Origin of the sequence: Phytoactinopolyspora mesophila (assembly GCF_010122465.1) — a bacterium.
GTDB classification, from domain to species: domain Bacteria; phylum Actinomycetota; class Actinomycetes; order Jiangellales; family Jiangellaceae; genus Phytoactinopolyspora; species Phytoactinopolyspora mesophila.
The window spans coordinates 216277-273947 of the sequence record NZ_WLZY01000007.1; the positions used below are offsets into that span (position 1 = coordinate 216277).

Sequence of the window (57671 nt, forward strand, 5' to 3'; positions counted from 1 at the left end):
CTCGTCCACGTCGACGAAGTCGATCCGCACGCGGTCGTTCGCCAACGCCGCAATGACAGTGCGGAACGCAGTAGCGGTCCGGCCACCACGTCCGATCACCTTGCCGAGATCATCCGGGTGAACGTGCACCTCCAGCAGACGGCCGCGCCGCTGCTGCCGAGAACGCACCGACACGTCATCTGGATGCTCGACGATTCCTGTGACGAGATGCTCGAGTGCCTGAGCAAGCATGGGTCAGGCCTCATTCCGCCTTGGGCTCGGCAGCCGCGGCTTCGGCCGACGCGGTGTCGTCCTTGGCCTCAGCGGCAGGCTTCTCGTCCTTGGCCTCAGCGGCAGGTTTCTCGTCCTTGGCCTCGGCGGCAGGCTTCTCGTCCTTGGCTGCCTTCTTGGCCGGCTTCTCCGCCGCGGTGTCGTCAGCCTTGGCGTCGTCGGCCTTGTCGGCAGGCTTCTCGTCCTTCGGCTTGGCCGCCTTCTTCGCCGTCTTCTTCTTCGGCGTGGTGGCCTCGCCCTTCGGCTCGCCGTGGACCTCGGCCAGCGCGGCGTCGAACGCGGCGCGCTTGTCGGCCTTGGGCTCCGGAAGCTGGAGCGAGCCCTCGGCGCCAGGCAGGCCCTTGAACTTCTGCCAGTCTCCAGTCACCTTCAGAATGGCCATGACCGGCTCTGTGGGCTGAGCACCGACGCCGAGCCAGTACTGGGCCCGCTCGGAGTCAACCTTGATGAGGCTCGGCTGGAGCTTCGGGTTGTACAGGCCGATTTCCTCAATGGCCCGGCCGTCGCGCCGGGTACGGGAATCGGCGACGATGATGCGGTAATGCGGGGAGCGGATCTTTCCCATCCGCTTGAGCTTGATCTTGACAGCCACGGGCGTGGAGTCTCCTTGTGGTGTGCGCGCTCGGTTGAAGCATCATCGCCTGAGTGGGGCACCGGCGACGACGATTCGATGGACTCGGCGATTCGCGGGTGAGAGGGGCCGCACGAAAGCCGGTTCAGCCCGACATTGTGCCAGATCCGCGGGCCAATACCCAAACGCGGCAGAGTGCGCCGTCAGTGGCGGGTGCTGACCGCGCTGGCCCGAACTCCGGCCGCGGCACGCGACAGCCAGGTGGCGGCACGGCCCAGGCGATCGGACCACCGCCGAAGCCGGCGTGCCCGAGACAATTCGGCGATGAAGATCTCGTGCCGCATGTCCCGCCGGCGCAGGGCGTCCGGGTGATGCTGACTGATCCGGCCGATGGTCGATGTGGGCTGTTCGAGGGTGAACATAGCAGGCACTCCTTGTGATGGTGGGACTCGTCGCGAAGGCGACCATGCGGTTGCTCAGATGACGCGGGCTCTCATGCGTCGTGGCTTTCATGGCCGGGCTGGGTGACGTTGCGTTCCCGGGCTTCAGCCCTGGCTGTTTCGCGCTGCGCCGCCCGCAGCTCCGCGGCGGCCAGCGCACGAGGCGAGACCCGATAGGCGACCAGGCCGACGGCGACCACACACAGCCCGACGGCGCTGAAGAACACCACCGGCAGGCCAGCTGCGCTCCCGAGCACACCGCCACCCACGGCGCCAGCGGGAATACCTCCCATACCGATCATCCGGTACGACGCATTGACCCGGCCCAAGAGTTCTTCGGGCACCAGCCGCTGGCGCATCGAGACGACGATGACGTTGGTGGCCGCACCGCATGCGCCGATCCCGACGGCCGCCGGCACTAGAACAGCGACGCTGGGCGCCACAACCGGCGCCAGCAACAGGCAAGACATGAGCAGCAGGGCGCCGATCAGCGTCTGCGAAGCGCCGAATTTCCTCGTTACTCTCTCGACCACGAGCGACCCGAGCACGGCGCCCAGGCCGAGCACACTGGCGACGATGCCGTACCCGGCGGGTGTGAGGCCGATCTCGGATTCGTCGCCGACAACCCACAGGACGAACACCGCCATGTAGGCGTTGCTGCCGAAGTTGATCAGACCGGCGGACGTGGCCAGGTTTCGCAGCAGACTGTGCGCCCAGAGATACCGCAGGCCGGCGCCGATGTCCGCGCGCATCGTCTGCGTCGAGACCGACTCGACGCGATGCCGGCCGCGGATGCGCAGCAGCAATAGGCCGGCCAGCGCGTAACAGAGCCCCGCGGCGCCGAACACACTGGCGGCCGCGACCCCGACCAGCACACCAGCCAACGGAGCGCCCAGGAAGTTGTTCGCGACCGTCTGCGCCGCGATCAGGCGCCCGTTCGCGTCTCCGAGACGGCTCTTGGGCACGATCATCGGCAGCATCGACTGCGCCGACGTGTCTGAGAACACCTCGGCGATGCCGACCAGCAGTACCGCCGCGTAGAGGACGGGAAGATTCAGCTCGCCTATCGCCGTGAAGACGACGGCGAGCAGCAGCCCTGTCGCCCGGCTCCAGCTGGCGACCATCATGATCCGGCGCCGGTCATACCGGTCGGCGACCGCCCCGGCATGCAGGGCGAACAACAGCCACGGCAGCCAGATGGCGGCGGTGACGAGCGAGACCAGGAACGGCGACCGTGTCACCGTGACAGCCAGCAACGGCCCGCCGATCAGCAGGATGCCATCACCCAGATTGGAGATCCCTGATGCGGCCCACAGATGGAGGAATCCACGCCCCAGAGGCGGACGAGACTCGGCCGGCGCGGGTGCGACCGCGGAGTCATCAACTGCGACGGTGCCGGGCACCGGCGAGGTGCTGGCAGCGGCACCCTCGGCCGGTGGCGCAGAACTGGCGTTCCGGCGGCGGGGCACGCTGAGCCGCGCCATCACGACGACGCCCCTTGGTCACCGTGATCTCCGTGGCTGCTGTCCGGACGCTCCGGATCCACGGTGATGGCACCGAGCAGGCGGGCCACCCTCGCTCCGGCTGGACGCAGCGACGGGTCCGCGTTGCGGGCTTTGAACCGGTCGGTGAGTTCACTCAGCGCCTGGCTCACCTCAGCCAGTTCCTCAGCCGTAGCCCAGAACACCGACGTGGAGATGGTCGACGCCTGAATCCACTCCAAGGGCTCTTCCGGTCCGCGAGCGAGCCATTCGCGTACCCGCTGCGCGGCTTGGTCGATCGCCAGCGTCGCGACCTCTCGCAACGCGTAGATCGAAGCTTGGTCCTCGAAGTCGGCCGTAGCCGTGAACGAGTGAATGGCCAGCCGCCACGGCTTCTCCCGTCCCTGCTGTTCCGCCGGCTCGATGTACCCGTACTTGGCCAGCATCCGCAGGTGAAACGAGCAACTGGCCACGCTCTCCCCGGTCAGCTCCGCACAGCGGGTGGCGGTCGCCTGGCCCTCGATCCGGAGCACGTCCAACAGCTCTGCACGCAGCGGGTGCGCCAGCGCGCGCAGCCGCTGCGGATCGGTGATGCGGGGTTCCTCGTGTCTGGACATGACACTAAAGATAGCTTGCTAAAGACTTCTTTAGCAAGTCTTCTTGCGCAATACTCCTTTAGTATTTTCGGGGCTTACGCCCCCTTGTCGGTGATCGACAGTGCGTTGTGGTCGCAATCAGGTGATCGACAGGGCCCTGTGGTTGTTGAAGCACGACCGCAACGCACTGTCGATCACCGAGAAGGGTCGTGACGAGCACAGGGACGACGGCGGGCACAGGTGAGGGCGCGGCAAAGAAGGGCGTAATACGGGGCAAAACGGCGGGCACAGGTGAGGGCGGGGCAAAACGGCGGGACAAAACGGCGGGGCAAAGCGGTGAGACACGGCTCGATCTGGTGAACACGGACGACGGCGGCCCAGGTGATCGTTGCCGGATTCTTGTTGCTACCTCACGACAAAACGCCTGGCGACACGTCTGCGGAACGACAAGAATCCGGCGACGATCACCGGCACGAGGTCAGCGGATGACGCGGCCGCGCAGGATGATCCGCCCTGGATCCAGCAGCGTTCGAGGATCTACCCGTGGGTCCTGGGCGTACACACAAATATCCGCCGCGGACCCTTCCTCCAGCAGACCACTTCCGCCCAGGAGGTAGGACCGGGCCCGCCAGGACGCGGCCGCCACGGCATCGGCCGCCGGGATACCCGCGGCGGCCAGCTCGATCACCTCTTCGGCGATCAGCCCGTGCGGGAGAACTCCGCCGGCGTCGGTCCCGGCGAATACCGGTACGCCCGCGTCGTACGCATTGCGGACGTTCTCATACCGGCGCTCGTGCAGCTGACGCATGTGTGCGGCGTACGCCGGGAACTTCGCGGCGCCCTGGTCGGCGAAGACCGGGAAGTTGGCTATGTTGACCAGGGTGGGGACCATCGAGACCCCACGCTCGGCCATCAGCGCGATGTGGTCGTCGGACAGCCCGGTGCCGTGTTCGATACCGTCGATGCCCGCACCGAGCAGGTCGGGCAACGCGTCCTCACCGAAGACATGCGCGGTTACCCGTGCCCCCAGCTCATGAGCCCGGGCGATCGCCGCGTCGAGGGCCTCCCGCGGCCAGCACGGTCCGAGATCACCCTTCTCCCGATCGATCCAGTCGCCGACGATCTTCACCCAGCCGTCACCACGGCGCGCTTCCTGCTCGACGTAGGCAACGAGCTCTTCCGGCTCGATCTCCCAGCCGAAATTGCGGGTATAACGCTTCGTCCGCGCGATGTGCCGACCCGCGCGGATGATACGCGGCAGGTCGTCACGCTCATCGATCCAGCGAGTGTCGGCCGGTGATCCCGCGTCGCGAATGAGCAGGGTTCCGGTGTCGCGATCGGTGAGCGCCTGCTGCTCGGCGACGTCGTCGGGCACCCGGCCGTTGGCATCCAGGCCGACATGGCAGTGCAGGTCGACCAGTCCGGGCAGGATCCAGCCGGTGGCCACGGTCTCCGCCCCGGGCACCGGCTCGTACGTCACTTTGCCGTCGCGCACCCACAGTTCACGGTGTTCGGCCTCGGGGAGGACGACGCCCCGCAGGTGCAGCGCAGTCATGGGTCAGCGGCGGTTGAGGAAGTCGGCGATGTCGTCGGGAAGCTCGAAATCGGTGACGTCGTCCTTGCCGGTGCCTGCCGAGCCGCCGCCGAACGCGGATGGGACCTGGCCGGGTTCGCCGCCCTGGCCCCGCTTCTCTTCGGCCGCGGCAAGCTGAGCCGCGCGTTTGGCGGGATTGCCCGAGCGCGCGCCGCGTTTCTTGTCTTTCTTGGACTGCTTCGCCTGACGGCCCTTGGACTTCTTGCTCACACCGCCGAGCCCGCCGGCGCCTGGCATCCCCGGCATGCCGCCCATGCCAGGAAGCCCGCCCATCTTGCCTTGCGCCGCCTGGCTCATCATGTCGCGCGCCATGAAGAACCGCTCGACCAGCTGGTTGACCTCGCTGACCTGAGTTCCGGAACCACGGGCAATGCGAGCGCGGCGGGAACCGTTGATGATCTTGGGGTTCTCGCGCTCCGCGGGGGTCATCGAATAGATGATCGCCTGGACGCGGTCGAGCTCGCTGTCGTCGAAGCTGTCCAGAGCCTCGCGCATCTGCCCGGCTCCGGGCAACATGCCGAGCAGGCTCTTCAGCGAGCCCATCTTCTTGACCGCCTGCATCTGGTCCAGGAAGTCGTCGAACGTGAAGTTCTTGCCGCCCTTGTCGGAGAGCTTCCGGGCGATCTTCTCCGCTTGAGAGGCGTCGAAGGCCTTCTCGGCCTGCTCGATCAGAGTGAGCATGTCACCCAGGTCGAGGATGCGCGAGGCCATCCGCTCCGGGTGGAAGACGTCGAAATCGGCCAGCTTCTCACCCGCCGACGCGAACATCACCGGCCGGCCGGTGACCGAGGCGACCGACAACGCGGCACCACCACGGGCGTCGCCGTCGAGTTTGGTCAGCACGACCCCGTCGAACCCGACACCGTCGAGGAATGCGTTGGCGGTGTTGACCGCGTCCTGGCCGATCATCGCGTCGACGACGAACAGGGTCTCGTCCGGCTTGACCGCATCGCGGATGTCGGCGGCCTGCCGCATCATCTCTTCGTCGACGCCCAGCCGTCCCGCGGTGTCGACGACGACCACGTCGTAGAGCTTGCTGCGGGCTTGCTCGACACCGGTGCGTGCCACCGCAACCGGATCGCCCGCGCCGTTGCCCGGCTCCGGCGCCCACACCGCGACACCGGCCTGTTCACCCACCACCTGCAGCTGGTTGACGGCATTGGGCCGCTGAAGGTCGGCGGCCACCAGCAACGGGTTCTTGCCCTGGCCTTTGAGCCACAGGGCGAGCTTGCCCGCCAGCGTCGTCTTACCGGCACCCTGCAGGCCGGCCAGCATGATGACCGAGGGCGGCTGTTTGGCAAAGCGCAGCCGACGGGTCTCTCCGCCGAGGATCTGAACGAGCTCCTCGTTGACGATCTTGATGACCTGCTGGGCAGGGTTGAGCGCCTCAGACACCTCAGCGCCGCGGGCACGTTCCTTGACCGCGGCGATGAACTCCTTCACCACCGGCAGCGCGACGTCGGCCTCCAGCAGCGCGATGCGGATCTCGCGAGCGGTGGCGTCGATGTCAGCTTCGGATAGCTTGCCTTTTCCGCGCAGGGTCTTGAACGTCGTGGTCAGACGATCGGTAAGAGTGGCGAACACGTGGACTTAGACCTCACGTTCGGTGAAAGCAGGTGTCTGGCAAGGGTAACTCACGCCGGGCAGCCGCGCCGAACACCGTACGCCGACTCGCCCGCCCGTGCGTCCTGCACATCGTGCGTCCGGGGCCCCGGTCTGCAGGACGCAACGGAGGTCAGCGGAACCGGCCGAAGTCAGGGTCTCGTTTCTCGGCGAATGCCCGCGCGCCTTCCATGCCCTCTTCGCTGGTTGTGAAGAGTTCGAGCCCGTCGAAAGCGAGGTGCGAAAGCCCGCTCTGGTGATCGGTGTCGGCATTGAACGAGTGCTTCACGAAGCGCAGCGCCGTAGGTGAGTAGCCGGCCATCTTCCGCCCCCACGCGAGGGCCGTCTCCAACAATTGATCGGCCGGCACCACCTCGTTGACCAGACCCCATCGCTCGGCGGTGTCAGCATCGTAGAGATCCAGCAGGAACCAGATCTGCCGAGCACGCTTCTCCCCCACGACGCGAGCCAGGTAGGCCGTGCCGAACCCCGCGTCGAACGAACCCACACGAGGTCCGGACTGGCCGAACCGGGCGTGCTCGGCAGCTATAGACAGGTCACACAACACGTGCAGCACGTGCCCGCCGCCTACGGCCACGCCGTTCACCGCCGCGATCACCGGCTTGGGCACGTCGCGGATCATGCGGTGCAGCCGCTCGATCTCGAACGTTCCCCACTCCGTCTCACCGTAGCCGCCGGTCTCCGCCCGTTCTTTCACGTCACCACCGGCGCAGAACGCCTTCTCGCCCGCGCCGGTCAGCACGATCACGGCGACCTCGCGGCTCGCCCAGGCCGTCTTGAATGCGCTGATCAGCTCGTCGACCGTGCGGCCACGGAACGCGTTGTAACGATCCGGCCGGTCGATGGTGATGACCGCGACGCCGCCGTCGTGCACCTCGTACCGGACGTCGGTGAAATCCTCGACCTTCATACCTCTCCTCACTCGTGCTGCCTACGCCGTGCTGGTCTCGAACGCTGGTGGTTGAACGAACGCTGGTGGTTGGAGGCCGGCCCCGCCCGCGGACTCGCTCGTACCTCGCTCGCCGATGCCCGACCGAACCCGGCCGGCGTCCAACCACCAGCGTTCTCACCTCGCGTAGCGGCGGTCTGGTTCACAACAACCGACCCGACTCACACTCGCACGACGGCGGCGAGGCCCTGGCCGACGCCGATACACGCGGCGGCGACGCCGATCCCGCCGCCGCGACGTCGCAGCTCACGCACGCAGTCGACGATCACTCGAGGCATGGACGCGCCCAGGGGATGCCCGATGGCGATGGCGCCGCCGTTCGGGTTGACGCGGTCCCGATCGATTCGCGGTTCCTCGTGCAGAACCGACAGCACCATGGCGGCGAACGCTTCGTTGATCTCCCAGACCGCGACGTCGTCGTAGGCGATCCCGGCGCGGCCCAGCGCGCGTTCGATGGCCGGGACCGGCGCGAGGCTCCAGCGGTCCGGCTCGACGCCCACGGCCGACGACGCCAGCACCTCCCCCACCGGCTCGACACGCAGCCGTGTCGCCGCCGACGGTGTGCCCATGAGGATGGCGATGGCGCCGTCGTTCACCGGCGACGAGTTCCCGGCTGTGACCGTGCCGGCCGCCGTGAACGCCGGTTTGAGCGCGGCAAGAGACTCGGCAGTGCTCCCCGGCCGGATCGACTCGTCGCGTTCGACGACGCTGCCGTCCGGGACGCTCACCGCATGGACGTAATCCTGGTGCAGGCCTTTCTCCCAGGCTTGGTGCGCGAGCGTGTGGCTGCGCAGTGCCCAGTCGTCCATCTCACGGCGGCCGATGCCAAGCCCCGTAGCGACCCGCTCGGCGGCCTCACCCAGCGGCCGCGTCCAGGTGTCCGGGAATGCGGGGTTGACCAGCCGCCATCCGACCGTGGTCTGGTGCAGCTCCATCGACCGGGGCAGCGCGTCGTCGGGCTTGGGCAGCACGTAGGGTGCCCGGCTCATCCCCTCGACGCCGCCGGCCACGGCGAGGTCCATATCGCCGGCTCGGATGGCCCGGGCGACCTGGACCACGGCTTCCCCGCCGGAGGCGCAGAGCCGGTTCACCGTGACGCCCGGCACGCTCGCCGGTAGCCCCGCCAGCAGCACAGCCATGCGGGCAACGTCGCGGTTGTCCTCCCCGGCACCGTTGGTGTCGCCGTAAACGACGTCGGCGATCTCGGCCGGATCCAGCTCGGGTCGACGGCGAACCAGCTCGGCCAGCGGCAGGGCGGCGAGGTCGTCCACCCGAATGGCGGACAGCCCGCCACGCAGCCGTCCGAACGGTGTCCGGACGGCGTCGAGAATCAGGGCGCGTCGGTCCATGGTCGTGTCATCCATATGACGCCATCTTGACGGTCGTCACCAACACTTGACAAGGTGTTGAGATGGGAGAAGCTCGGGTCTGTCTGATCACTGGAGGCGGCCGCGGCATTGGCGCCGCGATCGCCCACCGGCTGGCCGCCGAAGGCCACCGTATCGCCCTGACCGCCCGCTCCGCCGGTCAATTGGACAAGGTCGCAGCCACCTTGCCTGCAGAGACGTGCACCGTTCCGGCCGATCTGACCGCCCCCGGAGCCGTCGACGACGTGTTCACGGCCGTCGAGCGACGGTGGGGACCGGTCGAGATCCTGATCGCCAACGCCGGCGCGGGCACATCCGCCCCGATCCCCCGGATCACCGATGCCGAATGGCAATCGATGCTCGATCTCAACCTCACCGTGCCGTTCCAGTGTGTGCGCCGGGCACTACCCGCGATGACGGCGGCCGGGTGGGGCAGGATCGTCGCCGTCGCCTCCGTCGCCGCCAAACGCGGCGAGCCGTACATCGCCGCCTACACCGCCGCCAAGCACGGCTTGCTCGGCCTGGTGCGCGCCGCCGCGGCGGAGACCGCCAGCACCGGCGTCACGGTCAACGCGGTCTGCCCCGCGTATGTCGACACGCCTATGACGGATTCCTCCGTCGACGCCATCGCCGCGACCACAGGCCGCAGTCCGGACGATGCCCGCGCCACCCTGGAGCGCAAGCAACCCATCGGGCGGCTGATCACGCCCGAGGAGGTCGCCGGCACCGTGGCGCTGTGCGTGCAGAACGGCGCCATCACCGGCCAGGGGATCAACGTCGACGGCGGAGCGGTGCAATCATGAGCCATGAGATCATCCAGCCGGCCGAACTGGCTCGCCCGTCCGGCTTCAGCCATGCGGTGGTCAGCACGGGCGGGCGTACGGTGTGGCTGGCCGGACAGACCGCCCTGGATGCCGACGGGCACATCGTCGCTCCTGGTGACGTCGTCGCCCAGTTCGATCGCGCGCTGAGCAACCTGCTCATCGCCCTCGAGGCCGCCGGCGGGCGGGCCGACCATCTGGTCACCATGACGACGTACATCGTCGACATGGAGGACTACCGTGCCCATGCCCGCGAGCTGGGTGCGGTGTGGCGGCGCCTGATCGGCACCCATTACCCGGCCATGGCCGGCATCGGCGTAAGCCGGCTGTGGGACGCGGATGCGCTCGTGGAGGTCTCCGGCGTCGCCGTCGTCCCATGATCAACCCGAATCAGTCGCGGACCTGGTCGAGGTAGTCGCGCGCCGGACCGGCCAGCCGCTCACGCAGCTCGAAGAAGAGCTCGGCCGCCTCGGTCCCCTTCCAGTCGTCCGGGAGCAGCTCGACCGGCAGCCCCGGGTCCATGTACGGCAACCGCCGCCAGTCGGTCAACGTGCAGACGTAGTCGGTGAACGCCTGCTCTGGATCGACATCACCGGCCGCTCTCCAGCGCTGCAGCGCGGGCCGCCAGGCATCGAGGTACGCGGCGTAGGACTCCTGCAGCTGGTCGAGATTCCACCACCGGCCGATCTCCTCCGGCAGCTCCGCGAAGCCCAGGTAGCGCGCCTCGAACAGATCGACGTAATCGGCCAGCCGCAGCCGCGTCAGCACATCACGGGCCTCATCGGCGAGGTGGCCCGGCGCGATCCACACCCCGGGCGCCACCGTGCCGAATCCGAGCCAGGCCAGCCGGGATCGCAACGTGTGCCGGTGGGCACGCTGACTCTCCGGCACACTGAAGACGGCCAGCACCCAGCCGTCGTCGGCGTGTGCGGTACGGCGGCCGAAGATCCGCCGGTCACCCTCGCTGAGGATCGCCCGCCCTTCGTCGGACAGCGCATAACCCGCCGCGCCGTCGAGGCGCTCGGCCGCCAGCACGCCCCGGCGTTTCAGCCGCGATATGGACGAACGCACCGCCGGCTCGTCCACTCCGAGCGCGGCCATCAACCGGATGAGCGTGGCCACCGAAAGCCACCCACCCACGTCACGTGCATAGCTGCCGTAGATCGTCACGATCAGCGAGCGCGGCTGAGCGGGGCGCGCGTCGCGGGCGTCGTCGAGGTCCGCGGCCGACAAGGCTATCGAGTCTTCGTGCACATCCGTCACGATAGCGACATGTCTGATCCTCGAAGTGTCCTGACCCGCCCAGCGCCCCCGCCGGATCTCACCGTCAGCTACGGCCCGCTGCCCGATCACGTCGCGGACGTGTGGCTGCCCGACGACGCCGGGCCCGCACCGCTGTGTGTCGTCGTGCATGGTGGATTCTGGCGGTCCAAGTTCGACCGCACGCACACGGGTCCCCAGTGCGCCGCCTTCGCGGCGGCCGGGCTGGCGACCGTCTCGATCGAGTACCGCCGGACCGGTGACGGCGGCGGCTGGCCGGCGACGTTCGACGACGTCGCCCTCGCGCTGGACACCATCGCGTCCGTGGTCAGCGCCGCCGCGCCGGGGCGAGTGGATACCGGCCGGGTGGCCCACGTGGGCCATTCCGCGGGCGGTCACCTGGCGGTCTGGGCAGCCTCGCGGCACCAACTACCGGAGAATTCGCGCTGGTGGCGCCCGAGCCCCGATGCCGCCGTGCGCGGAGTCGTCTCGCTGGCCGGGGTCATGGACCTGGCGAGCGCCGCCACGGCGCGGCTCGACGACGGCGCAACTCAGACTTTGCTGGGCGGAGATCCAGATACCGTGCCGGACCGCTACGATCTGTGCGACCCCCTGAGGCTCACCCCGCCTGGGGTTCCCGTGGTCCTGATTCACGGCACCGACGACGACCACGTCCCGCCGGAGTTCAGCCACCGCTATGCCGCCGTCGCCGGTCAGACCGTCGACCTGGTGTCTTTGCCCGAGATCGAACATTTCGGCGTCATCGACCCCATGTCAACGGCGTGGCCGGTCGTCCAGGAGCACGTATCAGCTTTGTTGCGTGCTATTGACGACCGCTAGTGAAACGCGATAGGACGGCTATCACGCACGACGTCCGATGGATCACCCGACCGCGGAGGCGGCCATGCCCGCTCGAACCAACATCACCTGGACGCGCCGAACGCGCCTCCCGCTCATCGCATCTTGCGCTTTGGCGTTGACCCTCACCGCTTGCGGCGGCTCCAGCCTCGGCGGCGAGTCGGACAGCGACGACGACGGCCCGGTCCGGATCGGCCTTCTCGTGCCCCAATCCGGCATCTACACGGCCCTCGGCGACGACATGAAGAACGCGTTCGAGATGTACGTCGATCTCAACGATGGTGAACTCGGCGGCCGCGAGGTGGAGATCATCCTCGCCGACGAAGGCGAGACCGCCGACTCCGGCCAATCCGCCGCCACCAAGCTGATCAAGTCCGACGACGTCCACGCGGTCACCGGCGTGGTCAGCTCCGCCGTCATGAACGCCATCAAGGACATGGTCGAGGGCGACGAGGTGCCCCTGGTGGGCTCCAACGCCTCCCCCACCGACTTGGTCGACGTCGAGTACATCTGGCGCACGTCGTACGTCAACGACGAGCCCGGAATCGCGCTCGGTGAACACGTCGCCGACGCCGTCGACGGCCCCGTCTATCTGATCGCCGCCGACTACCAGGCCGGCAAGGACGAGATCGAAGGCTTCAAAGAGACCTTCCTGCCGGCCGGCGGCGAAGTCGAGGCAACGGTGTACACGCCGTTCCCCGGCACCACCAACTTCCAGCCTTATCTGGCGCAGATCCAGTCCAGTGACGCCGCCGCGGTCTTCGCCTTCTACGCCGGGGGCGCGGCGGTCGACTTCGTCAAGCAGTACGACGACTACGGCCTGGCCGGCAACATCCCGCTGTACGCGCCCGGCTTCCTCACCGAGGGTGGCGTCCTCGACGCACAGGGAAGCAGCGCGGAGGACATCTACACGTCCATGAACTACTCCGCCGACCTCGACACCGACGTCAACAACGAATTCGTCGAGGAGTACGTCGAGCGCTTCGACATCGAGCCCACCACCTACGCCGTGGCCTCGTACGACGCCGCCGCAGTCCTCGACCAGGCCATCGCGGCCGTCGACGGCGACCTCACCCGCGAAAGCCTCAACGAGGCCATCGGCGCCGTCGGCGAGATCAACAGCCCACGCGGGCCGTGGCGGTTCAACGAGGGCGGCACCCCTATTCAGACCTGGTATCTGCGCCAGGTGAGCGAGGTGGACGGTGAACTGAAGAACTCCGCGATCGACGAACTCGGCGAACTGGGAGACTGACCCCACGTGGATGCCCTGGCCACCAACCTGGTGACCGTCGTCGAGGGGGTTGCCTTCGGGCTGCTCCTGTTCACCCTGGCCGTCGGATTGTCGCTGGTGTTCGGCATGATGGACGTGCTGAACCTGTCACACGGCACGCTCTACCTGGTCGGCGCCTATGCCGCGTACGCGCTGTCCGACGGCTCGTGGTGGGGGCTGGTGCTGGCCATCATCGTCGGCACCGCCGCCGGGGTCCTCGGTGGCGGCGTGCTCGCTGGAATGACGCTGCCCCTGTCCAAGCGCGGCCATCTCGATCAAGCGCTCCTCACCCTCGGGGTGGCGTTCATCGCGGGAGAACTGTTCTTCGAGGCATTCGGTCACGAGGTAGTGCCCACCGCTCCGCCGGAGGCGCTACGCGGAAGCGTCGAGCTGCTCGGGCGGCCGTATCCGATCTACCGCCTGGTGTTCATCGCGGTAGCGGGCATCCTGGCGCTGGCGGTGTACATCGCCTTCGAACGCAGCACGCTGGGCGCGCTCGTGCGGGCCACCGTCGCCGACCGCGAGATGGTCCACGCGATGGGAGTGGACACTCGGAAGGTGCTCTTCGGCGTCTTCGCCGTGGGTGCCGCGCTCGCCGCGCTGGGCGGGACACTCGGCGCGCCGCTGCTGGCGCCTGGACCGGGCATCGACGAACGCGTACTGGTGCTCTCACTCGTCGTCATCGTGATCGGCGGTCTCGGCTCGGTGCGTGGCGCGTTGCTGGGGGGCCTGCTGATCGGCCAGGTACAGACCCTCGGCGTGTCGCTGCTTCCGGACCTGGCCCCGTTCCTGCTGTTCGGCGCCATGCTGACGGTCCTGGTGATCAAACCGGCCGGTCTCGTTCCAGCGGGAGGGCGACGATGACCACCCAGACGACCTCCACTGCCGGTTCCGAAGTCGACCTGCGCCGCAGCCTGCGCTTCGGCGCGCGCCCGGGACGACCGTCCATGGTGACCTGGGCCGTTGTCGTCGTACTGCTGGCGGCGGCGCCGTTCATGCTGAACAACTACCAGGTCAGCACCCTGTCACGGATGCTCGTGTTCGGGCTGCTCGCCATCAGCGCGACGCTGCTGACCGGCGTCACCGGGCTGCCGACCCTGGGCCAGGCCGCATACTTCGGAGTCGGGGCCTACACCGCCGCCATCGTCGCCAGAGACCTGACCGCGATCGGCCCCGTCCAGGTGGTCCTCGCCGCCTTGATGGCGGCCGTCGTCGCCCTGTTCACCGGGACCCTCGCCACCCGGGCGCGCGGTGTGCCGTTCCTGATGATCACTCTGGCGATCGGGGAGATAGCGCATAGTGCGGCGACCTCGTGGAGCTCGATCACCGGTGGCTCCGACGGTCTGTCCGGAATCCCGCGGGTGATCCCGCTGCCCGGCATGGACGAACTGCGCCTCGACGGCCTCGTGTACTACTACGTGCTGGTCATGGCGGTCATCGCCTATCTGCTGGTGCGCGCTCTGGTGCGCTCGCCGTTCGGGCTGGTGCTACGCGGCGTCCGGGACAACGAGCCGCGAATGCGTGCCATCGGCTACCCCACGGGCCGGTACCTGCTGGCCGGTTTCACCGTCGCCGGCGGACTCGCGGGTGCCGCCGGGGCGCTCCTGGTGTCGGTGCAACGCTTCGTGTCCCCGGGCGATGTCGGGTTCTCAGTAGCGGCCGTGGCGCTGCTCGCCGCCATCATCGGCGGCGTCGGCTCGCTACCCGGAGCGATGGCCGGAGCTGCACTGGTCGTCCTCGTCCGCGACTACATCGGCACCGACCTGGGCGGGCATGGTCCGCTGCTGGTCGGAGCCATGTTCGTCGCTGTGGTGTACCTCCTGCCGCAGGGCTTGGCCGGCGTCGGCGCGCAAGTACGGCGACGAATACGATGGCGTCGAACGGAGCATCCGGCATGAGCGGTCCGATCGCTGTCTCGCTGCACGACATCACGGTCCGGTTCGGCCGCCTCACCGCGCTGGACAGCGTCGCGTTCGACGTTCCGGCCGGACAGCATCGCGCGATCATCGGGCCGAATGGCGCAGGCAAGTCCACGCTGTTCGGCGTCGTCGCCGGCACCCACCGGCCCACCAGCGGCAGGGTGATCGTCGACGGAGATGACATCACGTCTCTGCCGGTGCACCGCCGGGCTGACGTCGGCGTCATCACGACGTTCCAGCACTCCAGCCTGTTCCTCCGGGAGACGGTGCTCGAGAATGTCCTGCTCGCGGTGGCTCGCAAGGCCCGGGTCGCACACCGCTGGTTCCGGCCGGCCACGGCTTACCGCGAGCAACTGGAACGTTCGGCCGAGCTACTGGCCCAGGTAGGACTGGCCGGGCGCGAGGCACTTCCCGCCGGTGCCCTGTCGCACGGCGAGCGCCGTCAGCTCGAAGTCGGCGTGGCTCTCGCGGCAGAGCCACGGGTGCTGCTGCTCGACGAGCCCGCGGCGGGCATGTCGCCGGCCGAGACGGCACGTCTGAGCGAGCTGATCCGCGGACTGCCCGCCGAGATGACCGTCCTGCTCGTGGAACACGACCTCGACCTCGTCTTCGATCTCGCGCATGAGGTCACTGTCCTGCACCTGGGACAGCTGCTCACGACGGGCTCGGTCGCACAGGTCCGGGCCAACGAAGACGTCCAGCGCGCCTACCTCGGTGCGGCCGACGTCGACGAGCTCTTCTTCGATCGGGAGGAGACTCGATGAACGAGCACGCACGAGATCCGATGAGCGACCCCGGAGGAGACCCGACATGAGCTTCCTCGAGATCCGGGACTTGCACAGCGGATACCAGGGATCCACGGTCCTGCAGGGCGTCGACCTCGACGTTGACCACGGCCAGGTGCTGGCCCTGCTCGGGCGTAACGGCGTCGGCAAGTCCACGCTGATCAACACCATCTGCGGGCTGGTGCGGGCGTCGTCGGGATCCGTGCTGCTGGACGGCCGGGAGCTGGCCGGGCAGCGACCGGATGTTGCCGCCCGCGCCGGAATCGGCCTCGTCCCGCAGGGACGGCGGGTATTCGCCGGGCTGACTGTGACCGAGCACCTCGAGATCGCCTCCCGCATCGGCCGGGACGGCACGTGGGATCGCGCCGCCGTGCTCGACCTCCTCCCCCGCCTGGGTGAACGGCTCTCACACCGCGGTGACCAGTTGTCCGGCGGCGAGCAGCAGATGCTTGCCATCGCCCGTGCGCTGCTGACGAATCCGCTGGTGTTGCTGCTCGACGAACCGTCCGACGGGCTGGCGCCGCAGCTGGTCTCCCAGGTCGGCACCACGATCTCGGAGATTGTGCAGGCCGGCACCGCGGTGCTGCTGGTGGAGCAGGACCTGCGGCTGGCGTTCTCGGTCGCCCAGGAGGTCGCCGTCATGGACAAAGGCCGGATCGTGCTCCGGGAACCGACCATGGACTTCCGCGCCGACTCCACCCGTGCGCGCCGCTTGCTCGGCGTCGGCTGACCAAGCGCTTCTTCGCCTCCCCTCGCCCCCACCCCACACCTCGCGTCGCCCCACCCACGCGCCCGCACGGCCACACGCCCGCACGCCCGCACGCCCGCACGCCCCGAGACCCACGCGCCCCCACTTCTCGCGTTGATCATGGGCACGTGGCACCTTCTCGCGGCCGAACAGGTGCCACGTGCCCATGATCAACGGGAAAAGATGGGCATCGCGCATCGCGCACTATTGACTGTCGTCAACAAACTGACAGACTGTCTTATGCCAGGCTTCTTGCGACAAGGCACGCGAGGTGACGTCATGCAGCTGTCGAGGTCCGCCCATGTCGATACCTTCTGCCGGGACCGCCTCCCACCCGAGCACACCTGGCCCCAGATGCTGTTCGACCTCCCGGACGTGCGGTATCCGGACCGGCTGAACTGCGCCTCCGAGCTGCTCGACACCACCATCGAGCATTACGGCGCGGACCGCACCTGCCTGCGGACGGCCACGGAGACCTGGACGTACGGGCAGTTGCGTGATCACGCCAATCAGATCGCCAACGTGCTCACCACACAGTTCGGCCTGGTGCCTGGCAACCGCGTGCTGCTGCGGGCACCGAACAATCCATGGCTGGTGGCCACCTGGCTCGGCGTCCTCAAGGCCGGCGGCGTCGTCGTGCTCACCATGCCCCTGCTCCGGCCTGCCGAGCTGATCACCACCATCGAGATGACCCGGCCGGACGTCGCCATCAGCGATCACCGGTTTCTCACGGATCTGCAGACCGCACGAGAATCGGCCGCACCGGATCTTCCCGTGGTGCCGTATGGGAGTTCCGCCGGCGACGACCTCCTGACCCTGGCACGTGGCGCATCCACCGACTTCGACGACGTGCCCACCGCGGCGGACGACGTCGCGCTGCTCGCACCCACCTCCGGCACCACCGGCAAACCCAAGGTGACTATGCACTTCCACCGCGACGTGCTGGCCAATGCCGACACGTTCAGCCGGCACATCGTCAAGCCCACCCCCGACGACGTGTTCACCACGACGGCGCCGTTCGCCTTCACCTTCGGCCTGGGCGCCGCTCTCGTGTTCCCGCTGCACGCCGGTGCGTCGACCCTGCTGGTGGAGAAGGCAACGCCAGGAGAGCTCGCCGACGCCGTCGCCGAACACGGCGTCACTGTCCTATTCACTGCCCCCACGGCGTACAAGGCGATGATCGCGGGCGGCAAGGCCGGCCAGCTGCGCGGCCTCAGGCGAGCGGTCTCCGCCGGTGAGCATCTCCCGGAGGCGTCCTGGCAAGCCTTCCACGACGCCACCGGGGTTCGGATCATCGACGGCATCGGCGCCACCGAGATGCTGCACATCTTCATCGCCGCCGCCGACGACGACATCCGCCCCGGCTCCACGGGCCGGCCCGTGCCGGGATATGTGGCCACCGTGCTGGACGAGTCGGGCGCCGAGGCACCGCCCGGGGTGGCCGGGCGGCTGGCCGTGCGCGGTCCCACGGGCTGCCGGTACCTGGCCGACGAGCGCCAGAGTGTCTACGTGCAGCACGGCTGGAACGTCACCGGCGACACCTACCTGCGCGACGCCGACGGATACTTCTGGTACCAGGCACGCAGCGACGACATGATCGTGTCCTCGGGATACAACATCGCCGGCCCGGAGGTGGAGCAGGCGCTGCTCACCCACCCTGACGTCGCCGAATGTGCCGTCATCGGCGTGCCGGACGAGGACCGGGGGCAGCTGGTCAAGGCCGTCGTCGTCCTCAACGAACAAGCACCGCACGACGACGACACCGTGCGCAAGCTGCAGAACCACGTCAAATCGCAGATCGCGCCGTACAAATACCCGCGGTCCGTCGAGTTCCGGGACAGCCTACCCAAGACGCAGACCGGCAAACTGCAGCGCTACCGCCTCCGGCAGGAAGCCACCGCGGCCGCCGGGCGGCAAACACCCGCGGCCACGACGCCCTCCGCGTGACCCGAGACCCGGCCCACCCCGGTGAGGCCGGTCAGGCGCTCTGGCCGGCCGGTTGCGCGGACGGCAGCGGCTCGCCGGTCTCCAGCAGCGTCTTCAGACTGGACAGCAGCTCCGTCCAGCCTTGGCCGACCATCTCCAGCAACGTGCTGTCCGGCTCGAAACCGTCGTGTACAACCGTGAGCTTGACGGCCGCACCATGGGGTTCGATGTCGAAGGTGATCTTGGAGCGTGGTTCACTTCGGAGTTTCTCGTACAGCTCGTCACTCAGCTCGACAGCCTCGGCGAACTCCGGCGTCACGGTGTGCCAGGTGTAGGACAGCCGCCGGTACGGTTCGGACTCGAGGATCACCTGCGCGGGATCGGCCATGGTCACCTCGCCCATGTGCCACGTCATGGTCGATCCCACCGCCCAGTCGGTGTCGAACGTGACACTCCAGTACCGCTTGGTGAACGTGGGGTCGGTCAAGGCCTGCCACAACTTCTCCGGCGTAGTGTTGATATAGGTCGTGTAGACGAATTCCGGCTTGGTCATCGGTTCCTCCAGGGCTCTCTTCAGTTCGGCGAGTGCCTGCACCCGCTCGCGGTGGTATCGGTTGATCCAGCGCTCCGAGATGGCGTTGATGGGCTCCGCGTTGAGATAGTGCAGCTTCTCCCGGCCCTGCCGCGCCACGGTGATGAGGTTGGCCGCCTCGAGCACGGCCAGATGTTTGCTGACCGACTGGCGGGCCATGTCGAGCTCGCCGCACAGCTCCCGCAGACTCTGCCCATTGCGAGCGTTGAGGCTGTCTAGCAACCGCCGGCGACCCGGATCCGCCAGCGCCTTGAACACCTCGTCCATCACCTGTCACCTCGTAAATGCAGCCGATCGGCTGCATTTAATTTAGGCAGCCGATTGGCTGCATGTCAAGCCCGCGAGACGCTCGCCCGGCGAGTTGCCGAGGCTAGAGCGGCATGAAACGGCCGCCGTTGACGTCCAGCACCACGCCGGTGATGTAAGAAGCCTGCCCAGACAGCAGGTAACAGATCGGCTCGACGATCTCGCGCACCTCCGGGAACCGGGCGAGTGCGATGGCGTCCAGTACAGCGCGCCGGTCGCCGGCCGGCATGTCGTCGTACATCCGCCGCAGCCGCCCGGTGAGGAACAGCCCGGGCGCCACCGCGTTGACCCGGACCCCGGACGGGCCCCATTCGCTGGCCAGCCGCTTGGTGAGACCCACGACGGCGGCCTTGGAGCTGGCATACGGGACCCCCGTGACCGGCGACGGCTGCCGCCCGCCGATCGACGAGACCGTGACCACAGCGCCCGCGCCGCCCGCGGCAACCGCCGCCTGAAGGTACGGGCCCGCCGCCTGGCAGCAATAGAACGTGCCCTTCAGGTTGACGTCCACCACCAGATCGAGATCATCGGGCCCGATCTCGTCGAGGTCGCGTGGTGTGCCCAGTGAACCTCCGGCCAGCGTGACGAGAAGGTTGAGCCCGCCGAACTCGGCGGCCACAGATTCGGTGACGGCACGCACCTGCGCCGGGTCCCGCACGTCGACGGCGTAGCCTGCCGAGCGCGCGCCATTGGCACGCAACTCAGCCGCGACGGCGTCGACCGCATCTTGCTCGAGATCAGTGATGGCCACCGCGGCGCCCCGGCGGGACAGTTCCCGGCACACCTCCGCGCCGATCCCACCCGCTCCGCCCGTCACCATGGCGACCTGCCCGCCGAAAACGCCATCGTCGAGGAATCCCACTACGTCTCCCGTATTGTTGACGACCGTCGTAGATACAACATACTCTGAGCTGAGCCGGTACGGAAGGCTGGCGGACTGGACATACGTGGACCGCCGGACCGTTCACGCCCCGAGGAGTTGTATGCGTATCGCGATCGTCGGTGGCGGACCAGGCGGTCTGTACTTCGCCGCGCTGGCCAAGCGGCTGGACCCGAGCCGCGAGATCACCGTGTGGGAACGTAACGCCGCCGACGACACCTTCGGCTTCGGTGTCGTCCTGTCCGACGAGACACTCGGCGGCATCGAGCACGCCGACCCGGTGGTCTACGAGGCCATGCAACGCCAGTTCGCGCGGTGGGACGACATCGACGTCCACTATCGCGGGCAGGTCGTCACCAGCGGCGGACACGGCTTCGCCGCCATGAGCCGGAAGAAGCTGCTGGCCGTCCTTCAGCAGCGGTGCGAGGAGCTGGGCGTCACCGTACATTTCCGTACCGCAGCCCCCGATATCGATGAGCTCAGCGCCGGCCACGACCTGGTGGTCGCCGCCGACGGCGTCAACTCCGGTGTCCGGGCCCGTTACGCCGACGTCTTCCAGCCCGACGTGGAGCAGCGACACTGCCGGTACATGTGGCTCGGCACCGACCTGGTCTTCGACTCGTTCAAGTTCTACATCGAGCAGACCCCCTTCGGGGTCATGCAGATCCACGGCTATCCGTACGACGAGCACGGCAGCACGTTCATCGTCGAAATGCACGACGACGTGTGGAAGGCGGCCGGCTTCGACGCCACCCATGACGACAACGCGCCGCCCGGCACCAGCGACGACGGCGCCATCGCCCGGATCCGCGAACTCTTTCCGCACGTCCTGGGCGGACACGAGGTCTTCGCGAACAACTCCCGGTGGCTGACCTTCTCCACGGTCCGCAACGCCACCTGGAGGAACCGCAACATCGTGCTGCTCGGCGACGCCGCGCACACCGCGCACTTCTCCATTGGCTCGGGCACCAAGCTGGCCATGGAAGACGCGCTGGCGCTCGCCGCCTGCCTGCACGAACAGCCCGACGCCACGACTGCTCTCGACGCCTACGAGGACGAGCGCCGCCCGGTCGTCCTGTCCACTCAGCGGGCCGCCCAGGCCAGCCTGGAGTGGTTCGAGAACCTCGGCCACTACACCCACCAGGACCCGATCCAGTTCGCCTTCAACATCCTCACCAGGTCCCGGCGGGTCACCTACGACAACCTGCGGCTTCGCGATCCGGAATACGTTGACGCCGCCGACGAATGGTTCGCCCGGCACGAAGTGCGGCGGGGGGTCACCCCGGCTCCGGCCATCGCCCGCCCGCCCATGTTCCAGCCGTTCCGGTTGCGTGAACTGGAATTGAAGAACCGCGTCATCGTCTCGGCCATGGACATGTACTCCGCCGACGACGGCATGCCCAACGACTTCCACCTGGTGCACCTGGGCAGTAAGGCGCTGGGCGGCGCCGGTCTGGTGATGACCGAGATGGTGTGTGTATCCGAGGCCGGGCGCATCACGCCGGGCTGTACCGGCCTCTACACCGACACCCAGGAGACCGCCTGGGCTCGTGTCACGGACTTCGTCCATCAACGCTCCACTGCCGCGATCGGGCTGCAGCTGGGCCACTCCGGCCGTAAAGGGTCCACGAAGCTGATGTGGGAGGGAATCGACGAGCCGCTACCGGGAGGGAACTGGCCACTCGTCGGGCCGTCGCCGCTGCCCTACTCCCCTGACAGCCAGACGCCGCGGGAGCTCACCCGCGCCGAGATGGCCGAGATCCGGGACCAGTTCGCCGCTGCCGCCCGGCGCGCCGACCGCGCCGGATTCGACCTGCTGGAACTGCACTGCGCACACGGGTACCTGCTGTCGTCGTTCCTGTCGCCGCTCACCAACCATCGAGGCGACGAGTACGGCGGCTCGCTTGACGCGCGGCTGCGCTACCCGCTGGAGGTCTTCGACGCCGTCCGCGACGTCTGGCCGGGGCACAAGCCGATGACGGTGCGGATCTCGGCCACCGACTGGCATCCGGGCGGCACCGAGGCCGGCGACGCCGTCGCGTTCGCCGAGGCATTCGCCGCCCACGGCGCCGACGCCATCGACGTCTCCACTGGCCAGGTGGTCAAGGAGGAACGCCCAGCTTATGGGCGCAGCTACCAGACGCCGTACGCCGACCGGATCCGCAACCAGGTGGACACCGCTGTCATCGCCGTCGGCGCGATCTCGTCACCGGAAGACGTCAACGCGCTGATCCTGGCCGGGCGGGCCGATCTGTGCGCGCTTGGTCGCACGCATCTGTACGATCCGCACTGGACATTGCATGCCGCCGCAGACCAGGATTACACCGGTCCGGGCGCGGACTGGCCGGTGCAATTCCAGGCCGGCCGGCGCAAGCCGCAAGCCGGCCGCAGCGACGGTCCGAAGCCGCGCCTGGAGCTGATCCGGGAACCGGATGGCGGCATCCGGCACGCCCGCTGGCGACCGACTGCGAAGGAAACGTCATGACCGTCCTGTCCGACTTGCTCGACGCCGTCTCCTCCGACCGCATCCAGGTTCTCGACCTCACCGCACCGCTCACGTCCGACACACCGGTCCTTGTCCTCCCGGAACCGTTCGGGCAGACCGACCGGTTCCAGCTCGAAGAGATCAGCCGGTACGACGAGCGCGGCCCCGCCTGGTACTGGAACCAGATCAGAACCGGCGAGCACACCGGCACCCATTTCGATGCCCCGAATCACTGGATCACCGGCCGCGACCGCGAGGACATCTCCCAGGTGCCGGTTGGCCGGCTGGTGGCGCCCGCCGCGGTCATCGACGTCGCCGAGCAGGCCGCCGCGGACCCGGATTTCCTCCTCGAGGTCGACCACATCAGGGCCTGGGAGGGCGAGCACGGAGCGCTGCCGGAAGGGTGCTGGCTACTGCTACGCACCGGCTGGGACGCCCGTAGCCACAGCCAGGACGAGTTCCTCAACGCCGACGAGACCGGCCCGCACACGCCGGGCGTGAGTGTGGAGTGTGCCCGGTGGCTGGCCGACGAGTCGCCGATCGTGGGGCTCGGTGTCGAGACGGTAGGCACCGACGCGGGCGGCGCGCATTCCTTCGAACCCGCCTTCCCCTGCCATGCCCTGCTGCTCGGGGCCGGCAAGTACGGGCTGACCCAGTTGCAGAACCTCGCCAAGCTGCCGCCTACCGGAGCCGTCATTGTCGTGGCACCGTTGCCGATCGTCGGCGGCTCGGGCAGTCCGACCCGGGTGCTCGCGCTGGTCGAGCGCTAACCGACCCATGATCATTGGCACTTGACCACCGAATCCGGGGGTTGATCGTCAATGATCATCAGATGAGTCCGGAGGGGTCATGAACGTCGCCGAGGCGGTCGGCCAGGTACTGGCCGACCTGGGGGTCACGCACGCCTTCGGTGTGGTCGGCAGTGGCAACTTCCATGTCACCAACGCGTTGGCCAACGCAGGGACTCGCTATGTCGCCGCCCGCCACGAGAGTGGTGCGGCCACGATGGCCGACGCGTACGCCCGGATGAGCGGTGAGGTCGCGGCGCTCACCCTGCACCAAGGCTGCGGGCTCACCAATGCGATGACGGGCATCGCCGAGGCCGCCAAAAGCCGCACACCACTGCTCGTGCTGGCCGCCGAGACCACCACACCGACGTCGAACTTCTTCGTCGACCAGCCAGGGCTTGCGCGGTCGGTGGGCGCCGAGACCGTCCGGATCACCTCAGGCGCCACGGCGGTCGACGACGCCGTCCGGGCCTTCACCATGGCGCGCGACCAGCGGCGGACCGTCGTCGTCAACCTGCCTCTGGACGTCCAGGCGACGTCGCTGCCAGACGTACCGGTCGTCCCCACCCCGGTTGCCGCACGTTCTCAACCACCCCCGGCAGCCGAGGACGTCACCGCCCTGGCCGGCCTGCTTGCCGCCGCGCAGCGCCCGGTGCTCATCGCAGGCCGTGGCGCCCGGCACGCCCGCGCCGAGCTGATCGCGCTGGCCGACGCCTGCGGAGCACTGCTCGCGACGTCGGCGGTGGCGAAGGGGCTGTTCCGGGACGTGCCGTGGTCTCTCGACGTGTCCGGGGGCTTCGCCTCGCCGCTGGCGGCGGAGCTGATCAGCGGCGCGGACGTGATCGTCGGCTTCGGCTGCGCGCTGAACATGTGGACCATGCGGCACGGGCGGCTGATCGGCCCCGATGCTCGCGTCGTTCAGGTGGACCTGGAGCCGGACGCCCTCGGGCGCAACCGCCCCGTGGATGTCGGTGTGGTGGGCGACAGCGCCGCTGTGGCTGCCGCCGTTGTGCGGGCGCTGGGTGACAACCGCTCCGCGGCCGCCACCCAATACCGCGGTGACGCCCTCCGCCGCCGTATCGCCGAGGAACTGCGCTGGCGAGACGTGCCGTTTGAGGACTGGGGCACGGGCGACGGCGCGTCGGCCCGTATCGATCCACGCACCCTGACCATCGGCCTGGATGATCTGCTCCCGGCCGAGCGGGTGGTGGCCGTCGACTCGGGCAACTTCATGGGTTATCCGAGCATGTTCCTGTCCGTGCCGGACGAGCTCGGGTTCTGTTTCACGCAGGCGTTCCAGTCGATCGGGCTGGGCCTGGCCACCGCGATCGGCGCGGGGCTGGCCCAGCCGGACCGGTTGCCTGTCGCCGCGCTGGGCGACGGTGGCGCACTGATGGCGGCGGCCGAGCTGGACACGGTTCGCCGGCTCGGCTTGCCGATGGTCGTCGTCGTGTACAACGACAGCGCATACGGCGCCGAGGTGCACCACTTCACCGAAGGAGAACCGCTCGACACCGTCATCTTCCCGGAGACCGACATCGCCGCTGTCGGGGCAGGATACGGCTTCGAACCGGTGACGGTGCGCGCTCCGGCCGATCTGGAAGACGTACGACGATGGGTCGACGGCCCACGGGACCGGCCGCTGCTGATCGACGCCAAGATCGCCGCCCCGCGCGGCGCGTGGTGGCTGGAAGAGGCCTTCCGCGGCCACTAACCCCCGATGATCATGAACACTAGATGACCATATTGGTCACTTAGTGTTCATGATCATCGGGAATCGGGGACTGGGACCTGACGGCGTTGGCCAGCAGCCGAGCGCTGTAAGGGCTGAGGCTGCGGTAGGTGGGGTTGACCGCGAACAGGGTGACGGTTCCCCGTCCGTGCCGGCCACGCACAATAGCAGCGCGTCGACGGCTCGAGCCGTCGGGCAGCGTGCCGCCGAAGTGGCTCACTCCCGGGACGGGAAGCAACTGACTGTAGGTCGCCAGAACCTCGACGTCAGTGCCCGCGTCCAGCACGATCGCGCCGAACTCCTGCAACCAGGCTTCGCAGTCCGTCATGGCGTAGATCAGCCCGTCGCGCCACCGGCCCGCCTCATCCCAGGAACCCGGCAGACCGGCGAAGAGCCGGTCGCCCGGCACGGTTGTCGCCAGTTCGACGAGGCCGGTTCCCAGGTTTTCCGCGGATATGCCGCAGTCGATCAGTCCGAGGTGTCGCGCCGTCGCCAGCGCGGCACCCCCGCCGTCGATACCCACGTAGTGTCCGCCGCGATCAACAAAGGCCCGGATTGCTGCCACACCAGCCACTCCCAGACCGCGCGGTTCCTCTTCCGGCTGCCACGGCGGGCCGTACCACAGCGGGCCTGGTTGGCTGCCGTTGAGGATGGCGGTGGCGTCCCCTTTGGGTATGACCAGGACGTCGACACCGTCAAGGCACCCTTCCGCCACGTCGCCGGCCTCGATGAGGACAAAAGGTATGCCTTCGTGTTCAAGCAGCCTGCGCACCGACCCAAGATGCCCCTCCGCTGCGAAGTCCTTCACACCTTGCCCGGCATACAACGCGACCCGCGGTGAACGGCCAGCGCCGTCGGACGGTGAGTCAGGCTTGTCCGTATCCGGTTCGTTGAGCCACGGCGCGTCCAGCCCGGACCAGGGCGGAAGCGCCCGCCGGTCCGGTGCCGGACCTGCCGCGGACTCGACCACACGCAGGCCGAGCGTGGCCACCAGGCTCTGGTGACGTCCCCGCACGAGCGAGAGCAGGATCTCCGCGGTGGTGCCCCGCGCCTGAGCCTTCGGAATGACGAAGGATCCATCATCCTCCTGCAGGATTTCGACGTCATGTAGCCCTAGTGTCCACACGGCGCGGTCGACGACGTGACGGTCCTGGCCACTCGGGATGACGAAGTACCCGGCTGGCCCATTCGCTCCGGACATACCCACCTCGCGCACGAGCGAGGTGAGGGCGGCGACGTCGCCGGCCGCCGTCTCCGCCACTGCCAGCCCCGCTGCCACCTTCTGCCCGACGCGCTCCTCCCAGGTCTGGGTGCCGGGACGCCGGGCGCTCTCGGTGATGAACGTCGTCACACCACGCAGCGCCATGGCCCGGGTGAACCTCGTCTCCGGGTGTTTGGCGACCTCTTCCAGGCCGGTGTCAGCGGGGCCGGGCCAGCCGTGCCGGCCGTCCGGATCGTGCAACAGTCGATATCCCCGCGTCCGCCACGCCTCCGCGATGGCCGCGCCATACTTCACTTCCTGTTGCCAAAGCCGGGGGTCGTTGTCGCCCGGCGAGCTGGCCACCCAGGATCCGATAGCGTCACTAGGCGACATCGGAGGGCAAAGGCAGTTCTCCGCGAAGGTACGGCCCAGATTGATCGAGTCCTCGTGTAATTCCCAGACCAGCATCGGGTGCCACCGTGACACGACGTCGGCCAGGGCAGCGCTCTCCGGCTCGATGACATGCAAGTACTCACGTGCCACCTGGATGTCGTAATGATTGCCGTACGCGGTCAGCCCGGTCGCCAACGGGTGGTGCCGCCACGTGGCCAGGGCGCGCTCGCGGCCGTCCGGGTTGAGCAGGGGGACCACCAGCACAACCAGTCTGCGCAGTAGCTGCTCGTTGCCCGGGGTCGGCTCGGCGAGCCGGGCCGCCACCTCGAGCAGCGCTTCGGTCTGGGCGGCTTCATTGCCGTAGTTGCTGGCCAGGAACAACACCGGCACTGGGCAGTCGGGGTCCCACCCGGCGTCGCTGCCCACGTCGGCTCTCGGCAGCGACCATCGACGAGCCTGCTCCTGGACGGCACGGGGATCGGCGACGACGTCCGGGCGGCCGATCACCAGCGCGTCGATGCTACGGCCTTCCCGGCTACGCCCGAGTTCCTCCACCCGTACGTGTGGGCGCTCGGCGAGACGCTCCATCGCGTCCACGACTTCTTTGTGGCCGAGCAGCTGATCCGCCGGCGGCTGGATACGGGACAGGGGCACGCTCATGAACAGGGCTTTCCTTCCAGTGATGGTGATCTACGACGGCCGGGGCGTGAAGGGGGACAGACCACTCGTCATGGCGCGTCGATGCCGGTCAAGAACGTCCGCACGCTGGAGCAGAACGTCTCCGGGTCCTCGTAGAAGGGGGTGTGCGAGCCCCCGTCGATGATCACGCAGCGCGCATCAGGAATGGCCGTGGCCATGAACCGGGCGATGGCCGGTGACGCCATATCCTCAGAACCGGTGATGACCAAGACAGGTATGCCGATCTCCGGGAGCCGGTCCACCACACTCCATCCGCGGAGGCGGCCGTTCATCTCGAAGCTTCGTCCCCCGGGCCCCCACATGATTCGTGCGATCTCCGGATTACCACCCGCTCGAGCCCGCTCGATCGAGGCCGGCAGCGGACGGATCGTGCACGTGAACTCTTCGAGGAACTGCCGGTAGGCGTCGGCGTACTCCGGACTGTCGGTGGTGCCGGCCCGTTCGTGCCGGTCGAGAACGGCCCGCGTCTGCGCGGGCAGCGAGTCCCTGATCCGCCTACCTTCAGCCAGGTACATCTCTGCATCGGGAGCCGTGTCCGCCAAGACGATTCCGCGCAAACCGGTGGGCTGGCGTAACGCATATTCCTGTGTGACCCAACCCCCGTAACTGTGTCCGAGCACTGCCACGCTGGCCAGACCGTACGCCGCACGTATCGCGTCGATCTGGTCGCAGACGAGGTCGTTCCTCCACAACGACGGATCATCCGGGCGTGACGACCGGCCGCATCCCAGTTGATCGAAGAAGATGACCTGCCGGCCGTCGGCGGCGATACCTTCCAGCGGTTCCAGCCCTTCGTGCGAGACCGCGCCAGGCCCTCCATGCAGGCACAACAGCGGCGTCCGGTCCCGGTCCGCACCGACCCACCTGGTGTAGAGCTGCTGTCCCGGGCCGAATTCGACGTAGAGTTCGCCGCTGTTCGCGGCCGGTTCATCCGGGTGCATGGACTGTCTCCTCTTCTCCGCCGTGGCGGCCGGGCACCGCGGCGAGCAGTTCCTGGGTGTACGGATGCTGTGGGTTGTCGATGACCTCGATGGCCGGACCGGTTTCGACGACGCGGCCGCGGCGCATCACGGCGACGCGGTCACAGAAGTACCGGGCGACGGCGAGGTCGTGCAGCACGACTACGTAGGTCAGCGAAAGCCTTGCCTGCATCTCTCGCAGCATGTTGATGATCTGCGCCTGGACCGAGACGTCCAGGGCGGACACCGGCTCATCGAGAACCACCAGTTCGGGGTTGAGGATGAGTGCCCGGGCCAGGGCGATCCGCTGGCGTTGACCACCGGAGAAAGTGTGCGCACGCCGTCCGCCGAACACCGGGTCGATCCCGACCAGCCGCAGCATCTCTTCCGCCGCGTGCCGGCGCTGCTGGCGGCTCATTCTCCGGTGCGCAGTCAGGGGCTCGGCGACGATGTCTCGCACCGACATCCGGGAGTCCAATGACGAGTACGGGTCCTGGAAGAGCACCTGCATGCGGGCTCGAAGCGTTCGAAGCTCGGGACCGGAGAGGGCCAGGACATCGTCGCCGCCGAACGTCACCGCGCCGGACGTGGGTTCGACCAACCGCAGCAGGCAGCGGATCGCAGTGGTCTTCCCGCTGCCGGACTCACCGATCAAGCCGAACGTCTCACCTCGCTCGACCTGGAAGCTCACCTGATCCACGGCGACGACCGGTTCGGCCCTCCTGGCGCGCCTGGCTTCGAAGACCTTGGTCAGGCCGCGTACGTCGAGCAGTGGCGCCACAACGTCCGGAGCCGCGTCCGGCAGGCGATCAGCCGTCATCCGGACACCTCCGCGTGCTGGTTGCGACTGATGGAGTGCTGCTCGGAGGCGAAGTGGCACCGGCTGATCCACGTCCGGTCCCCACTCACCTCGACGACGGGCGGGGACACCGTGTGACACTCGCTCCGGCCAGCGCTCAGCGGACAGCGTGGAGCCAACGCGCACCCGGCCGCCTCAATGCTCAAGTCAGGGGGCAGCCCGTCCAGCGTCGGCAGCGGGGCGGCGCGATCCGCCTCAAGCGACGGCACTGATGCCAGCAATGCCGCCGTGTACGGATGTGCCGGCGCGTTCAGTACGTCGGCGCATCTTCCTCGTTCGACGACCTGCCCCGCGTACATCACCTGGATCGTGTCGCAGAAGTCGGCCACGAGGTCGACGTTGTGAGTGATCAGGATGACGGCGGTGTGCCGCTCGGCGACTACCCGGTCGATCAGCCGCATGATCTGACCTTGGGTGGTAACGTCCAGCGCTGTTGTCGGCTCGTCCGCGATCAAGACGTCCGGCGAGTTCGCCAATGCCACGGCTATCATGACGCGCTGGCGCATTCCGCCGGACAACTGATGTGGGTACGCCCGGTAAGCCTGCTCCGGTCGTGGGAGGTCCACGTCTGTGAGCAGGTCGATCGCGCGTCTTCTGGCATCGGCACGGGTCACGTCGCTGTGCATCGTGATCACCTCGGCTATCTGCGGCCCGATCCGCCGGACCGGATTCAGGGCCGTCAGCGGGTCCTGGAAAACCACACTGATCTCCTGACCGCGCACCCGATTCAGCTGGCGCTCTGTCAACGTCCGCAGATCGCGCCCGTTGAGCCAGACGTGACCATCGACGACGTTCCCGGGCGGCTCGATGAGACCGAGGATGGACAGCGCCAGGGCCGACTTGCCCGATCCTGACTCACCGACCACTCCCAGACGTTCACCGCGCTGAAGCGTGAAGCCGACGCCGCGCACGGCGTGGACACGGCCACGTTCGGTGGCGAACTCGGTGTTCAGGCCGCGAACGCTCAGTACCGGAGCGATCCTCGCTGGCGGGTGGTCGGTCGCCGGGACTCCGGTCGCCGGGCCGGTCATGGCCTCATCTCCCTGTGTCACGTCGCCCGCACCCGGATGCGCGGATCGATGACGCCGTAGAGCAGGTCGGTCAGCACCGTGACCGTCACGGTGATGCAGGCGCTGACCATGATGAATGCCTGCACTACCGCGAAGTCCTGCTGCAGTATCGCGTCGGTCACCAAACGTCCGATGCCGGGCCAGTTGAATACGGTCTCGACCAGGACAGTGCTGGTCAGAAGTTCAGCGGTGATCAACCCTCCGGCGGTCACCGCTGGCAGCAGAGCATTCGGCATGACGTCGCGGACCACCACGCCCCATCGCCCACGGCCTTTGCTCCGCGCGACCAGGGCGAACGGCTCCCGGACGAACTCGAGCACGCCCGACCGCATCATCCGCACCAGCCACGCGTAGATGACCAGCGCCAGTGTGCACCCAGGCAGGATGAGGTGCTGAAGGCTGTCCCACCAGGTCGACCATTGGCCGGCGACCAGCGAATCCAGCAGATAGAACCCGGTGACCCGCGGTGGCGGCGCGGTGCCCGGAGACAATCTCCCTTCCGGTCCGGGCAGCACCTGAAGCCGCTCGAAGAAGACGATCAGAACCAGTAGTCCCAGCCAGAACGGTGCGGTTCCCAGACCGATGTACGACGACGCCCGGACCGCTCCGTCCAGGACACCTCCACGGGACCACCCGGTCACCGCCGCGCCGATCACGGCGGCGGTGAATGCGAGCGCTACCGCGAAGAACGCGATCTCGAGGGTGGCCGGGAGCGCGGCGACGAACTGGTCGAGCACCGGTTGTCCCCGGGAGTGTGAGAAGCCCCAGTCACCCCGCACGAAATCGCCGATGTACGTCAGGTACTGCTGCCAGAACGGATCATCCAGACCGAGCTGGGCTCGCTGGATCTCGATGGCCGCCTCGCTGGCGTACTCCCCCGCGATGAGCCGTGCCGGATCGCCCGGCAGCATCCGCATGAAGAAGAACGCGACGATCGAAGCTCCGATGACGGTGAGCAACCCGCTGAACACACGTACCAGGAGGAACCGGCCCATCATCGGCTCCGGACCGTGGCGAAGGAACCACGTGGGTCCAGCACGTCACGCAGCCGATCGGACAACACATTGGTACAGGTCACCACGAGGAGCATGCCCAGCCCTGGGAACAGCGCCACCCACCATGCTCCGGTCAGCGCAGGTTCCAGGCCTTCGGTGATGATCGCTCCCCACTCGGGGGTGGGCACCTGCGCTCCGAGCCCGAGGAAGCCCAGCGCCGCCACCGCGAGGATCACCGCGCCATAGGCGGAGGTCGCCTGGATCATCAGCAACGAGATCATGTGCGGCACCACGTGCCTGCGCACGAGCTGCAGACGGCGCAGCCCCAATGCCCTGGCCGCCTCGATCATGGGCAGCGCCACGATACGCAACGTCTCACCACGGGCCATCCGCGCCACCCATGGGACGACGCCCAGCGTCACCCCCACCGTCGCCGATTGCAGGCCCCGGCCGAAGCCGATGGTCACCGCCATCGCGAGCATCAGCGCGGGAAACGCCATCAGCGCGTCCATGGCCCGCATGAGGATGTTGTCGATTAGACCCCGGGACAACCCGGCCACCACCCCGATGACCGCCCCCGCGAGCGCTCCGGCGACCACTGCCACCAATCCGATGAGCAGCGATATCCGCGCCCCCGCGGCGAACCGTGCCAGCATGTCGCGGCCGACGCCGTCGGTCCCCATCGGATGTGCCAGGGACGGAGGCTGCATCGTGGCGGTGAAGTCGGTGGCGATTGCGCTGTGCGGCCACAGCGGCGGCACAGCCAATGCCACCGCTATGACCAAGCACAGCCCGGCGATCGCCAGAGTGGCTCCACTGCGCCAGCCACCTGTACCCCGTGCCAGCTTCATCGCCGTCACTCACTGCCAGCTGTGGAAGTTCGGGTGGATCGCGTGATGCAGCGAGGTCACCGACTCATCCATGACAACCATCGCCGGGATCGACCAGAACTTGAGCTTCGGTGAGACAGCGGTCCACTCTTCGGTCACCCGGTCCCAGTACGCTTGCCGCTGCGCTTCGTCGTGGGTCTGCCGCGCGATCTCCCAGTTCTCGTCGGCCTCGGGGACACAGATCCCCGTGATGTTGCTCGGCGACGCGCACGACATGTCATAGGCGAGGAAGTACCCGGGGTCGACCATCGCGGGCCCGCCGGCGATCACTATCGCATCGTAGGCGCCGCTGTTGAGTATCTCGGCTCGCTCGGACGGGGCGATCTCCCGGACCGTGACCGCCACGTCGATGTCCGCGAGTACGCTCTGCACCGCGGTCGCGAATTCGGCGAGTTCCTCCTGGCCAGCTGGAATAGACAGCTCGAACTCGAGCGGCAACTCGACGCCGGATTCGGCGAGCAGTTCCCGGGCTCGTTCCGGGTCGTATTCGCGCTGCTGGCTGAGCTCGGCGCTGAACCCCGGCAGGTCCGGAGCCAGCGGCCCGTAGAAGACCTCCCCGTACCCGTGCCCGACCGAGGCCAGCATGTCCTCGTACGGGAAGGCGTGGGTCAGCGCTTCGCGCACCCGCACGTCGGCGAATGGCTCGAAGTCCCAGTTCAACGCGATGTCGAGAGCCAGTGCGGACGAGAACGGCATGACTGTGCAGCACGGATCGTCCTCCAGGCTTCGTGCCGCCGCCTTCGAGATCCCGACGCTCACGTGCGCCGTGCCGTTGCGCGCCTGCAACAGCATCGTCGACGTGTCGGTGATGAAGTTGACGTGAATCCGTTCCGACGCCGGAGGCTCACCGTGGTAGTCCGGGTTGGCAACGAGGACCGCGCTCTTGCCGGGCTCGTAATCGTCGAGCAGGAAGGGCCCCGTCGCCCCTGCGGAGTTGTTGGCGAAGTACTCGTTCGCGGTTCCGGGCTCCACGCCCCCGTTGGCCTCGATCAAACCAGGATCGACGATGGCGGCAGCCGGCTGAGCGAGTGCCTGCAGGAAGTTGAGATTCGGCTGGCGCAGCGTGATCCGCAGCGTGGTGGCGTCCACTGCTTCGGTGTTCTCGATCAGCGGCGGGTCGACGAACTGGTCGTTCAGATACGAGTTCCCGCACAGGCCCATCTCCATCGCCCGGTCTAGCGAGTACTTCACGACGCTCGCGTCGATCGGATCACCCGACGGGAGCGTCACGTCGTCCGGCAGCAGGAACGTATAGACCAGACCGTCCTCGCTGATCTCCCACGATTCCGCCAGCGACGGCTCGTATGTCGTGGGATCGAAGACAGTTGTCCCCGGCGCCGGTCCCGGCTCCACGCCGTAGTCGACCAGCCTGGCGTATAGGTTGTCGGCCAGGTGCATGTCGTTGACGCCGCAGGCCGCGGCCGGGTCGATCGTGGTAGGCGCGCCGAGAATGTTGACAACCAGAGTGCCGTCCCGGCCACCGTTGGCCTCCGCGGCCGTCGACTCTCCGGCCGGCTCGACTTCGGTGTTACTCCCGCAACCCGCGACGACTAACGCAAGACCGACGCCTACGGCAGCGCATCGCCATCGAACACTGATATTGCTCATGGTCGTTCGCTCCTTGGATGTGAGTAATGTGCCGTACGGATACCGGTGCGCAGCAGTGCGTGGCTGAGCAGCCGAGCCGTTCGCAACGCCATCGTTGTACGTGTGGGATCGAAACCGAACAGGACGACCGTCCCGTCCCCGACGTCGCCTTCGACGATCGGGGCACCGCCGGAGGTGCGCTCACCCGGCACCGGCACGTACGACGCCAGCCGGCGCACGGAGGGACCGTGACTGAACGCGGTTCCGCCGGACGCCGCGACGACCGGCCCGATGCCGGCGAACAACAGGTCGCCGACGTCCTCGGGCGCCGGTCCGATCCGGTGCTGGGCATCACCGACCTCGGCAATGCCGACGTCCAGCAAGTGTGCATGGTCCCGGGTCGCGAGCCAGCCGCCGCCCGCACCGATGCCGATGAACGCTCCCCCGCCTTCGACGAACCTGCGAATGGCCGAGATTCCTTCGCCGGCCAGGCCCTCCGGCTCACCTGGGGTCTCCCACGGGAATCGGCGCAGGATGTCCGCGTCGTTCCAGCCGCGTAGTATCTCCCGCGCATCCCCGGCCGGCACCAGCAGCACGTCCAGGGCGGCCAAGGCACCGGCCGCGATGTCACGAGGTTCGACTAGCACGCTGTCGAACTCGTTGACCCGCATGAACCATCGGGCCGGTCCGAGCCCTCCGGCCCACGGCATATCCTTGACCCCCTGCCCGGAGAAGACTCCGATCCGTGGGGTGCGGACGAGCTCGAAGCCTCCGTCGGGTCCGGCCCCGTCAAGGTACATCGGAGACAGCCCTCGCATGACACTCGCGAGCCGGCCCTCGCCGCCTGGGGCACGCACTCTGAACGACCCATCCGGCAGCCAGGACACTCCGGTGCCAGGTAGCCGGAGGAGGCGGTTGACGGCAACCACCGCGTGTAGCCCACCGAAGCGCACCTCCCCCGGCCGGTTCTCAACCGTGCCCGGTGGTTGGTCAGGCCGTCCACCGGGCGCGGACTGGCTAGCGCCGGCGGTCGTCCTGCGTTCAGCCGCACGGGGCACGACGACCTTGAGGCCGAGCGCCGAGACGAGCGACGCGTCGCCCCCGTGTGCCTCGGAAAGCAACAGGTCGGCGAGGGCACTGAATGGTTGGCGACGCGGAACGAAGATGTCTCCCTGGCCTCCGGGCAGACACACCTGGATGTCGGTGCGGTTGAGCAGCGCCACCGCCCGGCTCAGTACCGCTGGATCTTGGGCCGCCGGCAGCACGTAGCAACTCTCCGGCTCGTGCTCCATCGCGCGCCGCAAGAAAGCGCGCCGAGCCTGGAGGATGTCCGCCCGCATACCGCTGGCCTGCTCAAGAATGGTGCGGCCGGCGATGTGTTTTTGCTCGTTTCGATCGATCCACGGTTGGCTCCCAGGCGTGCGGCAGTTGGCCGTGACCAACGAGACCACCCCGAGCAATGACAGCACGCGAGACAACCGGAGGCGTGGACTCCGGTGGAGTTCGACGCCGTCGCCGCGACCAGGCCATCCGTGGCGGCCATCGTGGTTGGGGAGGACGTCGTACCCTCTTGCTCGCCAAGCATCCGCGATCGCCGCCCCGATTCGCTGCTCGACCGACCAGATCGCCGCGGCGGAGTCGTCGTCGGATTCCGCCTCTGCCGGTCCCGCCGTCGTCACCTCCGGAAAGGCTCGCCCTAGGCCGGTGACGTCCTCATGCGGTTGCCACACCACCCCCGGCTGCCATCGCGAAATCAACGATCGCAGTGCCACCGTCTCCGGCTGGTCGGAGTGCAGGTACTCACCGCTCACCCCAACGCCATAATGATTGCCGCCGCCCGAAAGGCCACTGCTGAACGGGTGCGTCCTCCACTCTGCGCGGCTGCGCTCGTACCCGTCGGGGGAAGCAACGGGGATCACCAGGACAACGAGTGTCCTCAGCAGGTCGTCGATCCAAGGGTCGGTAGCGGCAGCCAGATACTCGGAGAGTTCCAGGAGCGCGGATACCTGAGACGCCTCGAAGCCGTGGTCGCTGGAGAGGAAGAGAACCGGGAGCGGACCGTCGTCGCAGCCGTCGGCGAGGGTGTCGCCCGGTGCGGGTACCGCCCTTGCCAGGTGGCCCCGTCGCACAGCCTCACCGTCGGCGATCACGTCGCGATGGCTGATGGTGATGAGCGGAATCGCGCGGCCCTCATGGGTCGTCCCGATCATGCTGACCTGAACCCGTTCGGACTGGCCGAGTTCGTCCAACCTGGACAATAGCGCCGAATGTGAGAGTAGTTCGTCACCCGGCGGCTGAGTCGATTCCCGGGGAACCCGTAGGCGGGCGGAAGGCACGTCCATGCCAGTTGCCAGCCGGCGTCCTGGCGACGCTGACTGCGGCGAACCGGCGTACTGCATGGGTGGCACCTTTCCGTACCCGGGCTGTGCGGCTGGTCCAGATATCGTCCAGTCGCGGGCGTCCGGCCTGCATCATGTGAATGCCCCATTCCCATCGGGGATGCGCTGGCGGACATGGGGAATTCACACCACTGGGCTGCCCGGCCGATCGTGCCGGACAACAGAAGATGCGATACTGCCGAATCGGCCACCATCTCCTGTCCGACAGGGAGGACGAGTCCCACGACCCGAGAACCCGCTCGGCCTTCGCCTTTGCCACGGCCGCTGACCCCGGTCTTCGGCCGTGCGTCCGAGCTCGCCCGCATTCGCTCGTCGATCCAGTCTGGTACCCGCCTGATGACGATCACGGGAACGGCCGGCGTCGGCAAGACAAGGCTGGCGATCGCGGCCGGGAACGACCTCGGGGAGCATTTCGCCGGGGCGGTGGGCTTCGTCGATCTCGCCGCGGTGCCGGACAGCGGCCTGGTGGTGCCGACCATGGCCGCCGCCCTCGGCCTGACCATACCGGTAGGCGCCGACGGCGCTCTCGACGCGTTCCTCGCGATGCCCCACGACCGCCAGCGAACACTCGTCGTTCTCGACAACTTCGAACACGTCGTTGACGCCGGCAGTGACCTGGCGCGGGTGCTGTCGTACTGTCCGTGGCTTCAGCTCCTGGTCACCAGCCGGGAACGGCTGCGGTTACGGGGGGAGCAGGAGATCGAGGTTCCGCCACTCCCGGTGCCTGATCCAGCGATGGTCTCCGACACCTGGACCGTGCGGGAGAATCCAGCGATCGCGCTGTTCGTGCACAGCACCCAGGCCATCGTTCCGGGTTTCGACGTCGAGGAGTCCAACGCGCAAACTCTCGCCGAACTGGTGCGACGGCTGGAGGGCGTTCCGCTGGCAGTCGAGCTTGCCGCTGGTCATATGAGCATGCTCTCGGCGGCCCAGATTCTGGACCGCCTACAGCAGCCATTGGACGTGTTGAGCAACGGCCCCCGCGATCTCCCGGAGCGCCAGCGGACATTGAGGTCAGCTCTGGACTGGAGCTACCACCTGCTCGATGAGGAGGAACGACGGGTCTTCCGTTGCTTGAGTGTCTTCCGCGGCGGTTGCGACATCGCGTCCGCCGCGGAGATCGTCGGCGCGCCGGATTCGTCGGCGATCCTCCCGGTCATCCGGTCCCTGATGGACAAAAGCCTGGTCATCCGGGTGGCCGGAAGCGCCACTACCCCGCGCCTGGGCATGCTGGAGTACATCCGCGAGTACGCCGCTGAACTACTGCGGCACGCCGGAGAACTCGACGCCTGCCGTGATGCACACGCCACGAGGTTCGCCGCCCTGGCCGCCGACGGAGGCCGGGCGCTGATCACCCGGGGTGGCCAGGGCGCCTGGCTCGACCGCCTGGAGCTCGACCACGACAACCTCAGGGCCGCCCTGGAGTGGACCAGCGCTGGCCCAGAACCCGTTCGCCGTTTGAACGCCCTCGCCATGAGCACATCACTGGCTGAGTTCTGGTTCATCAGAGGGTACTTCGAAGAGGGCGCCCGATGGCTGCGGGTGGCGGTCGAAGGAGCCGGCGCTGCGGAGCCGCCTCTGCTCGCCATGGCGCTCGCCGCGTCCGGCCGGATCGCTTTCGGGCAGGGCCGGTATGCCGAGGCCAGCTCCTACTATCAGGAGGCGATCGACCGGGCCAGGCAGGGCGATCTCCACGCTGAGCTGGCGGCCGCACTGACCGGCATGGCCGAGGTGCACGCATATCTCGGTACCTATGGCTCCGCACTCGAGCTGCTGCGTGACAGCGCGGCCATCCACCAAACCCTCGGCGATGCCGCCGGACACGCGCGGGTCACCAACAGCCTCGGCCTGGTCCACCTGCACCAAGGACGTAATCAGGATGCGCTGTCACTGTTCCAGCGCGGGCTCGTGCTCTTCGGGGAGCTCGACGACACGTGGGGCATGGCGTGGAGCCTCAGCAATGCCGCCGATGCGGAACGCTCTCTCGGACAGCTCGATTCCGCTGAACAGCATTACACCCAAGCTCTGGAAACCGCCGGGAGAATTGGGCTGAGTGCGGCGATGGCCGCGTCCCTGGAAGGTCTGTCCGCGATCGACGCGGCTCGAGGGCATCACGTCGACGCGATCCGGCGCTACGCCGCTGCCCGCGAGATCCGGGACTCAATCGGATCGTCCACCTCGCCGGACCGGCACGCGGTCCTCGAACGCGTGGTCGACCAGTCGCGCGCGATCCTCGGCCTTGAACGCTTCGATGCCGCCTGGGCGGAGGGCCGGGCCGCATCCGCCCGTCACACGTTCACCACCGCGTTCAGCCGGGAAACCAACCCGGACACGCACGGTAGCGCCGATCCCCCAATAGACGCCGCCGGCGCCGTTGGCGGCGCCGGCGCAGTGGCGATCAGCAACCGGGAGCGTGAAGTCGCCGCCCTGGTCGCACGTGGCATGACCAACCGCCGTCTCGCCCGCGCACTCGGCATATCCGAGAACACCGTAGGCAGGCACCTGGAGAACATCTACCGCAAGCTCAGCATCCGCTCGCGTACCGAACTCGCCGCTTGGGCCTTCAATGGCGGCCTTCCTGAGCTGACCAGTTCGGGCAACGAGCGACATGCCGACCTCTCGCTGTAATGATCATGGGTGGAACATCGTAGGCGGCCGACTCACCGGCTTCAGCTCCAAATGAGGCGCCTGCGGCATGTGCGCGGGTGAGTTCATGCGGGCCGCTGCTGGCGGGTTGTTCCCCGGGGGTTTCGGCGGGGTCCAGTTGTGGTGTGTCGCGTTCGGGGAGTGGTTGCCGCTGGTTGTGAAGATCGTCGTGTGAATCACGACGGGCCGCCGGAGCGGTATTCGGGGTCGTGGAGATCGTCGTGCCAGCCAACGCCGCTGTACGCCGTTCGGATTCACACGACTGGGCACACACCCGTCGTCCAGGCGCCTCCGCCCACGGACACGACAGAAGCGCCCCAAAATGATCACGATCTGAAGATTATGTTGCCTTCTTGACGGCGGTGATGGAAACGTGACAACGTCAGATCATGCGTAGCCAGGAGACGCACGATCTCCGGGTGCTCTGGGATGCCCGGTCCATCGCCGTGATCGGCGCCACCGACCGCCCCAGAGCACTCGGCCGGCTACCCGTCGAGTTTCTGCTCCGGTATGGCTACGGCGGCCGGATCGTCCCGGTGAACCCGAAGGGCGGCACGGTCTGCGGCTTGCCCGCCGCCACCGAGCTCACCGAACGGGTGGATCTGGCGCTGGTCATGGTCCCCGCCGCCGCCGTTGTCGACGTGGTCCGCCGGTGCGGGCGGGTGGGCGTGCCAGTCGCCATCATCATGTCCAGTGGGTTCGTCGAGGCAGGTGACGACGGCGCGGCACTCCAGCGCGAGCTGGTCGATACCGCCCGCGAGGCGGGGGTGTGCGTCGTCGGCCCGAACTGCATCGGTTCCGTCGGCTTCAGAACCGGACAGACCGCCACATTCAGCCCGCTCTTCGGGGCAGCCGACCTACCCAGGGTGCCGGGCCGGGTCGGGTTCGCCACCCAGTCCGGTGCGCTGGGATTCGGCACCGTCAGCCTCGCGCTCGAACGCGGGATCGGCCTGCACTCTGCCGTCAACACAGGCAACGAAGCCGCGGTCAGCACCCTTGACGCCCTCGAGGCGCTGGCCGCCGAGCCTGAGGTCGACGCCCTGCTCGGCTATACCGAGACCCTGGCCGACGGTGCGGCACTGCGCCGCCTGGCCGCGACCGGAAAGCCACTGGCCCTGCTCAAAGCCGGTTCGAGCGACGCCGGTTCCAAAGCCGCCGCCAGCCACACCGGCGCGCTCGCCACCAGTGACCGGGTCGTCGACGCCGCCTTCCGCCAGCTCGGGATAGCCCGCGCCCGCGACATCGACGAACTGCTGGACCTCGGTGCGGCTTTCAGCAGCCCGCACCTTCCGCGCGGACCCCGGGTGGCAGTGGTGACGACCTCGGGCGGCTCCGGCATCCTGGCCGCCGACGCGATCGAGACCACCGGCGAGCTCACCCTCGCCACACTCGATCCCGCGACCACGAGCGCGCTGAACGCGATCGTGCCCGCCTTCGGCGCGACCGCCAACCCGGTGGACGTCACTGCCGCCGTGATGAGCGACCGCGAACTGCTGCGGCGGGCGCTGGACGTGGTGGTGGACGACGACGGCGTCGACGCCGTCGTGACCTGTTTCTGTGTGCTCACCGGCGACCAGGTGATGGACATCGTCACCGCCGTGGGCGAGGCCGCTGACCGGGCGGGCAAACCCGTGTTCGTCGCCCGTACCGGTGCAGACTTCCTCGCTCCGGAGGCAACCGAGGCGCTGCGCAAGGCCGGTCTTCCCGCCTACCCGACGCCGGCCCGGGCGGTACGCGCGCTCGCGGGCCGGTGGCGAACCGCCCGTGCGACGGCCGGCACGGGCGCCTCAGCCCCCGTCCCCGCGGCGGGAACAGCCCTGGTCGAGGCTCCGCCTCCGTCGCCGGGCAACCCGGCACCACAGCGAAGCGACGAGCCCGGTCTCAAGGCACTGCTGGCCGACCACGGCGTGGCCGTCCCGGCCGGGCGACTGGCACACGATCCGGACGACGCCGTCGCCGCCGTGGCCGAGCTCGGCGGTCACGCCGTCGTCAAGGCTGTCGTGCCAGGACTGATCCACAAGAGTGAGGCCGGTGGCGTCGTCGGCGGCGTCACTGCCGAGACCGCGCGGAACGCCTACACGAAGGTCGCTCGGCTCGGTGGCGCGGTGCTGGTCGAGGAGATGGTGACGGCCGAGCACAGTCTGGAGGTACTGGTAGGCGTCGCAGCCAGCCCACTCGGCCAGGTTCTCACGGTCGCGCTCGGCGGCGTGCTGACCGAGGTGCTCGACGACGCGTCGTCCCGCCTGTTGCCGTTGTCCCGCGAGGACGCCACCGAGATGGTGGCCGAATTGCGCGGCGCCCGTCTGCTGGCCGGGTATCGTGGCGCTCCCCCACTGGACACCGCAGCGCTGATCGACCTGATCACCGCCGTCTCCGAGATGACCATCGGATGGCCGGACGGCTTCGAACTCGATCTCAACCCCGTCCTCGTACTCCCCCGCGGCGTGCGGGTGCTCGACGCCGCCTACATACCAGCCACACCGCAACCGGACCGGTGATCATGAGCCGGCAAAGGCGAACCAGGGAAAGGGGCAGATGTGGACATCGCGACACTGGTCGACCGGGCGGCTCGCCGGTTCGGCGACCGGATCGCCGTCGAGGGCCCTGATGCGGCCGGATCGTGGCAGCAGCTGAGTTTCGCCGCCCTCGGCGAACGTGTGGCACGGCTCGCCGTGGGCCTGCGGCGGCTCGGTCTGGAGCCGGGTGATCGCGTCCTCGACCTGCAGACCAACTCGACGACATACCTGGAGACCGACCTCGCGATCCGCGCCGCCGGACTGGTCCGGGTGGCGCTCAACCATCGGCTGCACCCCGACGACTGGGCCCGCATCGCCGCCGACTGCCGCGCGACCACCCTGATCCACGACGTCAGGTTCTCCGGCGACGTCGTCGGCCTGGCCGCTGACATGGAGCACGTTCTGGTCGTCGGCGTCACGGGTGACGACGCGGCCCGGGCGGGCGGGCCGTCGTCGTGCCTGGAGACGCTGCTGGACACGCCGGCTCCGGCCGCCCCGTTCTCCAGCGAGGCTGACGCGTTGTGCGGACTGCACTACTCGTCGGGCACAACGGGTCATCCGAAGGGTGCGCAGCGCACCCACCGCAACTGGCTGGCCGGCACCATCAACATGACACACGACGTGCTCGGCGGGCCACCCAGCGAGACGGACGTGTACTGCCACGCCGGGCCGATCACCCACACGTCCGGGCTGTTTGTCCTGCCGTTCCTGGTTGCCGGGGCACGTCAGCTGATCATGCCGAAATGGGATCCGGAACGTTTCGCTGACGCCGTCACCCGGCACGGAGTCACCCACACAGCGGTGGTCCCGACCATGGTTTCCCGGCTGCTGGCCCTGGCCGACGACACACTGGGACCGCTTCGGGACCGGATGAAGATGCTGGGCTACGCCGGGGCGCCCATGCCGACGGAGGTCATCCGGGCCGCACATGAGCGCATCACCGCCAACCTCGTGCAGTACTACGGGCTGGTCGAGGCGATCCCGCCGGTGACCGTGCTGGACGCCGCTGACCATGCCAGAGGCCTGGCCGGCGAGCCTGACCTGCTGGCCAGCGCGGGCCGCACCGCACTCGGGGTAGAGCTGCGTGTGGTCGACTCCGCCGGTCAGTCGCTGCCGGAAGGCGAGGTCGGCGAAGTGATCACCCGTGGGGACCACGTGATGCGGGGATACTGGAACGGGTCCGGGCGTACTGATCTGGGCAAGGCCGTGGTAGACGGCTGGCTGCACACCGGTGACCTCGGGCGGATGGACAACGCCGGACGGCTGTGGCTGGTGGACCGGGTCGGCGACATGATCATCACCGGGGGTTACAACGTGTATCCGCGGGAGGTGGAAGACGTGGTCGCCGAGGTGCCGGGGGTGTCCCAGGTGGCCGTCCTCGGCGTCACCGATCCGGACTGGGGTCAGCGGGTCGTCGCGTTGTACACCGGCGAGCCCGACGTCGGCGAAGACGCCGTGATCAGCCACTGCCGGGCCCGGCTCGCGTCGTACAAGCGCCCGAAGCAGGCGATCCGAGTGGAGGCGTTCCCGCTGAACAGCACCCAGAAGATCGCGAAGAAGGTGCTGCGCGAGCGGCTGGAGCGCGGCGAGGAGGTGGCCTCATGGACCGGCTGAGAACCGACTACGCACCTGACGGGTCCGAGCGGCCCGGCGAGTACCCGTACACCCGTGGCATCAGCGATACGCCACGGGTATGGACGATGGGCCAGTACGCGGGGTTCGGCTCAGCCGCTGAATCGAACCGCCGGTTCCGTGCCCTCCTCGATGCTGGCGGCACCGGCTTCTCAGTGGCGCTGGACCTACCAACACAGATGGGCATGGACTCCGACGACGCCCGCGCCGCCGGGGAGGTTGGCCGGGTCGGGGTGGCCATCGATTCGCTGGCCGACATCGAGATCCTGATGGACGGCATCCCGCTCGAAGAGATCTCCCAGGTGCGCACCACGGCCAACTCGATCGGCTATGTCTGGGCGGCGCTGTTCCTGGCGCTGGCCCGCAAACGTGGCGTCGATCCGAACGAGTTCGGCATGTTCATCCAGAATGACGTGCTCAAGGAGTACATCGCTCGCGGGACCCAGATGTTCCCGCCGGAACCCTCGCTGCGGCTGGCCGTGGACACCATCGAACACTGCGCCACGCATGTTTCACGCTGGGTTCCACTGGCGATGAGCGGCTACCACATCCGCGAGTCGGGCGCCGACGCCGTACAGGAGGTGGCGTGGACGTTCGCCAATGCCCGGGCCTACCTCGACGAGGCGCGCCGCCGAGGTGTCAGCATCGATGCGGTTGCCCCCACACTGTTCACCTTCTTGTCGGTGACGATCGACGTGCTGCCCGAGGTAGCCAAACTCCGAGCGGCCCGGCGGGTGTGGGCGCGGCTCATGCGCGAGACCTACGGCGCGGTTGACCCCCGCTCCATGCAATTGCGGATCTTCGCCTTCACCGCCGGGTCCACGTTCACCGCCCAACAGCCTATGAACAACGTGGTCCGGGCCTCCGTGGAAGCAACGGTGGCCGCGCTGGCAGGCGTACAGACCCTGCACGTATCCGCCTACGACGAGGCACTCGGCGTGCCGACCGAGGCCGCGGCGACCCTGGCGTTGCGCACCCAGCAAGTGGTCGCCTATGAAACCGGCCTCACCGAGACCGTCGACCCGCTGGCCGGCTCCTACGCTATCGAGGCGCTCACCGACGACCTCGAGCGGCGGATGTGGGACACGTTGCGCGACATCGAGCAGCGCGGCGGTGCGCTTCGGTGCATCGAGTCGGGGTTCTTCGCCGATCAGCTGTCCGAATCGGCCTACCGCCACGCACAAGAGGTGGACAGCGGGGAACGCGTGGTGGTGGGGGTCAACCGGTTCCCGGCTGAAGCGGACCCACTAGAAGTGTTCATGCCTGATCCGGCGACCGAGAACGCCCAGGCGGCAGCGGTCCGGGAGGTGCGCAGCCGCAGGGACGAATCCAGGTGGCAGGCGGCCATGGAGCGGCTGGGCGAGAGCGCCCGCGGTGACGAGAACATCCTGCCCGCGTGTGTGGAGGCGGTATCCGCTTACGCGACCGTTGGTGAGATCTGCACCACGCTGCGGGAGATCCACGGCAGTTGGGTCCCCACCACGGTCTACTGACACGCACGATCGATCAGATGACCGGCACCCCCGCGCCGAGGCGGCGTGCCGGTCATCTGATCGATCTGGGAGGTGGTTGCGCGCTCCTACGAGTTCACAACCGCAGAAGCTCAGCGCTTGAACGCGTCCTTCGCATCCTCGCCGGCTTCCTTGATCTTCTCGCCGGCCTTCTTGAACTTGGACTTGGCCTGCTCACTGGCGCCTTCAGCCTGGGCTTGTTCGTTGCCCGTGGCCTCGCCGGCCTTCTCCTTGGCCTTGCCCTTGACGTCTTCGGCTTCGTGCTTCATGCGGTCTTTCTCAGCCATTGGTTAACCTCCGTCGATAGCTTCCGCTGTCGTTGGCAGCCGGCACCTGTGCCGAACCGCTCTTGACCACAGCCGTTACCCAATCGACGTGGCACTACACGAGGCGAGCGCACACTTCTCCGTCATCATGAACGCCGGGCAGGTGGTCAGCCGAGCAAGCCGTCGACGAACTCCTCGGGATCGAACGGCGCGAGATCGTCAGCGCCCTCCCCCAGGCCGACCAGTTTGACCGGAACACCCAGTTCACGCTGGACAGCGACGACGATGCCGCCTTTGGCCGTGCCGTCAAGCTTGGTCAGCACGACGCCGGTGACGTCCACGACCTCGCCGAAGACACGTGCCTGCATCATGCCGTTCTGGCCGGTGGTGGCGTCGAGCACGAGCAGGACCTCATCCACCGGGCCGTGCTTCTCCACGACCCGCTTGATCTTGCCTAGTTCGTCCATCAGCCCGACCTTGGTCTGCAGCCGGCCCGCGGTGTCGATGAGTACGACGTCGGCCTCCGCGTCGGCGCCGGTTTTCACCGCGTCGAAGGCCACGCTGGCGGGATCGCCGCCCTCCGGGCCACGGACGGTGGGGACACCGACCCGGTCACCCCAGGTGGTCAGCTGATCCGCGGCGGCAGCACGGAAGGTGTCCGCGGCGGCGAGTATCACGTCGCGGTCCTCGGCGACCAGCACCCGAGCGAGCTTGCCGACGGTTGTGGTCTTGCCGGTCCCATTGACGCCGACGACGAGTACCACCGCCGGACGGTTGCCGTCGATGTGCCGGTCGGTGCGCAGCGCGCGGTCCATCGTCGGATCGACGAGCGCGACCAGTTCCTCGCGCAGCACGGTGCGAGCGTGTGCCGGGTCCGCGATGCCCTCGACTCGGACCCGCTCCCTGAGCCGTTCCACGAGCTCCTGGGTGGGAGCCACGCCGAGGTCCGCTGCCAGCAGCGTGTCCTCGATCTCTTCCCAGGTGTCTTCGTCCAGGCGGTCCTTGGAGAGCAGTGACAGCAGGCCCTTGCCAAGAGTGGACTGCGACTTGGCGAGCCGGGCTCGCAGCCGCGACAGCCGCCCGGCAGCCGGCTCCGGCCGCTCGACCGGAGTGGCGACGATCTCGTCGACGGCGCCTTCGTCCGGTTCGACCTCTGGTTGAGGAGTGATCGTGACGTCCTCGACCAGCCGGCGGGGCTCGTCGACCACGCTGGTGGCGTCGTCCCCTACCCCCGGGGCGTAATCGGCACCAGGGCGCGGCCGATCAGCCTGCTCCTGGATCCGCTTCTTCCGGCGCGGGACGACGAAGGCCAGCAACCCGCCGATCAGGACAACCGCGACGGCAACACCTATGAGCACGTATTCCACAGCGGCCAATCCTCCCACGCCGACCCGAGGCCAGGTTCATGACCCGCGCGAGTCTGTCAGCGCGTCTGCATCATCGCTGGAACACTTGCCCGCACGCCCGCAGCCGGCCGAGGTAGTTGCACTGGGGCCGGCCGGCTCAGTTGCCCGGCCAGCGAACGCCGGCTGAGGCGCAGGCCGCGCACGACGAGGCCGGTGAGCGCGTCGGTCCGGGCGTCAATGGCATCGCGCCGTCGACGCATCCAGCGGCGGCCGCGGCGCGACCGGGTCAGCTCATGCATGAGGCCCACGAAAGCCAGCACAGCGGAGGCGAGCAGCACGCTGCCCAACATGGCGAGGGCGATCGCTGTCATGTGGACTCCTTCAAGACGCGGGGCATTTTAGTCACATGAGTAACACCAGCCACGTCAGAATACGCGAGCATCATGGATAACAGCTTCAGGACGCCGGTGACGGCGTGTCGCCACCGTCCAGTCGCCGGGGCCGGCCCACTGACAGCGAGGTATCAGCGATCTGTGCGCCACCTGTCAGCGCAGGGCCGCACGATAGTCACCAGCGACGGCAGCAACGTCCTGCACGCCGAGCGCTATGGGGCTCGGCCGGCAGGACGCAACGCACCTTCGGGCGAATGCACGTCAACTGAACCGATCTAGAGGAGACCGATATGTCGCACGCAACGACGGATCTCGCGATCCGCGCCGAAGGGCTGGTCAAGCACTTCGGCGAGACCAAAGCTCTCAACGGCGTCGACCTGAGCGCACCCGCCGGGACGGTTCTCGGCGTCCTCGGCCCCAACGGCGCAGGTAAGACCACCGCCGTCCGGGTGCTTACGTCGCTGTTGAAGCCCGACGCCGGACATGCCGAGGTCGGTGGCTACGACGTCCTCACCCAGGCGCATCAGGTACGCCAGCTGATCGGCCTCACCGGCCAGTACGCCGCCGTGGACGAAAGTCTCACCGGCGTTGAAAACCTCCTGCTGATCGGCCGGTTGCTCGGCATGGATCGCCAGCAGGCACGCCGCCGGGCAGAGGAGCTGCTGGCCGCCTTCAGTCTCAGTGACGCCGGGCACCGCGCCGCCAGCACCTTCTCCGGAGGCATGCGCCGCCGGCTCGACCTCGCTTCCAGCCTGGTCGGACGGCCCCGTTTCCTCTTCCTCGACGAGCCCACCACCGGTCTCGACCCGCGGGCCCGGATCGAGTTGTGGGACATCATCCGCAACCTCGTATCGGAGGGCGTGACCGTCCTGCTCACCACCCAGTACCTGGAGGAGGCCGACGAACTCGCCGACGACATCGCGGTCATCGACCACGGCCGGGTGATCGCCCGGGGCGCACCAGACGAGCTCAAGGCGGCAGCCGGCACCCGGACACTCGTGGTACGTCCGAGTGAACAGGCCCACGTCCCCACCGTTCGCGCCGTCGTCGGGGAGCTCGCACAAACGACACCGGACGTCGACGGCCAGCTTGTCACCGCGCCGGTGGCCGATCCGGCAGTGCTGCCGGCAGTCGTCCGCCGACTCGACGACGCCGGTGTCACCGTCACCGAGCTGACGCTGCGCTCGGCCAGCCTCGACGAGGTGTTCCTCTCCCTGACCGGCAAACCCACCGACCAGAACGACGACAACCAGGCCGAAAGGATTCCGGCATGAGCACCACCACCACGCCCCGCGACTACTACGTCCGGGACAGCTCCGACCAGGAACCCGAGATCGAAACGAAGGTCGGCCTGCTCAAGGGCATCCAGCAAAGCTTCACCCTCGCGTGGCGGACCGTCGTCCAGGTCCGGCACAACCCGCAAGAGCTGGGCGACTTCAGCATTCAGCCGATCATGTTCGTTCTGCTGTTCACCTTCATGTTCGGCGGCGCGATCATGGGCGACTGGCAGGAGTACCTCACGTTCATGCTGCCAGGCATGGTGGTCATGAACATGCTTTTCGTCACGATGTACGTCGGCCAAGGCCTCAACGCCGACCTCACCAAGGGTGTGTTCGACCGGTTCCGCTCACTGCCGATCGCCCGCTGGGCGCCATTGGCCGGCCGCATCCTCGCCGATCAGGTCAAACAGGTCTGGTCCATCATCCTCATTCTCGCGGTAGGAGTTGCCCTGGGCTTCCGGTTCGAGAACAACGCGCTGGCGGTCCTCGGGGCGGTCGGCCTGCTGCTGGTGTTCGCGCTGGCGTTCTCCTGGGTTGGTGTTCTCGTTGGCATCGTGGCCAGAGACCCGGAACGAGTACAGATCTACGGCTTCACCGCATTGTTCCCAGTGACGTTCATCAGCAACGTATTCGTGCCGGTGGAGACGCTGCCGAGCTGGCTGGAGCCGGTGGTCGACAACAATCCGGTGTCGACGATCGCCGACGCCGCCCGTGGTTTGATGATGACCGGCGCCGAGACCGGACCCATCATCCAGACTCTGCTCTGGGGGCTCGCGATCGCCGTCGTCTTCGCCCCGCTGTCGCTCCGGGCGCTCAAGCGCCGGGTATGAGCCGGGCCTGCCCACCCTCGGTGATCAGTCGGGCACCCCAGCCTCTTGACGATCACCGAGGGCGGGACCGGCCAAGCCGGCCATGTCTCGGATACGAAGCACCGCGGCGGTTATCTCCAGCGTGGCTCCGGTGTTGTACACCCGCTCGAACTCGTCGTCGCCCAGAGCCCGTCGGGCCTGACGGTCGGCAGCTGCTCGCTCCGGGCTTCCGAGGTCGGGTTCTCCGCGCACCAAGGTGGTGATTCCGAGAAGTTGGGCGGCTTGCTCGTACTGACCTCGCGCTACCGCCAGCGAAGCCCAGGCCTGGGTCAGCCCCGCGAGCCCAGCCCGGTCCGGCGCCCCCGCCCTGGCCCGGCTGCTGCCGTCCAAAGCCAGGTCCACGCCCGAACGCAACGCCTGTTCCGCCGCATCCAGGTCGCCGAGAGAGATCTGCACCTCGGCGTGGAGCGGCCAGATGGACATCCAGAGAGCCATGTCGACGGCGTTTGGCGAGCCCATCGCCGCCGTGGCCCGATCGAGAGCGTGAATGGCAGCCTCGTGTTCACCTTCTCGGTGACTGAGCCACGCCTGCGCCATGTGCACCGCGAAACTCGCCTCTATCGCACCGGAGCGGCATGCCTCGGCGTGAGCCTGCTCGAGGAAGCGCCTGGCCGAGGCGTGATCACCGAGATCGGCGTAATTCTGAGCGAGTTCGGCCAGCAGCGGCGGGAGGTCGTCCACGGTACCGAGCTCGCGGGTCATCCGCAGCGCTTCCTCGAGCGCCCGGGCGGCCGCGCCGTGGTCGCCCGAGGCGGCCAGGTAGCTGGCTCGGCTGCGCTGGATCAACGCCATGCCCATACGATCCCCCGCCGCGCCGAAGCTCTCCATAGCCAGCTCGATCTCGCGGTCACGTGTCTCGATGTCGCCGTCGCTGACGGCCATGAACACTCCCGCGGTGTGAACGACGCCTCTGGTCCACGCATCGGTCGGCACCGGCATGGCGGCCAGGCGTGCCCGGGCGTGCGGCCGGCCGTCGATGCCGGCCAGCCATAACGTCTCCACCAACGTGTGAACCGGGAACGCCGGGTCCGGTTCGCAGCGCCGGCACACCCGCCGTGCACGTGCCAGCGAACGAACGCCATGCCTCGCATCACCGTCGCCCATGATGTTCGCGCAGTCGAAAAGGTGGACCAGCGCTCGCCGCGAGGTCGGCTCGGCGCCTGGAAGCGCCAGCGTCTCCTGGAGCCACACCCCACTCTCGCGCCGGCCGCCGCGCAGCATCCAGTAGTAGCCCATCACCGCGGCGATTCGGACAGCCAGATCTGCCTGGCCCTGCTGAATGGCCCACCTGAGCGCGCTGATCAGGTTCTCGTAGTCTTCGGTGAGGCGCGCCATCCATTCCAGCTGCTCCGCCCGGCGAAGGTAGGGATCGGCCCGTTCGAGCAAGTCGCGGTAGTAGGCGGCGTGACGGTCGGCCAGGCCACTGCGCTCGCCGGCGTGATCGAGGCGCTCGGCGGCATACGCCCGAACCGTCTCCAGCAGCCGGTAGCGCACCTCCCGGCCCGCGGTGTCGGAGCCGGCTTCGACCAGCGACTTGTCCACCAATGACGCGACGGTATCGAGTGTGTCCTCGACGTCTACGCCGTCGCCGGAACAGATCTGTTCAATGGCGTCCAATGATGCGCCACCCGAGAAGACGGCTAGGCGACGCAGCAGGATCCGTTCCGGCTTCTCAAGCAGCTCCCAGCTCCATTCGACGACGGCGCGCAGTGTCTGCTGCCGGGGCAGTGCCGTGCGCCCGCCATTGGTCAGCAGGCGGAACCGGTCATCGAGGCGGTCGGAGATCTGCGCCGGCGTCAGGGCCCGGACCCGCGCCGCTGCCAGTTCGATCGCCAGGGGCATCCCGTCGAGCCGGCGGCATGCTTCGACGACGGGACCGACGTTCGACTCGTCCACCTGGAATCCAGGAAGCACGGCGGCGGCGCGGTCGGTGAACAGGCGGACGGCCGCGAACGTGCGTGCGTGCTCCGGCGTGAGGTCTTCGTTGCCGTCCGGGAGCTCCAACGGACCCACCGGATAGAGCTGCTCACCTTCGACACCAAGGGGCTCGCGACTGGTGGCGACCAGCCGCAACTTCGGACAGGCGGCCAGCAACGAGTCGGCGAGCGCGGCGACCGAGCCGATCACATGCTCACAGTTGTCAAGCACGACGACGGAGTTCTTGTCACGCAGCGCGTCGGCGAGCCGTTTGCCGGCTTCGCGTACCAGTGGCATCCGCTCACGCAACCCCTCCACGGTTGCAGCGGAGGCTTCGCCCAGTCCGAGCACCGACAGCACGGCCGGGCCGACCTCCTGGGGGTCCCCCACACCAGCGAGTTCGACGAACCAGACGCCGTCAGCGCCGGCACTCGAGGCATGGTCGGCCAGGTGCCGCGCGAACTCGAGCGCAAGGCGCGTCTTACCCGCACCGCCAGGCCCGTGCAAGGTCAGCATCCGAGCCTGGTCGAGAGCCGTCGTCAGACCTTCGACGTCAGCGTCTCGACCAACGAAGCTGGTCCGCGGTGCCGGCAGGGCGGCCTTGGCCAACGGCGCCGCGCCAGTTGCCGGCCCAGAGCGAATCTCGCCCACCTCCGCGCCGGGCGGCGCAGCGGCCAGCTCACCGCGCAGAAGTGCGAGGTGAATGTTCTGAAGCTCAGCCGACGGATCGATTCCGAGTTCTTCGGCAAGCGTGTTCCTGGTGCGCTCGTACAACTGCACGGCCTCGGCCTGCCGGCCGGAAGCGGCAAGCGCCCGGATCAGCAGCCCGCAGACACGCTCGCGGAGCGGATGCTCCCTGGCCAGCGCCTCCAGCTCCGGCACCACGTCGAGGTGCCAGCCGAGCAGCAACGCGGCATCGTGGCGATCCTCGACCACGGAGAGCCGGGTCTCTTCGAAACGCGCGGCCGCCGTACCTACAAATGGCGCGTCGCCGAGATCGGAGAGCATCGGTCCCCGCCACAGACTCAACGCCTCGGTGAGCGCGGCGTGGGCCGTGGCGGCATCGCCGGCGAGCAGCGCTTCACGTCCGGCTCTGGCGTGTTCTTCGAACCGGGTCACGTCCACGTCGCGGGTGTCGACGGCGAGCACATACCCAGCGTGTCGCGACTCGATCACCGGCGAGGCACTCGCGCCATCGACGCCGCCCTGGAGCGAGCGCCGCAGCCGGGAGACAACGGTTTGCAGGGCGTTGGCCACCCCGGACGGCGGTTCGTCTTCCCACAACGCGTCGACGAGCGCATCGGCATTCACTACGCGGCCAGGATCCAGCGCCAGCCGGGCCAGCAGCGTGCGCGGCCGGCCCCCGCCAATCTCGACAGGGCGGCCGGTGTTGTCCCAGACCTGCAGCGGCCCCAATATTCCGATGCGCACGGCACAAGCTTGGCACGTGGCACTGTCAGCGTCACCGACGCCATACATGCCCATTCCAAGGACAGCGGGACGGAGGATATTCCAGGCCGATCAGGTCTCACCAAGTGGGACGGCGGTGAGCCGGATCGAGCGAGCACCAGTGCCGCGTCACCCTGGCGAGCGCGGCTCGATGATCTCCGCCAGCAGCCTTCCTGCGCGGATCAGGGCGAGCGCGCGTCGGCCGATGGCTTCCAGCCGGGTGTCGAGCGCCGCCATTGAGTGGCTCACGTCGTTGAGGTCGCGGACTGCGGCCAGAGCGTTCTGCACGTCCGGAATGCGGTAGCCACTGGCGCGCAGCGCGGCGGTGATACGCGCCTCTCGGATGGCGGTGAGGGGGTAGCGCCGCGCCGTACCCGCTCGCGTCTTGACCCGCTCGGGCGTGAGAAGACCGGCCTTCTCCCAGAAGCGGAGCGTGGACGGTCTCACACCGAGCGCCTGCGACAGTTCGGTGATGGTCATCGAGTCCGCTTCGACGGGTTCGGCTTCGGTTGTCGCCTCGGCCCGGATGGACTCCAGCGCATGGCGGGCCGCGAGTGCCTTCTCTCGCTCGTCGTTGAGCCGGGCATGGAACCCGCAGATCAACGCCGCCCCTCGGTCCGGCGGCTGGTGGCGGATCTCGCGCATCGCGCGCCGGGCTTCGATGGGCCCCACGGCCTGAGCAAGGGCGCGGTACGCGCGAAGGGCGTGGATGTGTCCTTGGGAGAACTGCCGGTACCCGTTGTGTGACCTACCCGCCGGTGGGATGACGCCCAGCGCCTCCAGGTCACGGACCTGTTGTGCGGAGTATCCCGATGCTGCCGCGACAACGGCGGTGTTCATCGAGGCAACCGATTCGGCGGCCCGGCCCATCTCCAACCCTCCAGAAGCACTTCAACTACATGCTTGAACCATGAGTATGGAACAACTCCTCGAGGCAATCCGAGAATTCGACGGTCTACTCGAACTCGCCCCCGGCGAAGGCAGCACGTTCCCCGAGATCGCGTGGGGCGACCACTTCTTCTACTACGCTCCCGACGGCCAGGTGCCGCAGCGAGAGCAGCCCTACGCCACGATCGTCACGAAGAACTACCCCGGCGATACATCGTGCGAGCTGGACCATCCGGATCGCTGGCGACTGAACATCCACGTCGGCAAAGACGCGTTCGTGGAACTCATGGGTGAGGACCCAAGGGCCGAGGCCTCACTCAGGGACTACACCGCCGTGGACGTCGTCCTGCCTCATCCTGCGCACCGCGCGCAGGGATGGGTTTCGATCACCAATCCAGGCACCAACACCCACCTGCTGGCGCTCCGCCTCCTGCGGACAGCACACGAGGATGCCAAACGTCGTGCGCACCGCCGGCGGCCCGGCACCGTCAGCAGCGAGTGAATGTTTTGTCCGCCACCGCCGACGTGGTGGACTCGTTTGCTCGACAACCTGTCAAGGCTCAGGCGGGCTCGGATTCGCGGATTCGCTGGCTGATCACGGCCGTGACGCCGTCGCCGCGCATCGACACGCCGTACAAAGCGTCGGTGATTTCCATGGTGCGCTTCTGATGGGTGATCACGATCAGCTGGCTGCGCTCGCGAAGCTCCTCGTAGATGCCTAGCAGCCGGCCGAGGTTGGTGTCGTCGAGGGCGGCTTCGACCTCGTCCAGGATGTAGAACGGGCTGGGTCGAGCCTTGAACAACGCGACCAGGAAAGCCACCGCCACCAGCGACCGCTCACCGCCAGAGAGCAGCGACAGCCGCTTCACCTTCTTGCCGGGCGGGCGCGCCTCGACGTCGATACCGGTGACCAGCATGTCGTCAGGTTCGGTGAGGATCAGCCGCCCTTCCCCGCCCGGGAAAAGCCTGGAGAACACCGACGCGAACTCCCGTGCGGTGTCTTCGTAGGCGCTCGTGAAGACCTCTTGAACGCGGTCGTCGACTTCCTTGACGATGTCGAGCAGATCTTTCCTGGTGCGCTTGAGGTCCTCGAGCTGCTCGGCCAGGAAGGAGTGGCGCTCCTCCAGGGCGGCGTACTCTTCCAGCGCCAGCGGGTTGACCTTGCCGAGCTTGTTGAGCTCGCGCTCGGCCTTGCGAGCCCGCTTCTCCTGTTCTTCACGGACGAAGGGCACCGTCCGATGCGGTGGATCGCCGGTGTCCGAGACATCCTGGGCGTCACCTCGCGTGGGCTCGCCGTTGGCGCTGCCCGGGCCGGCACCAGGGCCGGGCTGAGCGGGCGCTTCCAGGACGGGGATCATCAGGTGCGGGCCGTACTCGTCTACGAGCGACTCAGGGTCGACGCCCAGTTCCTCGAGTGCCTTGGTCTCCAGGGCCTCGACCCGCATCCGGTGCTGGGCGCGGGCGAGTTCGTCCCGGTGCACCGACGAGGTCACTTCCTCGAGCTCGGCGGCGATGGTGCGGGTCCGTTCCCGCTCGGTGGACAGCGCGGCATCGCGTTCGGCGCGCGCCTGCTCGGCTTCGGTGCGCTCGGCGTCAGCCACCTCGATGGACTCTTCGACCCTGTTCAGCAGGATCTGCGCCCCCTGAGCCACGGCACGCGCTATCGATGCTGCCTGAGCGCGCTTCTTCGCCAGCGTCTCGGCGCGAGCCCTGCTCTCCCGCTCTTCTCGTGCCGCACGCTCCAGGCTCTCCGCCCGGCCCGCCAGCGCGCGGACTCGTTCCTCGCCTGTGCGCAGCGAAAGCCTGGCCTCGGTCTCGCGCTGCCGGGCGATCCGGACGATCTCGGCCAGCCGGTCACGCTCCTCGGTGGACGGCTCGACAGCTTCTTCGTCGCCGGCGTCTTCGGCCGCTTCCAGCCGTTCCTCCATCTCGGCCAGAGCCGCGACGTGGCGATCCCGTGCCTCCTCGGCTTCGGTGACAGCGGTGGCGAGCCGTTCGGCTTCCTCGTTCGCCGATCGCGCGGCGTGCCCCAGCCGGCCGAGTTGCTCGGCGACCGCGGACAGTTCGGCGTCGGATTCGTGCAGCTTGCTCAGCGCCGCCGCCTCGGTGGCGGCGGCCTTGTCCCGCCGTTGCGTGGCCGCTGCCAGCTCACGACGCAGCCGCTCGGCCCGGCCGGTAGCCGCGGCAAGTTGGTCGGCGGCTTCGTCGACCGCGGCTTGAACCTCCAGCAAGCTCGGCGCGCTCGAGGATCCGCCGTAGGCGCGACCACGGGCGAGAAGATCGCCATCACGCGTGACGGCACACAGGTCGGGGTATTCGGCGACCAGCGCCCGGGCCGAGGCGAGGTCTTCGACCGCCACCATCGCGCGCAGCAGGCTGGTCAGCGCCGGGCGAAGTTCGGCTGGCGCCGTCACGACGTCGACCACGTAGCGCATACCAGCGGGCAAAGTGGTCCAGGCGCCGGGATCGTCGTACGGAGCGCCACCCACGAGCAGCCCTGCCTGGCCGAGGTCTTCGTCGCGGAGCATTCTCAGCGCCGCCACGGCATCATCGACCGACCCGACCGCCACCGCGTCCGAGGCCGAGCCGAGCGCAGTGGCGACGGTGGTCTCCCAGCCTGGTTCGACGGTCAGCAGGGCCGCCACCGAACCCATGATGCCGGACACCCGCTCGGAAGCGGCGAGCAGCGAGGCGGCGCCGTCCTTGCGCGACAGGCCGATCTCGAGCGCCTCCTTACGAGCGGCCAGGGTGGCCCGTTCCCGCTCGGCCGAGCGCTCCTGTTCCTGCAGCGACTCGACGGCTTGCTCGGCCTCGGCCAGCTCGGCCGCCACTCGCTCGTATTCCGCGTCGAGGCCTTCTTCCCCCACAGAGAGTCCGGCGATGGTGGTTTCGAGGCTGGTGAATTCCCGCTCAGCTTCGGCGGCACGCGCCTGCGCCTCGGTGCGGGCGGTGATCAGCCGTGCCAATTCGGCCTCAGCCGCGGACGCCTGCCGTCGCAGCCCTTCTACCTGCCCGGAGAGCCGGGCGCGTCCCTCACGCCGATCAGCGGCCGCCCGGACCAAGGCGGCGAGCTGCCGTTCCTCGGCTTCGACAGCTTCCTCGGCCTCGCTGCGCTGAGCGATGGCTTCGTCGAGGGTCTCGCGTGCTTCCTCGATCTGCTCCGCGAGCTCGACCTCCTGCTCGCGGATGGCAGCGGCTTCTTCCTCCAGCTCATCCGGATCACGTCCCTGAGGAGCAGCGCTCTCTGCGGTCTCCAGATGGCGTCCACGCTCGGCGGCCAGCGATGCCGTGCCTCGGACCCGTTCGCGCAAGCTGGACAGGCCGTACCAGGCGTCCTGGGCCCGCGCCAGCAGTGGAGCGACCTCTTTGGTCTCTGCTTCGAGCCGCGCCTCGGCCGCACGTGCCTGTTCAAGTGCCTGGGTGAGTTCGGATTGCCTGGCTTTCAGGGCGGTCTCGTCGGCGACCTCCTGCTCGAAGCTGGCACGGGCCTGCACTAGATCGTCAGCCAGCAGCCGCAGCCTGGCATCGCGCAGATCGGCCTGGATGGTCTGTGCCCTGCGGGCCAGTTCAGCCTGCTTTCCGAGCGGCCCGAGCTGGCGGCGTAGCTCAGCGGTGAGATCCTGCAACCTGGTGAGGTTGGCCTGCATCGCCTCCAGTTTGCGCAGCGCCTTCTCTTTACGCTTGCGATGCTTGAGCACCCCGGCGGCTTCTTCGACGAACCCGCGGCGGCCTTCCGGCGTGGCCGACAGGATGGAATCGAGTTGCCCCTGGCCGACGATCACGTGCATCTCGCGGCCGATACCCGAGTCGGACAACAGCTCCTGGACATCGAGCAAGCGGCAGCCCTGGCCGTTGATCGAGTACTCGGATCCGCCGTTGCGGAACATCGTCCGCGAGATGGTGACCTCGGAGTACTCGATGGGCAACGCGCCGTCGGCGTTGTCGATAGTCAAGATCACTTCGGCGCGACCCAGCGCCGGCCGGCCGGCGGTACCGGCGAAGATGACGTCCTCCATCTTCCCGCCGCGAAGGCTCTTGGCACCTTGTTCGCCCATGACCCACGCCAGGGCGTCGACGACGTTCGACTTGCCCGAGCCGTTGGGCCCCACAACGCAGGTGATCCCCGGCTCGAATTGCAGCGTCGTCGACGACGCGAAGGACTTGAACCCCCGCAACGTCAAGCTCTTCAGATGCAACGAACTACTCTCCTCGCCGTGCCCCCGCACGAGCAGCTTTCGAGTATGACATGGGGAAGATGCCCGTCACACTACAGGCTTCCGGCGCCCAACGTGTGTATTTGCCGCAGCCCTGCGCTGATCAAGAGCAAGATTCCGCTCTGGACGCCGGTGATCATGAGCGGATCCAGGACGCTATAGCAACGTGATCGTGTTCATGATCACCATGCGCGCGGAGCCGACTTGCTCTCAGAGCGCTTCACGGCGTACCTTCCGGCTACTTGACTCACAGTGCCGGGCGGCGTCATGTGGGTCGTAGCCGGTGAGAACGACAGGAGTAGCGCATGTCCGCTGACGTCGTCGGGATGGCATTGCTGCTCCTCGGGCTGGTCCTGGTGGTCGCCAAGCTCGTCCGGCTGCGCAGCCGCTGGTGCCAGCGGCTGTTCCTGCCGAGCTCGATCATCGGCGGAT

47 protein-coding genes (2 of these 47 only partly in view) are annotated in these 57671 nt (G+C 68.1%); 21 read left to right on the plus strand and 26 right to left on the minus strand.

From position 1 onward, the window contains the following. The 9 genes from F7O44_RS19975 to F7O44_RS20015 form a co-directional block, all read right to left on the minus strand. A protein-coding gene (locus F7O44_RS19975; protein ID WP_162452043.1) for an RNA-binding protein crosses the window boundary here: on the minus strand, positions 1-231 show its 5' portion. The gene continues 3 nt to the left of window position 1, outside the view; the window shows 231 of its 234 coding nt (coding positions 1-231); its start codon is at positions 229-231; the stop codon falls past the left edge of the window. Between the two features lie 10 nt (positions 232-241). Beyond that, entirely contained in the window at positions 242-862 is a 621-nt protein-coding gene (rpsP, locus tag F7O44_RS19980; RefSeq protein ID WP_162452044.1) for a 30S ribosomal protein S16, read from the minus strand. A gap of 182 nt (positions 863-1044) precedes the next feature. Then, entirely contained in the window at positions 1045-1263 is a 219-nt protein-coding gene (locus tag F7O44_RS19985; RefSeq protein ID WP_162452045.1) for a hypothetical protein, read from the minus strand. Positions 1264-1334: 71 nt separating this feature from the next. Further along, entirely contained in the window at positions 1335-2765 is a 1431-nt protein-coding gene (locus F7O44_RS19990; RefSeq protein WP_162452046.1) for an MFS transporter, read from the minus strand. Then, on the minus strand, positions 2765-3379 hold the full coding sequence (locus tag F7O44_RS19995) for an ArsR/SmtB family transcription factor (RefSeq protein WP_162452047.1): 615 nt from the start codon (positions 3377-3379) through the stop codon (positions 2765-2767). Before F7O44_RS19995 ends, F7O44_RS19990 begins: the two co-directional genes overlap by 1 nt. A 457-nt stretch (positions 3380-3836) precedes the next feature. Next, a complete protein-coding gene (locus F7O44_RS20000; protein WP_162452048.1) occupies positions 3837-4913 on the minus strand; it encodes an amidohydrolase family protein in 1077 nt (358 codons plus the stop codon). 3 nt (positions 4914-4916) lie between these two features. Then, a complete protein-coding gene (gene ffh, locus F7O44_RS20005) occupies positions 4917-6536 on the minus strand; it encodes a signal recognition particle protein (protein ID WP_162452049.1) in 1620 nt (539 codons plus the stop codon). 151 nt (positions 6537-6687) lie between these two features. After that, entirely contained in the window at positions 6688-7485 is a 798-nt protein-coding gene (locus F7O44_RS20010) for an enoyl-CoA hydratase-related protein (protein WP_162452050.1), read from the minus strand. Between the two features lie 200 nt (positions 7486-7685). Further along, positions 7686-8888: a thiolase family protein gene (locus F7O44_RS20015; RefSeq protein ID WP_222851525.1), complete on the minus strand. Its 1203-nt coding sequence runs from the start codon at positions 8886-8888 to the stop codon at positions 7686-7688. Positions 8889-8935: 47 nt separating this feature from the next. Here F7O44_RS20015 and F7O44_RS20020 point away from each other — a divergent pair, with 47 nt between their 5' ends. Beyond that, positions 8936-9694, plus strand: coding sequence for an SDR family NAD(P)-dependent oxidoreductase (locus tag F7O44_RS20020; RefSeq protein ID WP_162452051.1), 759 nt, complete (start codon positions 8936-8938; stop codon positions 9692-9694). Then, entirely contained in the window at positions 9691-10092 is a 402-nt protein-coding gene (locus F7O44_RS20025) for a RidA family protein (protein WP_162452052.1), read from the plus strand. Before F7O44_RS20020 ends, F7O44_RS20025 begins: the two co-directional genes overlap by 4 nt. A 10-nt stretch (positions 10093-10102) precedes the next feature. Here F7O44_RS20025 and F7O44_RS20030 read toward each other — a convergent pair whose 3' ends face one another. Then, entirely contained in the window at positions 10103-10966 is an 864-nt protein-coding gene (locus F7O44_RS20030; protein WP_222851526.1) for a PaaX family transcriptional regulator, read from the minus strand. An 18-nt stretch (positions 10967-10984) separates the two neighbouring features. Between F7O44_RS20030 and F7O44_RS20035 the strand changes: the two genes are divergently transcribed. The 7 genes from F7O44_RS20035 (at position 10985) to F7O44_RS20065 (ending at position 18499) form a co-directional block, all read left to right on the plus strand. After that, positions 10985-11812 (plus strand): alpha/beta hydrolase family protein, encoded by an 828-nt coding sequence (locus F7O44_RS20035; protein ID WP_162452053.1) that lies wholly within the window; start codon positions 10985-10987, stop codon positions 11810-11812. Between the two features lie 64 nt (positions 11813-11876). Beyond that, entirely contained in the window at positions 11877-13082 is a 1206-nt protein-coding gene (locus tag F7O44_RS20040; protein ID WP_162452054.1) for an ABC transporter substrate-binding protein, read from the plus strand. Positions 13083-13088: 6 nt separating this feature from the next. Next, a complete protein-coding gene (locus F7O44_RS20045; protein WP_162452055.1) occupies positions 13089-13964 on the plus strand; it encodes an ABC transporter permease subunit in 876 nt (291 codons plus the stop codon). Continuing rightward, positions 13961-14998, plus strand: coding sequence for a branched-chain amino acid ABC transporter permease (locus tag F7O44_RS20050; protein WP_162452056.1), 1038 nt, complete (start codon positions 13961-13963; stop codon positions 14996-14998). The genes F7O44_RS20045 and F7O44_RS20050 overlap by 4 nt, the downstream gene beginning before the upstream one ends. Continuing rightward, a complete protein-coding gene (locus tag F7O44_RS20055; protein ID WP_162452057.1) occupies positions 14995-15783 on the plus strand; it encodes an ABC transporter ATP-binding protein in 789 nt (262 codons plus the stop codon). Before F7O44_RS20050 ends, F7O44_RS20055 begins: the two co-directional genes overlap by 4 nt. A gap of 46 nt (positions 15784-15829) precedes the next feature. Further along, complete coding sequence (locus F7O44_RS20060; RefSeq protein ID WP_162452058.1) at positions 15830-16534, plus strand: ABC transporter ATP-binding protein; 705 nt, start codon at positions 15830-15832, stop codon at positions 16532-16534. A gap of 297 nt (positions 16535-16831) precedes the next feature. Continuing rightward, a complete protein-coding gene (locus F7O44_RS20065; protein WP_162452059.1) occupies positions 16832-18499 on the plus strand; it encodes an AMP-binding protein in 1668 nt (555 codons plus the stop codon). Between the two features lie 31 nt (positions 18500-18530). On the opposite strand, the gene F7O44_RS20070 is transcribed toward F7O44_RS20065, so the two are convergent. Together F7O44_RS20070 and F7O44_RS20075 are read right to left on the minus strand one after the other, a co-directional pair. Beyond that, positions 18531-19337, minus strand: a complete 807-nt coding sequence (locus tag F7O44_RS20070) for an ArsR/SmtB family transcription factor (protein WP_162452060.1) — start codon at positions 19335-19337, stop codon at positions 18531-18533. A 103-nt stretch (positions 19338-19440) separates the two neighbouring features. Beyond that, positions 19441-20238 carry an SDR family NAD(P)-dependent oxidoreductase gene (locus F7O44_RS20075; protein WP_222851528.1) on the minus strand — a complete coding sequence of 266 codons (798 nt, stop codon included), beginning with the start codon at positions 20236-20238 and terminating at the stop codon, positions 19441-19443. Positions 20239-20359: 121 nt separating this feature from the next. Between F7O44_RS20075 and F7O44_RS20080 the strand changes: the two genes are divergently transcribed. The 3 genes from F7O44_RS20080 to F7O44_RS20090 all read left to right on the plus strand — a co-directional run bounded on the left by F7O44_RS20080 (position 20360) and on the right by F7O44_RS20090 (position 25243). After that, positions 20360-22741 carry a bifunctional salicylyl-CoA 5-hydroxylase/oxidoreductase gene (locus tag F7O44_RS20080; protein ID WP_162452061.1) on the plus strand — a complete coding sequence of 794 codons (2382 nt, stop codon included), beginning with the start codon at positions 20360-20362 and terminating at the stop codon, positions 22739-22741. Next, the gene (locus F7O44_RS20085) at positions 22738-23511 is read left to right on the plus strand and encodes a cyclase family protein (protein ID WP_162452062.1); all 774 of its coding nucleotides are present in this window, start codon (positions 22738-22740) and stop codon (positions 23509-23511) included. The genes F7O44_RS20080 and F7O44_RS20085 overlap by 4 nt, the downstream gene beginning before the upstream one ends. 79 nt (positions 23512-23590) lie before the next feature. Then, on the plus strand, positions 23591-25243 hold the full coding sequence (locus F7O44_RS20090; protein WP_162452063.1) for a thiamine pyrophosphate-binding protein: 1653 nt from the start codon (positions 23591-23593) through the stop codon (positions 25241-25243). A gap of 40 nt (positions 25244-25283) precedes the next feature. Here the strand turns inward: F7O44_RS20090 and F7O44_RS20095 are convergent, their stop codons facing one another. The 8 genes from F7O44_RS20095 to F7O44_RS20130 all read right to left on the minus strand — a co-directional run bounded on the left by F7O44_RS20095 (position 25284) and on the right by F7O44_RS20130 (position 36313). Continuing rightward, positions 25284-27515, minus strand: coding sequence for a M14 family zinc carboxypeptidase (locus F7O44_RS20095; protein WP_162452064.1), 2232 nt, complete (start codon positions 27513-27515; stop codon positions 25284-25286). Between the two features lie 68 nt (positions 27516-27583). After that, positions 27584-28495, minus strand: coding sequence for a proline iminopeptidase-family hydrolase (locus F7O44_RS20100; protein ID WP_162452065.1), 912 nt, complete (start codon positions 28493-28495; stop codon positions 27584-27586). Continuing rightward, positions 28482-29333 (minus strand): ATP-binding cassette domain-containing protein, encoded by an 852-nt coding sequence (locus tag F7O44_RS20105; RefSeq protein ID WP_162452066.1) that lies wholly within the window; start codon positions 29331-29333, stop codon positions 28482-28484. Before F7O44_RS20105 ends, F7O44_RS20100 begins: the two co-directional genes overlap by 14 nt. Beyond that, complete coding sequence (locus F7O44_RS20110; protein ID WP_162452067.1) at positions 29330-30403, minus strand: ABC transporter ATP-binding protein; 1074 nt, start codon at positions 30401-30403, stop codon at positions 29330-29332. Before F7O44_RS20110 ends, F7O44_RS20105 begins: the two co-directional genes overlap by 4 nt. Positions 30404-30420: 17 nt before the next feature. After that, positions 30421-31437, minus strand: coding sequence for an ABC transporter permease (locus F7O44_RS20115; protein ID WP_162452068.1), 1017 nt, complete (start codon positions 31435-31437; stop codon positions 30421-30423). Then, complete coding sequence (locus F7O44_RS20120) at positions 31437-32288, minus strand: ABC transporter permease (RefSeq protein WP_162452069.1); 852 nt, start codon at positions 32286-32288, stop codon at positions 31437-31439. Before F7O44_RS20120 ends, F7O44_RS20115 begins: the two co-directional genes overlap by 1 nt. 9 nt (positions 32289-32297) lie before the next feature. Beyond that, positions 32298-33935, minus strand: coding sequence for an ABC transporter substrate-binding protein (locus F7O44_RS20125; RefSeq protein ID WP_162452070.1), 1638 nt, complete (start codon positions 33933-33935; stop codon positions 32298-32300). Continuing rightward, entirely contained in the window at positions 33932-36313 is a 2382-nt protein-coding gene (locus F7O44_RS20130; RefSeq protein ID WP_162452071.1) for a M14 family zinc carboxypeptidase, read from the minus strand. The genes F7O44_RS20125 and F7O44_RS20130 overlap by 4 nt, the downstream gene beginning before the upstream one ends. 336 nt (positions 36314-36649) lie before the next feature. Here F7O44_RS20130 and F7O44_RS20135 point away from each other — a divergent pair, with 336 nt between their 5' ends. The 5 genes from F7O44_RS20135 (at position 36650) to F7O44_RS20150 (ending at position 44600) form a co-directional block, all read left to right on the plus strand. Further along, the gene (locus F7O44_RS20135) at positions 36650-38941 is read left to right on the plus strand and encodes a tetratricopeptide repeat protein (RefSeq protein WP_162452072.1); all 2292 of its coding nucleotides are present in this window, start codon (positions 36650-36652) and stop codon (positions 38939-38941) included. A gap of 67 nt (positions 38942-39008) precedes the next feature. After that, positions 39009-39134: a hypothetical protein gene (locus F7O44_RS31255; protein WP_281353622.1), complete on the plus strand. Its 126-nt coding sequence runs from the start codon at positions 39009-39011 to the stop codon at positions 39132-39134. A gap of 214 nt (positions 39135-39348) precedes the next feature. Then, positions 39349-41457 (plus strand): acetate--CoA ligase family protein, encoded by a 2109-nt coding sequence (locus F7O44_RS20140; RefSeq protein WP_162452073.1) that lies wholly within the window; start codon positions 39349-39351, stop codon positions 41455-41457. A 39-nt stretch (positions 41458-41496) separates the two neighbouring features. Then, positions 41497-43089: an AMP-binding protein gene (locus F7O44_RS20145; protein WP_162452074.1), complete on the plus strand. Its 1593-nt coding sequence runs from the start codon at positions 41497-41499 to the stop codon at positions 43087-43089. Continuing rightward, positions 43077-44600, plus strand: a complete 1524-nt coding sequence (locus tag F7O44_RS20150) for an acyl-CoA mutase large subunit family protein (RefSeq protein WP_162452075.1) — start codon at positions 43077-43079, stop codon at positions 44598-44600. The genes F7O44_RS20145 and F7O44_RS20150 overlap by 13 nt, the downstream gene beginning before the upstream one ends. A 110-nt stretch (positions 44601-44710) precedes the next feature. Here the strand turns inward: F7O44_RS20150 and F7O44_RS20155 are convergent, their stop codons facing one another. The 3 genes from F7O44_RS20155 to F7O44_RS20165 all read right to left on the minus strand — a co-directional run bounded on the left by F7O44_RS20155 (position 44711) and on the right by F7O44_RS20165 (position 46601). Further along, entirely contained in the window at positions 44711-44905 is a 195-nt protein-coding gene (locus tag F7O44_RS20155) for a CsbD family protein (RefSeq protein ID WP_162452076.1), read from the minus strand. A gap of 146 nt (positions 44906-45051) precedes the next feature. Continuing rightward, positions 45052-46251 (minus strand): signal recognition particle-docking protein FtsY, encoded by a 1200-nt coding sequence (gene ftsY / locus F7O44_RS20160; protein WP_162452077.1) that lies wholly within the window; start codon positions 46249-46251, stop codon positions 45052-45054. A 56-nt stretch (positions 46252-46307) separates the two neighbouring features. Then, positions 46308-46601: a hypothetical protein gene (locus tag F7O44_RS20165; protein ID WP_162452078.1), complete on the minus strand. Its 294-nt coding sequence runs from the start codon at positions 46599-46601 to the stop codon at positions 46308-46310. Positions 46602-46912: 311 nt separating this feature from the next. Between F7O44_RS20165 and F7O44_RS20170 the strand changes: the two genes are divergently transcribed. Together F7O44_RS20170 and F7O44_RS20175 are read left to right on the plus strand one after the other, a co-directional pair. Continuing rightward, a complete protein-coding gene (locus F7O44_RS20170; RefSeq protein ID WP_162452079.1) occupies positions 46913-47896 on the plus strand; it encodes an ATP-binding cassette domain-containing protein in 984 nt (327 codons plus the stop codon). Then, positions 47893-48732, plus strand: a complete 840-nt coding sequence (locus F7O44_RS20175) for an ABC transporter permease (RefSeq protein WP_162452080.1) — start codon at positions 47893-47895, stop codon at positions 48730-48732. Before F7O44_RS20170 ends, F7O44_RS20175 begins: the two co-directional genes overlap by 4 nt. Before the next feature lie 24 nt (positions 48733-48756). Here the strand turns inward: F7O44_RS20175 and F7O44_RS31260 are convergent, their stop codons facing one another. Next, positions 48757-52119, minus strand: coding sequence for a BTAD domain-containing putative transcriptional regulator (locus F7O44_RS31260; protein WP_162452081.1), 3363 nt, complete (start codon positions 52117-52119; stop codon positions 48757-48759). A 147-nt stretch (positions 52120-52266) separates the two neighbouring features. Further along, positions 52267-52977 (minus strand): MerR family transcriptional regulator, encoded by a 711-nt coding sequence (locus tag F7O44_RS20185; RefSeq protein ID WP_162452082.1) that lies wholly within the window; start codon positions 52975-52977, stop codon positions 52267-52269. Between the two features lie 76 nt (positions 52978-53053). On the opposite strand from F7O44_RS20185, the gene F7O44_RS20190 reads away from it, so the two are divergent. Then, the gene (locus F7O44_RS20190; RefSeq protein WP_162452228.1) at positions 53054-53527 is read left to right on the plus strand and encodes a DUF6194 family protein; all 474 of its coding nucleotides are present in this window, start codon (positions 53054-53056) and stop codon (positions 53525-53527) included. A gap of 58 nt (positions 53528-53585) precedes the next feature. On the opposite strand, the gene smc is transcribed toward F7O44_RS20190, so the two are convergent. Next, positions 53586-57221, minus strand: coding sequence for a chromosome segregation protein SMC (gene smc, locus F7O44_RS20195; protein ID WP_162452083.1), 3636 nt, complete (start codon positions 57219-57221; stop codon positions 53586-53588). A 323-nt stretch (positions 57222-57544) separates the two neighbouring features. Here smc and F7O44_RS20200 point away from each other — a divergent pair, with 323 nt between their 5' ends. Then, positions 57545-57671, plus strand: partial view of a sodium/glutamate symporter gene (locus F7O44_RS20200; protein ID WP_162452084.1) — the start only. The gene runs 1298 nt beyond the window's last position; 127 of the gene's 1425 nt are visible here — the first part of the coding sequence; the start codon lies at positions 57545-57547; its stop codon lies beyond the right edge, outside the window.

Excerpts from the sequence above, each read along its gene's own strand:
- F7O44_RS19990 (WP_162452046.1), bottom strand. The coding sequence starts at position 2,765 with ATGGCGCGGCTCAGCGTGCCCCGCCGCCGGAACGCCAGTTCTGCGCCA.
- F7O44_RS20090 (WP_162452063.1), top strand. The coding sequence starts at position 23,591 with ATGAACGTCGCCGAGGCGGTCGGCCAGGTACTGGCCGACCTGGGGGTC.
- F7O44_RS20170 (WP_162452079.1), top strand. The coding sequence starts at position 46,913 with ATGTCGCACGCAACGACGGATCTCGCGATCCGCGCCGAAGGGCTGGTC.
- F7O44_RS20020 (WP_162452051.1), top strand. The coding sequence starts at position 8,936 with ATGGGAGAAGCTCGGGTCTGTCTGATCACTGGAGGCGGCCGCGGCATT.
- F7O44_RS20140 (WP_162452073.1), top strand. The coding sequence starts at position 39,349 with ATGCGTAGCCAGGAGACGCACGATCTCCGGGTGCTCTGGGATGCCCGG.
- F7O44_RS20035 (WP_162452053.1), top strand. The coding sequence starts at position 10,985 with ATGTCTGATCCTCGAAGTGTCCTGACCCGCCCAGCGCCCCCGCCGGAT.
- F7O44_RS20115 (WP_162452068.1), bottom strand. The coding sequence starts at position 31,437 with ATGGGCCGGTTCCTCCTGGTACGTGTGTTCAGCGGGTTGCTCACCGTC.
- F7O44_RS20120 (WP_162452069.1), bottom strand. The coding sequence starts at position 32,288 with ATGAAGCTGGCACGGGGTACAGGTGGCTGGCGCAGTGGAGCCACTCTG.
- F7O44_RS19985 (WP_162452045.1), bottom strand. The coding sequence starts at position 1,263 with ATGTTCACCCTCGAACAGCCCACATCGACCATCGGCCGGATCAGTCAG.
- F7O44_RS20095 (WP_162452064.1), bottom strand. The coding sequence starts at position 27,515 with ATGAGCGTGCCCCTGTCCCGTATCCAGCCGCCGGCGGATCAGCTGCTC.
- F7O44_RS20155 (WP_162452076.1), bottom strand. The coding sequence starts at position 44,905 with ATGGCTGAGAAAGACCGCATGAAGCACGAAGCCGAAGACGTCAAGGGC.
- F7O44_RS20190 (WP_162452228.1), top strand. The coding sequence starts at position 53,054 with ATGGAACAACTCCTCGAGGCAATCCGAGAATTCGACGGTCTACTCGAA.
- F7O44_RS20150 (WP_162452075.1), top strand. The coding sequence starts at position 43,077 with ATGGACCGGCTGAGAACCGACTACGCACCTGACGGGTCCGAGCGGCCC.
- F7O44_RS20130 (WP_162452071.1), bottom strand. The coding sequence starts at position 36,313 with ATGCAGTACGCCGGTTCGCCGCAGTCAGCGTCGCCAGGACGCCGGCTG.
- F7O44_RS20025 (WP_162452052.1), top strand. The coding sequence starts at position 9,691 with ATGAGCCATGAGATCATCCAGCCGGCCGAACTGGCTCGCCCGTCCGGC.
- F7O44_RS20085 (WP_162452062.1), top strand. The coding sequence starts at position 22,738 with ATGACCGTCCTGTCCGACTTGCTCGACGCCGTCTCCTCCGACCGCATC.
- F7O44_RS20060 (WP_162452058.1), top strand. The coding sequence starts at position 15,830 with ATGAGCTTCCTCGAGATCCGGGACTTGCACAGCGGATACCAGGGATCC.
- F7O44_RS20070 (WP_162452060.1), bottom strand. The coding sequence starts at position 19,337 with ATGGACGAGGTGTTCAAGGCGCTGGCGGATCCGGGTCGCCGGCGGTTG.
- F7O44_RS20175 (WP_162452080.1), top strand. The coding sequence starts at position 47,893 with ATGAGCACCACCACCACGCCCCGCGACTACTACGTCCGGGACAGCTCC.
- F7O44_RS20110 (WP_162452067.1), bottom strand. The coding sequence starts at position 30,403 with ATGACCGGCCCGGCGACCGGAGTCCCGGCGACCGACCACCCGCCAGCG.
- F7O44_RS19995 (WP_162452047.1), bottom strand. The coding sequence starts at position 3,379 with ATGTCCAGACACGAGGAACCCCGCATCACCGATCCGCAGCGGCTGCGC.
- F7O44_RS20105 (WP_162452066.1), bottom strand. The coding sequence starts at position 29,333 with ATGACGGCTGATCGCCTGCCGGACGCGGCTCCGGACGTTGTGGCGCCA.
- F7O44_RS20010 (WP_162452050.1), bottom strand. The coding sequence starts at position 7,485 with ATGAAGGTCGAGGATTTCACCGACGTCCGGTACGAGGTGCACGACGGC.
- F7O44_RS20040 (WP_162452054.1), top strand. The coding sequence starts at position 11,877 with ATGCCCGCTCGAACCAACATCACCTGGACGCGCCGAACGCGCCTCCCG.
- F7O44_RS20135 (WP_162452072.1), top strand. The coding sequence starts at position 36,650 with ATGACGATCACGGGAACGGCCGGCGTCGGCAAGACAAGGCTGGCGATC.
- F7O44_RS20065 (WP_162452059.1), top strand. The coding sequence starts at position 16,832 with ATGCAGCTGTCGAGGTCCGCCCATGTCGATACCTTCTGCCGGGACCGC.
- F7O44_RS20055 (WP_162452057.1), top strand. The coding sequence starts at position 14,995 with ATGAGCGGTCCGATCGCTGTCTCGCTGCACGACATCACGGTCCGGTTC.
- F7O44_RS20080 (WP_162452061.1), top strand. The coding sequence starts at position 20,360 with ATGCGTATCGCGATCGTCGGTGGCGGACCAGGCGGTCTGTACTTCGCC.
- F7O44_RS20000 (WP_162452048.1), bottom strand. The coding sequence starts at position 4,913 with ATGACTGCGCTGCACCTGCGGGGCGTCGTCCTCCCCGAGGCCGAACAC.
- F7O44_RS20100 (WP_162452065.1), bottom strand. The coding sequence starts at position 28,495 with ATGCACCCGGATGAACCGGCCGCGAACAGCGGCGAACTCTACGTCGAA.
- F7O44_RS20050 (WP_162452056.1), top strand. The coding sequence starts at position 13,961 with ATGACCACCCAGACGACCTCCACTGCCGGTTCCGAAGTCGACCTGCGC.
- F7O44_RS20165 (WP_162452078.1), bottom strand. The coding sequence starts at position 46,601 with ATGACAGCGATCGCCCTCGCCATGTTGGGCAGCGTGCTGCTCGCCTCC.
- F7O44_RS20015 (WP_222851525.1), bottom strand. The coding sequence starts at position 8,888 with ATGGATGACACGACCATGGACCGACGCGCCCTGATTCTCGACGCCGTC.
- F7O44_RS20185 (WP_162452082.1), bottom strand. The coding sequence starts at position 52,977 with ATGAACACCGCCGTTGTCGCGGCAGCATCGGGATACTCCGCACAACAG.
- F7O44_RS20125 (WP_162452070.1), bottom strand. The coding sequence starts at position 33,935 with ATGAGCAATATCAGTGTTCGATGGCGATGCGCTGCCGTAGGCGTCGGT.
- F7O44_RS31255 (WP_281353622.1), top strand. The coding sequence starts at position 39,009 with ATGTGCGCGGGTGAGTTCATGCGGGCCGCTGCTGGCGGGTTGTTCCCC.